Origin of the sequence: Paraburkholderia sp. SARCC-3016, from assembly GCF_031119615.1 — a bacterium.
GTDB lineage: Bacteria > Pseudomonadota > Gammaproteobacteria > Burkholderiales > Burkholderiaceae > Paraburkholderia.
The window spans coordinates 56,751-114,421 of sequence record NZ_JAVHZD010000018.1; the positions used below are offsets into that span (position 1 = coordinate 56,751).

Below are 57,671 nucleotides of genomic sequence, written 5' to 3' on the forward strand. Positions count from 1 at the left end.
GCAAGTAGCGGGCATCGACGCGGCCTGACGGCCGCCGCAGCGCAAACCACCGGCGTGCGAGGAAGAGACTCGCCGCCCGGTCCGCGCTCGCGGCGTGGGACCGGGCGTGCCTCGGGCTGGCATAATATCGGCTTTCCCGCTCTACTTTGGACGACGCTCATGTCCGGCAACACGTTGGGTACGCTCTTCACCGTCACGACCTTCGGCGAATCGCATGGTCCTGCCATCGGTTGTGTGATCGACGGCTGCCCGCCCGGCATGGCGCTCGCCGAAGCCGACATCCAGCTCGAACTCGATCGGCGCAAGCCCGGCACGTCGCGCCACGTCACGCAGCGTCGGGAAGAAGACAAGGTCGAGATCCTGTCCGGCGTCTTCGAAGGGCAGACCACCGGCGCGCCGATCGCGCTCCTGATCCGCAATACCGATCAGCGCAGCAAGGACTACGGCAACATCGCCGAAACCTTCCGTCCCGGCCACGCCGATTACACCTACTGGCAGAAGTACGGCATTCGCGATTATCGCGGCGGCGGCCGCTCGTCGGCACGGCTGACCGCGCCGACCGTCGCGGCCGGTGCGGTCGCGAAGAAGTGGCTGCGCGAGCATCTGGGCACCGAGATTCGCGGATACATGTCCGCGCTCGGCGAGATCGCCGTGCCGTTCGTCGATTGGGCACATGTGCGCGAGAATCCGTTCTTCGCGGCGAACGCGGATATCGTGCCGCAGCTCGAAGCGTATATGGACGCGCTGCGCAAAGACGGCGATTCGGTCGGCGCGCGCATCGACGTCGTTGCGTCCGGCGTGCCGGTCGGCCTTGGCGAGCCGCTGTTCGACCGGCTCGACGCCGATATCGCGCATGCGATGATGGGCATCAACGCGGTGAAGGGCGTCGAGATCGGCGCGGGCTTCGCAAGCGTCGCGCAGCGTGGCTCCGTGCATGGCGACGAGCTGACGCCCGAAGGGTTCGTCGGCAATCATGCGGGCGGCGTGCTCGGTGGTATTTCGACGGGGCAGGACATCACGGTCTCGATCGCGATCAAGCCGACGTCGAGCATCCGCACGCCGCGCCGTTCGATCGACAAGGCCGGGGAACCGGCTATCGTCGAGACCTTCGGCCGGCATGACCCGTGTGTCGGCATTCGCGCGACGCCGGTCGCCGAGGCGATGCTCGCGCTGGTGCTGATCGATCACGCGCTGCGGCATCGCGCGCAATGCGGCGACGTAGTCGTCGCGACACCGAAGATCGCGGCGAAGGCGCCCTGAGGCGAACAATCGCGATTGCGGTCGCGTCGCGATCAGGGGCGGCTGCAGGGTAGCGACCCGGCGTTGTCTGCAGGCCGTCGGATCGAGAACACAAGGTAATTTCAGCTTTACTCGTCCGTGGAGCAAGACGATGACAGCCTCCACATCTTCCGGCGTCGATCCTCTGGCGCAATTTCACGCGCGCGCGACGGCGCCGAACGCGGTGGCCGCCGACTGGCTCGCATACGGAAACGCGCTTGCCGCTCGGGCCGGCCGCGATACCCAGCGCTTGCGCGAGGCTTTGAGCGCATTCGTGCGCGCTTGGCGCCTCGACGCCTCGAGCGACGCCACGTTGCTGCAGAAAATCGCGCAGACCGCGTTTGTCGTGCGCGACTGGCCGCTCGTCGAGTCCGCGACCGAACTGCTGCTCGCACGCGACGCTGCCGACGCGAATGCGCTCGTCTGGCGCGCGGCCGCCATGCAACAGCGCGACGATTTCGACGAAGCACAGCGCTTGCTGCTCGACGCGGCACGCGTCGTGCCGAATAACCCGGTCGTGCTGCACAAGCTCGCGTTGTGCATCAAGGAGCAGGGCCGCTTTGCCGAAGCCGCAGCGCTGTTGCGCCGTGTGCTCGAGCTGTCGCCCGACAATCCGCACGCGCAATTCGACCTCGCGGAACTCGAAATCCGCGCGGGCCGCTTCGCGCAAGCATGGCCGCACTATGAAGCGCGTCTCGCTTTCGACGACGGCATCGCCAACGCGCAACAGGCGCTGGCCGCGATCAGTCCGCACTGGCGCGGCGAGCCGCTCGCGGGCAAGTCGCTCGTCGTGTATGGCGAGCAGGGGCATGGCGATTGCCTGTGGGCGGCGCGCTTTCTGCCGCTGCTCGCGCAACGCGCGCGGGACCAGGGCGGCCGCGTGATATTCGGCCATGACGGGCCGTTGCGGTCGCTGTTCGAACGCATGCTGCCGGCGGACGTCAGGCTCGAAACGAACCTCGACACGCATCCCGATTTCCACTGCGGCTTGATGAGCTTGCCGTTGTATCTCGGCGTTCACGATGCCGCCGGGTGGTCGCAACCGTATCTGAGCGCCGACCCGGCACGCGTCGAAGCATGGCGGTCCTATGTCGTTGCGCCCGCAACGAACGGTCAGCGCAATCCTCTGCAAAATCGCCCGTGCCGCGTCGGTATCGTCTGGAACGGCAACCCCGCGCATGTGCGCGATGCGCGTCGCTCGGTGCCTGCCGAGCAGCTCGAGGCGCTGCTTGCGGTGCCCGGTGTCACGTGGTTCGCGTTGTCGCCGGGCCGCGAAGCGACCGTTGCGCAATGGCGCGCGCACGGCGTGAACATCGTCGATCCAACCGCGCATTTCGGTGCCGGCTTCGACGACGTCGCCGCGCTGATGATGAATCTCGACCTCGTCGTGACGATCGACAGCGGCCCCGCGCATCTGGCCGGGGCGCTCGGCGTGCCGACCTGCCTGATGATCGATCACGTGTCGGCGTGGTTCTGGGGCAATGAGACGCAACGCACGCTCTGGTACGGCTCGATCGAGCTCTACCGTCAGCCGTCGGTAGGCGCGTGGGCGCCGGTGATCGAACGGGTCAAAGCGAGAGTCGAAGCGCTGGCCGCTGCAGGCGCCGGCGCCTAGCGATTGAGCGCCGGGCCAGCCATCGCGGCATTGCAGCCGCAACAGCGTATTACATGTTCGGATAGTTCGGCCCGCCGCCGCCTTCCGGCGTGACCCACACGATATTCTGCGTCGGGTCCTTGATATCGCAGGTTTTGCAGTGCACGCAGTTCTGCGCATTGATGACGAGGCGCTCGTTGCCGTCGTCGCCCTTGACGAACTCGTAGACGGCGGCGGGGCAGTAGCGGCCCTCCGGCCCCGCATATGTCCTGAAGTTGACGTTGACCGGCACCGACGGATCTTTGAGCGTCAGGTGCGCCGGCTGGTTTTCCTCGTGATTCGTATTCGAGATGAACACCGAGGAGAGCCGGTCGAAGGTCAGCTTGCCGTCGGGCTTCGGATAATCGATCGGCTTGCACTCGGACGCGGGCTTCAGCATTTCGTGGTCCCAATGCTGATGATGCAGCGTCCACGGCACATTGCCGCCGAACACCTTCTGCTCGATGCCGACCATCAGCGTGCCGAGATACAGTCCTTTGCTCATCCACTGCTTGAAATTGCGCGCGCGATGCAGTTCGGTGTGCAGCCACGATTGCTTGAACGCCTCTGGATACGCGGCCAGTTCGTCGGCTTGACGGCCCGCCTGCAGCGCATCGAATGCGGCGTCGGCGGCCATCATGCCGGACTTGATCGCCGCATGGCTGCCCTTGATGCGCGACGCGTTCAGAAAGCCTGCATCGTCGCCGACCAGCGCGCCGCCCGGAAACACGAGCTTCGGCAGCGACAGCAGCCCGCCCGCGGTGATCGCACGTGCGCCGTACGACACGCGCTTGCCGCCTTCGAGGAACGCGCGAATCGACGGATGCGTCTTGTAGCGCTGGAATTCCTCGAACGGTGACAGGTACGGATTCGTATAGCCGAGCCCGACGACGAAGCCGACCATCACCTGGTTGTTGTCGATGTGATAGAGGAACGAGCCGCCGTACGTTTCGCTATCGAGCGGCCACCCGGCGGTGTGGATCACGAGGCCGGGCTTGTGTTTCGCCGGGTCGATTTCCCACAGTTCCTTGATGCCGATTCCGTACACCTGCGGGTCGGCGCCGTCGCGCAGCCTGAATGTGTCCTGCAACTGGCGCCCGAGGTGTCCGCGCGCGCCTTCGCAGAAGAGCGTGTATTTCGCGTGCAGCTCCATGCCGAGCTGGAAATTTTCAGTCGGCTCGCCGTCCTTGGCGATACCCATGTTGCCCGTTACGACACCTTTGACCGAGCCATCGTCGCCGTATAGCACCTCGGCTGCCGGAAAGCCCGGGAAGATCTCGACGCCGAGCGCTTCGGCCTGTTGTCCGAGCCAGCGCGTGACGTTCGCCAGACTGATCACATAATTGCCGTGGTTCCTGAAGTTGTCGGGCAGCGCCCAGTTCGGCACCGAGGTCGCTTTGGTTTCGGAAAGGAACAGGAACCGGTCTTCGGTCACCTCGACGGTAAGCGGCGCGCCTTTTTCCTTCCAGTCCGGAATCAGCTCCGAAATCGCGCGCGGGTCCATCACCGCGCCGGACAGGATATGAGCCCCGATCTCCGAACCCTTTTCGAGCACGCAGACGCCGATCTCGGCGCCTTTCTCCTGCGCGCGCTGCTTGAGACGGATCGCCGCCGCAAGCCCGGCCGGCCCGCCGCCGACGATCACGACGTCGTATTCCATCGACTCGCGCGGACCGTATTGCTCGATGAGACTTGCGGGGGTCATTGAAACTCCTCTTACCGTTAGAATGCTTTTTTCGGGATCGTATTGTGGGCGAACGGTTCCGACGCTGCAACCGAATGCACTCTTATTAGCACGATCGTACTATTATTCAGGAAAACCACAATGGGCCGTTCGATCAATCTGGAAGGCAAGGTCGCGCTGATTACCGGCGCGTCCACTGGGCTTGGCAAGCGGTTCGCACAAGTGTTGTCGCAGGCCGGTGCGAAAGTCGTGCTGGCGAGCCGCCGCGTCGAGCGCCTGAAGGAATTGCGCGCCGAAATCGAGGCGTCGGGCGGCGCGGCGCATGTCGTCTCGCTCGACGTCACCGACTATCAAAGCATCAAGGCCGCGGTCGCGCATGCGGAAACCGAGGCCGGCACGATCGATATTCTCGTCAACAACTCGGGCGTCTCGACCACGCAACGTCTGGCGGAAGTGACGCCGGCGGACTTCGAATATGTGTTCGATACGAACACGCGCGGCGCGTTTTTCGTCGCGCAGGAAGTCGCCAAGCGGATGATCATGCGCGGCGCGGGCAGCGGCGGCAAGCCGCCTTATCGCATCATTAATATCGCGTCGATGGCGGGCTTGCGCGTGATCCCGCAAATCGGCCTGTACGCGATGAGCAAAGCGGCGGTCGTCCATATGACCAAAGCCATGGCGCAGGAGTGGGGCCGGCACGGCATCAATGTCAATGCGATCTGCCCCGGCTATATCGAGACCGAGATGAACCATCATCACTGGTCGACGGAGCAGGGCCAGAAGCTGATCTCGATGCTGCCGCGCCACCGTGTCGGCAAGCCCGAAGACCTCGACGGCCTGCTGCTGATGCTTGCCGCCGACGAATCGCAGTTCATCAACGGCGCGGTGATCTCCGCGGACGATGGTTTCGGCCTGTCGTAAGCCTTTTCGTTTCGGCGCCGTCACGCACCTTACGCAGCCGCGATTATCGGAAAGTCGCGGTTGCGTCCGCTTTATCCGGAAGATTTCGATGAACGATTACCACGCAGTATTCGAAATGTCGCTGCCGATCCGTTGGGGCGACATGGACGCATTCGGCCATGTGAACAACACCGTCTATTTTCGCTACATGGAGCAGCTGCGGGTGAGCTGGCTCGAGCATGTCGGCCTGTCGCCGGCGCTCGGCGACGCTGAAGGGCCGGTTATCGTCAACGCGACGATGGAGTTCCTCAAACAGCTGCAGTACCCGGGCGATGTGATCGGCAAGATGTCGGTCGGCAAGCCGGGGCGCAGCAGCTTCGATACGGGGTTCGTGCTCACGCGTGCCGACGATCCGCATACCGTCTATGCGCGCGGCGGCGCACGTTGCGTGTGGGTCGACTACAAGGCGGGCAAGTCCATGCCGATGCCCGACAAGCTGCGCGCCGCGATCGAGAACGCGCCGCTCGCACAGGCGGCGGCCTGATTCAGCGGTCCCGCCGCACCGTTCAGCGCGCGCGTCGCATCGCGTTCAATGTCCGAGTAACCGCTGCAGCAGTTCGGTCGCGTTGCCCGTGTCGTATTTGCGCATAAGCCGTGCGCGATACACATCGACGGTGCGCGAACTGATCTCGAGAATCCTGCCGATCTGCTTGCTGGTCTTGCCGGTCACGAGCTGCGCGGCGATTTCGCGCTCGCGCGGCGTCAGTTCGACGGCGACGCGTCGCGTCGCGCTCAGATCCTCGAAGGTCCACACGCCCGCCGCATGCGGTTCGGCGCGCTCGAGCGAGCGGCCCGTCACGTGACACCAGAACAGCTCGCCGTTCGCGCGCTTCATGATGCGGTCGTCGGCATAACTGCCTTGTGCGGTCATGATGGGCGGAATGCGCTCGCCGATCCGCTCGAATTCATCGGCCGACGGGTACAAGACCTGAAACGACTGGCCGATCAGCGCCTCGCGCCTGCAGCCGAAAATCGACGCGAGCTCGTCGTTGCAGTCTTCGATAATGCGCGCGCGCGACAGCACGAGGCCGATCGGCGCGAGGTGGAACGCGGTTTGGTAATCCAGGGCGGGCATGAATGCGGTGCGAATACTTATGTATTTTTGCGTATTGTGCCGCAATGCTCGCGCGTCGTACCCTTTCGGCACGACAACGGAAGTCGCGTCGGCGCACGGTGTGCGATTTGCAGGGCGGTTCGGCATCGGCTGCACGCGGACGCCCGGCCGGTTTTTACTCCGCTTGCCGCCAATGACTAGAATGACGTCTCGGGCGCCGCCCGATGCGCGTCGCCTGGATCGCCGATCGCGGGTTGCCGGAGTGTGCGTCAGCTTTGCGGCGCACGCAGCGAAACGCGTCGGCCGATTCTGAATATCCATTCAAGGAAGGGACATATTGATGAACAAGGTCTATCCGAGCGCAGCCGAAGCGCTCAAGGACATCGTCAAGGACGGGCAGACGTTTGCCGTCGGCGGTTTCGGCCTGTGCGGCATCCCCGAGGCACTGATCGCCGCGCTGCGCGACTCGGGCGTGAAGGGCATCACGTGCATCAGCAACAACGCGGGCGTCGACGGCTTCGGCCTCGGCCTGCTGCTCGAAACGCGCCAGATCCGGAAAATGATCTCGTCGTATGTCGGTGAAAACAAGGAGTTCGAGCGCCAGTTCCTCGCCGGCGAACTCGAGCTCGAATTCACGCCGCAGGGCACGCTCGCCGAGAAGCTGCGCGCGGGCGGCGCCGGCATCCCGGCGTTCTTCACGAATACCGGTTTCGGCACCGTGATCGCGGAAGGCAAGGAAACGCGCCAGTTCGGCGAAAACCACTACGTGCTCGAACACTCGCTGACCGCCGACGTCGGGCTCGTCAAGGCGTGGAAAGCGGACAAGTCGGGCAACCTCATCTATCGCCGCACCGCGCGCAACTTCAATCCGATGTGCGCGATGGCGGGACGCATCACGGTCGCGGAAGTCGAAGAGATCGTCGAAACCGGCGAGCTCGATCCGGACGCGATCCATACGCCGGGCATCTTCGTGCAGCGGCTCGTGCTCAATGCGCATCCGGAAAAACGCATCGAACAACGTGTGACCCGCGCGAAAGGAGAGTAACCATGGCCTGGAATCGTGACGAAATGGCCGCGCGTGCGGCGAAAGAATTGCAGGACGGCTTCTACGTGAATCTCGGCATCGGCTTGCCGACGCTGGTCGCGAATCACGTGCCTGCCGGCATCGAAGTGTGGCTGCAATCGGAAAACGGCCTGCTTGGCATCGGCCCGTTTCCGACCGACGACGAAGTCGATGCGGACATGATCAACGCCGGCAAGCAGACGGTGACGACCATGCCCGGTTCGTCGATTTTCTCGTCGGCGGACTCGTTCGCGATGATTCGCGGCGGCCATATCAATCTCGCGATCCTCGGCGCGATGCAGATCAGCAAGACCGGCGATCTCGCGAACTGGATGATCCCGGGCAAGATGATCAAGGGCATGGGCGGCGCAATGGATCTGGTGGCGGGCGTGAAGCGCGTCATCGTGCTGATGGAGCATGTCGCGAAGGGCGACCAGCACAAGATTCTCGAGCAATGCACGTTGCCGCTGACGGGTGTAGGCGTGGTCGACCGGATCATCACCGATCTCGGCGTGATCGACGTGACCGAGAACGGGTTGAAACTCGTCGAACTCGCGCCGGGCGTCAGCGTCGACGAGATCAAGGCGAAGACCGGCGCGCCGCTCGACGTGAGCGAGGTGCGCTGAACGGATCGAGCGGCGGATCGATCGCATGCGGAAATCACAAGCGGGCGTGGCGGGAGTCACGCCCGCTTTGTTTTTTGGCGCCGCCTTTGCGCCGGTGTGGAGCGCGCGCGGGTGCCGCGTGGATGCCATGAACGTGCCTGGCGTGACAATGCTGTCGAAAATGAAGCGACTACAATCGACGCAAGCCGTTCAGACTTTTCGTCCGAAGGAGGAGATCGCGATGACCGACGTGCGTCCTGATGTGTCCACCGCTTTGTCCGGTTCCACTGCAGCCGGCACCGCGAGCCGCCTGTCGCCGCGCCAGCGGTACGTGCAGTGTCTGAGTCCCGCAGGCTTGCATCGCGTCGCATACACGGAATGGGGCGATCCGCATAACCCGCGCGTGATCGTCTGCGTGCATGGGCTCACGCGCAGCGGACGCGACTTCGACCGCTTTGCCGCGGCGATGTCGGCAACGCACCGCGTCGTGTGCCCGGATGTGGTGGGCCGCGGGCTGTCGTCGTGGCTCGAGAACCCGAACTTCTATGCGGTGCCGCAGTACGCGGCAGATATGGTCACGCTGATTGCGCGACTCGAAGTGGAGACGGTCGACTGGTTCGGCACATCGATGGGCGGTCTGATCGGCATGGCGCTCGCGGGCCTGAAAGATTCGCCGATCCACAAGCTGCTCTTGAACGACGTCGGTCCGCATATCGAACCCGATGCATTGACGCGCATCGCCGGCTATCTGGGCAAGCCGACACGCTTCGCGACGCAGCAGGAAGGCATCGAACATGCAGCGTTGCTGGCCGAATCGTTCGGGCCGCTTACGGCCGACGAGTGGCGCGAAATCAATACGCCGCTGCTGCACGAGCGCGACGGCGCATGGCAATTCCGCTACGACCCGCGTATTGCGCAGCCGTTTGCGGCCATGACGCCCGAGATGGCGGCTGCGGGCGAGGCCGCGCTATGGAAATCGTTCGCGGCGATCGAAGGGCCGGTGCTCGTCGTGCGTGGAGCCCAATCGGACCTGCTGTCGCACGAGACGGTCGCGAGGATGGTCGAGGTAGGGCGCAATGTGTCGAGCGTCGAAATCGACGGCGTCGGGCATGCGCCGGCGTTTCTCGCGCCCGGTCAGATCGCGATCGCGCGCCGTTTCTTCACGGGCGAGTCCGTCGACGCGTCATAATAGAGGGCGGTTGCGCGCGAGGCGCGCCACGCAGTCGCGTAGCGCATTGCATCGGCATCGCATTTCGTACTGCGCCTACCGTGCGGATTGTGCATATCGTGCGGATTGTGCGGATTGTGCGGATTGTGCGGATTGCGTCTGGCTGTACGCGTTGTCCTCGCCGTTTGCGGCCATCATCACCATTCAATCATCAGGGATTCTCATGGCAGTCATTCGTCATCACGTCGGCAAGCGCCTGTCGGAAATCGCCGTGCATAACGGCACTGTGTATCTGGCCGGCCAGATCGCCGAAGACACCGATCAGGATATCGGCGGCCAGACGCGCGAGGTGCTCGGTCACGTCGACCGTCTGCTCGCCGAAGCGAACAGCGACAAATCGCATCTGTTGTCGGTGCAGATTTTCATTACCGACATGGCGCAATTCGCCGGCATGAACGCGGTGTGGGACGAATGGGTCGCGCAAGGCGCGACGCCGCCGCGCGCGACCGTCGAAGCCAGGCTCGCGAACCCGAAGTGCCTCGTTGAAATCGTCGTGGTGGCTGCGCAGCGCAGCTGACACCCGTTGTTCGACAGTCGCTGAGGCGGGTGGGTGTTGTAGTTGTCGGCCGTCGCTAATCGAGCCGTTGTCAGCTTCGCGGTTGACTATGCGCTTGCAGCACACTTGCAGCCGCAGCTGCAACCACCGTTGCCTCAGTTGCCTGCTTTTCCCGCCCGACGCATGCCGCGGGCTGTTGCATCATGAATACCGAAACCTCGACCTCCGCTTTCGCTTCCCTGCCATCGTTCGACGACGCGCTCGCGTTCGTGCGCGAGCATGCGGGCGACGTGCGGCTGTCGACGGGAGAATCGCTCGCCGATCACGCGGCGGGCACTGCCGCGATCATGCGCACGCTCAACGTCGATCCGCCGGCGGTGCTGGCGGCGGCGCTGTTCGGCCTGACGCCGTATCTCGAAGATCCGGAGCGCGTGATCGCCGCGAAATTCGGCGATGAAGTCGCGCGGCTCGTCACCGACGTGCGCAAGCTGCTGCGTCTGGGCACGGTGAGCTTGCGCGCCGCCGCGCAGAGCGCGCAGCCCGATACCGGCGGGCGCGAAGCCCAGGCCGCGCGCCGCGCGCAGGTCGAAGCGCTGCGCAAGATGCTGCTCGCGTTCGCGCAGGATATTCGCGTCGTGCTGATCCGCCTCGCGTCGCGGCTGCAATCGCTGCGCTACTACGCGGCCGCGAAACTCGCGCCGCCGCCGGACGTGGCGCGCGAAACGCTCGACGTGTATGCGCCGCTCGCGAACCGCCTCGGCATCTGGCAACTGAAGTGGGAGCTCGAAGATCTCGCGTTCCGCTTCGAGGAACCAGTCACCTACAAGCGCATCGCGAAGCTGCTCGACGAAAAGCGCGCCGAACGCGAAACCTATATCGCCGAGGCGATCGCGAGGCTCGAGCGCGAGCTTGCGGCGGCACATATCCGCGCCGAGGTCAGCGGGCGGCCGAAACATATCTACAGCATCTGGCGCAAGATGCGCGGCAAGGACCTCGACTTCTCCGAGCTCTACGACGTCCGCGCGTTCCGTGTAATCGTGCCTGACATCAAGGATTGCTACACCGTGCTCGGTATCGTGCATAACCTGTGGCAGCCGGTGCCGAGAGAGTTCGACGACTACATTTCGCGGCCGAAGCCGAACGGCTACAAGTCGCTGCATACGGTCGTGATCGGCGACGACGGCCGCGCGTTCGAAGTGCAGATCCGCACGCAGGAGATGCATCAGTTCGCCGAGTACGGCGTTGCCGCGCACTGGCGCTACAAGGAAGCGGGCGCGCGCGGCTACGGCGGACAGTTCAGCGCGAGCGGATCGTACGACGAGAAGATCGCCTGGCTGCGGCAACTGCTCGCGTGGAAAGACGATGTGTCCGAGCGCGAGCAGGGCGAGGACGCAAGTGGCGCACGCGACGACGAACATGATGCCGAAAGCGACGACCGCGATGCCGCCGGCGCGGGCGGCGCACGCGACGAAGCGGGCGCGGCGCGCCAGCCGTGGCGTCATTTGCGCGACGCGACGTTCGACGACGACCATATCTACACGCTCACGCCGCAAGCGCGCGTGATTCCGTTGCCGCACGGCTCGACACCGCTCGATTTCGCGTATCACCTGCATAGCGACCTTGGACATCGCTGCCGCGGCGCGCGCGTCGACGGCGCGATGGTGCCGCTCAACACCTCGCTGCAAAACGGACAGACTGTCGAAATCGTCGCGGTGAAAGAGGGCGGTCCATCGCGCGACTGGCTGAACCCGCAGCTCGGCTACTTGCGCAGCAGCCGCGCGCGGCAGAAGGTGCGCGCATGGTTCAACGCCGTCGATTCGCAGGAAAACGTCGCCAATGGCCGCGCGCTCGTCGAAAAGACGTTGCAGCGCGAAGGCAAGACGTCCGTCAATCTCGATCAGCTTGCGGCGAAGCTCGGCTTCAAGGCGCCGGAAGAACTGTATGCGGCGGTCGGCAAGGAAGAGTTCAGCCTGCGCCTCATCGAGCAGGCGTTGAACGATGCGCCGCCTGCCGAGCCTGAAGTCGAAGCGCCCGAGCAGTTCGAAAAGCGCAGCAGCGGCGCGAGCGTTGCGCACGGTGCGTCGACGGGCGTGCTCGTGGTCGGCGTCGATGCGCTGCTCACGCAGCTCGCGCGCTGCTGCCGTCCCGCGCCGCCCGACGACATCGCAGGCTTCATCACGCGCGGCAAGGGCATGTCGGTTCATCGCAGCGACTGCCCGACGTTTTTGCGCATGGCGGCGCGCACACCGGAACGCGTACTGCAGACCACGTGGTCCGCCGATGTGATGAGCGGCCGTGGGCAGTCCGTGTATCCGGTCGATCTCGCGATCGAAGCGACTGACCGGCAGGGCTTGCTGCGCGACATTTCCGAAGTGTTCGCGCGCGAGAAGATGAACGTGATCGGCGTGAAGACGCAATCGCGCCGTAACGCGGCTTACATGCTGTTCACAGTCGAGGTCTCGAGCGCATCGCAGATTCACCGCGCGTGCACGCTGCTTGGCGAAGTGACGGGCGTGGTGCGCGCTGCGCGCAAGGGTTGAAGCGCGCGATGGACGTGGTCGGGCATGTTTATCTCTGCGCGTTTTTCGCGCCATGTCCTCTCAGTTTCCAAGCCGTTTTCACTCGCGCAAAAATGACCTGAATTTTTGATGCCGACGCATAAAAATACTTGCCAACACTCTGAGTGCTCCATATAATCTCGTCTTCTTCAGGCTCGTAGCTCAGCTGGTTAGAGCACCACCTTGACATGGTGGGGGTCGTTGGTTCGAGTCCAATCGAGCCTACCAACGAAAATCGAAGTATCGGTGAATTGCAGTGCGGGTTTTGCAGTCATCGGTGCTTCATCAATCCGCAAGAGGCGCGAACAAAGTTTGCGCCAATATAGCGAGCATGGTTATGACACCGCGAACGTTTACCGAAACCACTTCGGAGCGACGCTAGTCGAGGACCCTGTTCGCCTTATCGCCCTTGCGATTTGCTGGAAAGTGAATGCGGCCCCTCGAAAGCGGGGCCGCATTTTTTTTTATCGCGGTTTTTGTCACGGTCGTTTTTAAACGAGTTGTTGCTGCCGCCGCCGGCCGGTCGGCAGCACGGAGAAAACAATGGTCTCGATACGTCTGCCAGATGGTTCAGTTCGACAGTACGATCACCCCGTGACGGTCGCCGAGGTCGCGGCCTCGATCGGTCCGGGTCTTGCGAAGGCCGCGCTGGGTGGCAAGCTCGACGGCGAACTCGTCGATACGTCCGCGCTGATCGACCATGATGCGTCGCTCGCCATCGTCACGGATAAAGACGCGGATGGCCTCGACATCATCCGTCATTCGACGGCGCATTTGCTTGCGTACGCGGTCAAGGATCTGTTCCCCGACGCGCAGGTGACGATCGGGCCGGTCATCGACAACGGCTTCTACTACGACTTTTCGTATAGCCGTCCGTTTACGCCCGAAGATCTTCAGAAAATCGAGCAGCGTATGCAGGAACTCGCGAGGAAAGACGAGCCCGTGTCGCGGCGTGTGGTGTCGCGCGATGAAGCAGTCGAGTACTTCAAGAGTATTGGCGAGAAATACAAGGCCGAGATCATCGAGTCGATTCCCGCAAGCGAAGAGATCAAGTTGTATTCGCACGGCGGCTTCACGGATCTGTGCCGCGGCCCGCACGTGCCCTCCACGGGCAAGCTCAAGGTCTTCAAACTCATGAAGCTCGCAGGCGCGTACTGGCGCGGCGATGCGAAGAACGAGCAGTTGCAGCGTATTTACGGCACGGCCTGGACGAAGAAGGAAGACCAGGACGCGTATCTGCACATGCTCGAAGAAGCGGAAAAGCGCGACCATCGCAAGCTCGGCAAGCAACTCGATCTGTTCCACATGCAGGACGAATCGCCGGGCATGGTGTTCTGGCATCCGCGCGGCTGGACGCTGTGGCAGCAGGTCGAGCAATACATGCGCCGCCGTGTGAACGACGCCGGTTACCTCGAGATCAAGACGCCGATGATCATGGACCGGTCGCTGTGGGAAGCATCGGGCCACTGGCAGAACTACCGCGAAAACATGTTCACGACGGAATCGGAGAAACGCGACTACGCGATCAAGCCGATGAACTGTCCTGGTCATGTGCAGGTGTTCAATCACGGCCTGCGTTCGTACCGCGATCTGCCGCTGCGTTTCGCGGAATTCGGTTCGTGCCATCGAAATGAGGCATCGGGCGCGCTGCACGGGCTGATGCGGGTGCGCGGCTTCGTGCAGGACGATGCCCATATTTTTTGCACGGAAGACCAGTTCATCAGCGAATCGATCGCGTTCAACACGCTTGCGATGAGCGTCTACAAGGATTTCGGCTTCGATCAGGTCGACATCAAGCTGTCGCTGCGCCCAGACGCGCGCGCCGGTACCGACGAAACGTGGGACCGCGCGGAAGAGGGCTTGCGCGAGGCGCTGCGCGCGTGCGACGTGCAATGGGAAGAGCTGCCCGGCGAAGGCGCGTTTTACGGTCCGAAGGTCGAGTACCACATCAAGGATGCGCTCGGCCGGTCGTGGCAGTGCGGCACGCTGCAGCTCGATATGGTGTTGCCGGAGCGTCTCGGCGCCGAATTCGTCGCAGAGGACAACAGCCGCCGGCGGCCCATCATGCTGCATCGTGCAATCGTCGGATCAATGGAGCGTTTCCTCGGAATTCTGATCGAGCACCATGCTGGTGCGATGCCCGCGTGGCTCGCGCCTTTGCAAGTCGTGGTGATGAATATCGCTGAAAGTCAGGCCGAATATGCGAAAAATCTTGCCCATTCGTTGCAAAAACAAGGGGTTAGAGTCGAGGCCGATTTGCGCAACGAGAAAATAAGCTATAAAATACGCGAGCACACGCTGCAAAAGGTCCCGTATCTGCTGGTCGTCGGCGACAAAGAGCGTGATGCACAAACGGTAGCCGTGCGTGCCCGTGGCGGTGTCGATCTCGGTGTGATGCCTGTCGATGCCTTCAGCGAGCGTCTGCGTCAGGAAGTGCAGGCGTTCCAATAACCACCTGGCAGCGCGGCTCGTTTTTTTCAATTTTTAGAGGAAACGTAACATCGCTACTGATAAGTCGTCGCATCGCATCAACGGTGAAATCTCTGCACCTGAGGTGCGCCTGGTCGGAGTCAATAACGAACCGCTTGGCATCGTCAAACTTGCTGACGCGTTCCGTATGTCGGAGCAGCAGGACGTAGATCTGGTCGAAATCGCGCCGCAAGCCGTTCCGCCGGTTTGCCGGCTGATGGACTACGGCAAGTTCAAGTACCAGGAAGCGAAGAAGCAACACGAAGCCAAGCTGAAGCAGAAGGTTATCCAGGTCAAGGAAGTCAAATTCCGCCCGGGTACCGATGATGGCGATTACAACGTCAAGCTCCGCAATCTCGTTCGCTTCCTCGAAGACGGCGACAAGACGAAAATCACGTTGCGTTTCCGTGGCCGCGAAATGGCTCACCAGGAAATCGGTATGCGCATGCTTGAGCGCCTGCGCACCGACCTCGACGAAGTCGGTCAGGTCGAGCAGATGCCGAAGATGGAAGGGCGCCAGATGATCATGGTGTTGGCCCCGAAGAAAAAGAAGTAAGCTCACGCGTCGTTCGATGCGTGGCGGGACCGGCGGGTGAGGCGTGCTCACGTCGCTCTCGCAGTCAGGCCGCGGTTGAGTCGGCGGCTAATCGCAGCTGTTGGAATTGAACGGCGCTTCGTCGTAGCTGGAACGCGGCGAGGCGCGGCAAAGTTTCGGAACGGCGCCCGCACTGTGCAGTGACGCGGGCGTCTTGTCTGAAAAGCAGTGGCCGCACCGTCATGGCGTCGGCTGTCTGCATACCAAGTGGACTGGGTTTCGAAGGGCGGGTGAAGGGCCGTCAAGGCCAACCGCACACCCATATCCATCAAATAATGGAGTTGTTCGTCATGCCAAAGATGAAGACCAAGAAGAGCGCTGCAAAGCGCTTCAAGGTGCGTCCGGGCGGGACCGTCAAGCGCGGTCAAGCTTTCAAGCGCCACATCCTGACCAAGAAGACCACGAAGAACAAGCGTCATCTGCGCGGTTCGGCGGCTGTCCATGAGACCAACATGGACTCCGTGCGCGCAATGCTGCCGTTCGCGTAACCCTTAACCGATACTCATAGGAGCGAAACATGCCTCGAGTCAAACGTGGGGTTACCGCACGGGCCCGTCACAAGAAAGTCATCAAGCTGGCCAAGGGTTACCGCGGCCGTCGCAATAACGTCTACCGCATCGCCAAGCAGGCGGTGATGCGTGCAGGTCAGTACGCGTACCGCGATCGCCGCAACAAGAAGCGTGTGTTCCGCGCATTGTGGATCACGCGTATCAACGCGGCGGTGCGCCAGCACGACATGACGTACAGCGTGTTCATCAACGGCCTGAAGAAGGCATCGATCGAACTCGACCGCAAGGTGCTGGCCGACATGGCTGTGTTCGACAAGGCTGCTTTTGCCGCGATCGTTCAGCAGGTGAAAGCCGCCGTTGCAGCCTGATCGTGCCTGTGCACCGTTCGGTGCACCACCGGCGTCGGAAGCAGGCGTCCGGTAAAGGAAGGTTCGTCGCAGGTTCGTTGCAGCGACCGGTTGGCCTGAATGTGGGCCTCCGGTCACGCTGCAACAAAAACGGGGCTCCTCACCGAGCCCCGTTTTTGTTGGTCGAGCCGAATTGCTTCATTTGAACACTGACGTTGAAAAGATGGGATCAATGGACCTGGATCAAATCGTTGCCGATGCGCAAAGCGCTTTCGAACACGCCACCGACGTCACCACGCTCGAAAACGAAAAAGCGCGTTTTCTCGGCAAATCGGGCGCGCTCACCGAACTGCTCAAGGGGCTGGGCAAGCTCGATCCCGAAGCGCGCAAGACTGAAGGCGCGCGCATCAACGTCGCGAAACAGCAGGTCGAAGCGGCGCTCACGGCACGGCGTCAGGCGCTTGCCGATGCGCTTCTGAACCAGCGTCTCGCGGCCGAGGCGATCGACGTGACGCTGCCGGGCCGCGGTCTTGCCGCGGGCAGTCTGCACCCCGTGATGCAGACGTGGGAGCGTGTCGAGCAGATTTTCGGCTCCATCGGCTTCGACGTCGCGGACGGCCCGGAGATCGAAACCGACTGGTTCAACTTCACCGCATTGAATAGCCCTGAAAACCATCCGGCGCGTTCGATGCAGGACACGTTCTACGTCGACGGCAAAGATGCCGACGGCCGTCCGCTGTTGTTGCGCACGCATACGAGCCCGATGCAGGTCCGCTACGCACGCACGCATACGCCGCCGATCAAGGTGATCGTGCCGGGGCGCACCTATCGCGTCGACAGCGATGCGACGCATTCGCCGATGTTCAACCAGGTCGAAGGCCTGTGGATCGAAGAGAACATCAGCTTTGCGGATCTGAAGGGCGTGTACAGCGATTTCCTCAAGAAATTCTTCGAGCGCGACGATATTCAGGTGCGCTTCCGCCCGTCGTACTTCCCGTTCACCGAGCCGTCCGCCGAAATCGACATGATGTTCGAGCACGGCAAGAACGCGGGTCGCTGGCTCGAGATTTCAGGTTCGGGCCAGGTTCACCCGACGGTCGTGCGCAACATGGGCCTCGATCCGGAGCGCTACATCGGCTTTGCTTTCGGCAGCGGCCTCGAGCGTCTGACGATGCTGCGCTATGGTGTGCAGGATCTGCGTCTCTTCTTCGAAGGCGATCTGCGCTTTTTGCGGCAGTTCGCATGATGTTGCCGCGCGGCTCGCTGCGGCCGGCGCACGCCGGCGTAGCGAAGCCGCACGCCGTGTCGTTGTCGCGGCGCGAGCGCATGAGATGCATCGTCGGAGCATCCGCCCGCGCTCGCCGGACGTTGACTCAACCCGTATAGAACGTACAGAACCATGCAATTTCCGGAATCCTGGCTCAGAACCTTCGTCGATCCGCAATTGACGACCGAGCAGCTGTCGCATGCGCTGACGATGGCCGGTCTCGAAGTCGAAGATCTGCGCCCGGTCGCACCGCCGACGTCGAAGATCGTGGTCGGCCGCGTGCTCGAGGTGGTCAAGCACCCGGACGCGGACAAGCTCAACGTCTGCCAGGTCGACGCGGGCACGGGCGCGACGCTCAACATCGTGTGCGGCGCGCCGAATGTCGCACCGGGCATCAAGGTGCCGGTCGCGCTGGTCGGCGCGCAACTTCCGCCGGCCGAAGAGGGCGGCGCTCCGTTCGCGATCAAGCTCTCCAAGCTGCGCGGCGTCGAGAGCCAGGGCATGCTGTGTTCCGCACGCGAGCTGAAGCTTTCGGAAGATCACAGCGGGCTCTTGATCCTGCCCGAAGACACGCCGATCGGCCAGGACATCCGCCACGCACTGAAGCTCGACGATACGATTTTCGAGGTCAAACTGACGCCGAATAAGGCGGACTGTCTGTCGGTATTCGGCATCGCGCGCGAAACGGCTGCGATTACCGGCGCGCCGCTCAAACCGGTCGAGATCAAGCCGGTGCCGGTCGCGCTGCACGAAACACTGCCGGTGAAAATCTCCGCGCCCGATCTGTGCGGCCGTTTTTCCGGTCGCGTGATTCGCGGCGTGAATGCGCGCGCGAAGTCGCCGCAATGGATGGTCGAACGCCTCGAGCGTTCGGGCCAGCGCAGCATTTCGGCGCTCGTCGATATTTCGAACTACGTGATGCTCGAACTCGGCCGTCCGTCGCACGTGTTCGATCTCGACAAGATCCACGGGTCGATGGACGTGCGCTGGGGCAAGCGCGGCGAATCGTTGAAGCTGCTCAATGGCAATACGATCGAAGTCGACGAGACAGTCGGCGTGATTGCCGACGATCGCCATATCGAAAGTCTCGCGGGCATCATGGGCGGCGACAGTACGTCGGTTACGCTCGATACGACGAACATCTATCTCGAAGCGGCGTTCTGGTGGCCCGATAGCATCCGCGGCCGCTCGCGCCGCTACAACTTTTCGACCGATGCCGGGCATCGTTTCGAGCGCGGCGTCGATTACTCGACAACGGTCGAGCACATCGAACGGATCACACAGCTGATTCTCGACATCTGCGGCGGGCAAGCGGGACCGATCGACGATCAGACCGTCAATGTGCCGAAGCGTGTGCCGGTGAAAATGCGCGTTGCGCGTGCTCAACGGATTATCGGCGTCGCAATCGGCGCCGACGAGATCGCGGACATTTTCACGCGCCTCGGCCTCGACTACCAGCGCGACGGCGAGACGTTCTCGGTCATGCCGCCGCCGTATCGCTTCGATATCGAAATCGAAGAAGATCTGATCGAGGAAGTCGCGCGCATCTACGGCTTCGAAAAGATTCCCGCGCGTCCGCCCGTTGCGAAGAGCGAAATGCGCGCAACCAACGAAACGCGCCGTTCGATTCATGCGCTGCGTCACGCGCTTGCGGCGCGCGATTACGCGGAGACGGTCAACTTCAGTTTCGTCGACGCCGAATGGGAACACGATTTCGCGGGAAACCGCCATCCGGTGCGGCTCGTCAATCCGATTGCGAGCCAGCTGTCGGTGATGCGTACCACGCTCTTCGGCAGCCTCATCAACGTGCTGCGCCATAACCTGAATCGCCGCGCGGATCGCATCCGCGTGTTCGAAGCCGGCCGCGTATTTTTGCACGACCCGAAGATCGCGGCGGGCGAGATGACGGTGGAAGGCTTCGCACAGCCGAAGATGCTCGGCGCGCTCGCGTACGGGCCGGTGCTCGAAGAGCAGTGGGGCGCCGCGACGCGTGCAGTCGACTTCTTCGATGTGAAGGGCGACGTCGAAGCGCTGTTGAGTCCCGCGCTCGCGTCGGCCGCGCGCTTCGTGAAGGCGGAGCACCCGGCGCTGCATCCGGGCCGCAGCGCGCGCATCGAGCTCGATGGATGCGCGGTCGGCTGGATCGGCGAATTGCATCCGCGCTGGATGCAGAAGTACGACTTGCCGCATGCGCCCATTCTGTTCGAGATCGAAGCGGAAGCGTTGATGCGGCGCGAATTGCCGAGTCCGACCGAAGTGTCGAAATTCCCGCCCGTGCGACGCGATATCGCGGTTGTCGTCGACCAGAAAATCGAAGTTCAGGCGCTGCTCGACGAACTGCAAAAGGCCCTTTCCGAGGACGCCTGCAAGACCGTTCAGAGGGTTGCGCTTTTCGATGAATTTCGTCCAAAATCAAGTACTTCCGGTGGGCTGGCAGCCCACGAGAAAAGCCTTGCGTTCCGTGTGACCTTGCAAGATACTGGGGGAACCCTTCAGGACGAAACGGTCGATCTGGCCATTCAGACCCTGGTGGATCGTCTGGCTCGAGCATATGGCGCACGGTTGCGCGGATAACCTGCGGGACGCGGGTTATTGCGGGGGTTCCCGATTCAGTCGCGATTCGGTCCCGCTTTTTCCTGCTTTTTCCCGCTTGTTTTCGCCTGTTTCCGCACTCCCCGTTTCAGTTTGCGCGCCATTTGATAGATATGAATGAAATGAACTCGAGTGATTTCGAAGCCCTTCTTACGGCGCAACGTGGCGCCATGATTCGCGATATTCCGACATCATCTGCCGGCGCGTCGGCCGAGACGCCGACGCTGACGAAGGCCGAACTTGCCGAGTTGCTGTTCGACAATGTCGGGCTCAACAAGCGCGAAGCGAAGGACATGGTCGAAGCGTTCTTCGAAGTGATTCGCGACGCGCTCGAAGGCGGCGACAGTGTGAAGCTGTCGGGCTTCGGCAATTTTCAGTTGCGCGACAAGCCGCAGCGCCCCGGACGCAATCCGAAGACCGGCGAGGCAATTCCGATTGCCGCGCGCCGCGTCGTCACGTTTCATGCAAGCCAGAAGCTGAAGGCGATCGTTGAAAACGGCGCCGAGGCAAGCCTCACGCGCTGATCGATAGCTGATCGATAATAATCGAGACGCGCGCGTTCCTGCGCAACCCACCACGACGGCTAACTGACGATGACAGCGACGATCGAAAAAGTCGTCTTGCCTCCGATTCCCGCCAAGCGCTACTTCACGATTGGCGAAGTGAGCGAACTCTGCGGCGTGAAGCCGCATGTGTTGCGCTACTGGGAGCAGGAGTTCACGCAGTTGCGGCCGGTCAAGCGGCGCGGCAATCGTCGGTACTACCAGCATCATGAAGTACTGCTGATTCGCCGGATTCGCGAGTTGCTCTATGAGCAGGGCTTCACGATCAACGGCGCGCGCAATCGTCTGGATTCGCATGGCGGCGCGCAACGCGAAGCGGATGAACGCGAAGAGGCTGAAGCACCCGTCGTTACGCAGTCGATGGCGACTGTCGATGTCGATCAGTTGCGCAAGGAGTTGCTGCACGTGATCGATCTGCTCGGGCATTGAATTGCATCCCGATGGTGTCGCAATGCCATCTCGATGTTGCTTCGATGTCTTCTCGATGTTGCTTCGATGCTGATAGGCAAACAAAAACCCGCGACAGCTTTTTGGCTGACGCGGGTTTTTTTGTCTGGTCGGGGCGAGAGGATTTGAACCTCCGACCACCTGCACCCCATGCAGGTACGCTACCAGGCTGCGCTACGCCCCGAAAGCTGGCAAGTATAACAGACACGGGCCGCGGTGAGCATCACTTGCGTACGTCAAAATTGATTCTTTGAACGTGAGTGCCGCATGCCGAACTCGATCTTGAGCAATGCTGTCAAGCTCGACCCAGGTTCAGACACTCTCGTGCGAGAGCATCGGTGAATCGCGACTGCCGCCGCATCGATCAGCGACCGTCGACACCTCGTTTGGACGACCCCATCGGACCTTGGCGTAAACACCGAGCCTGACCGCTTTTCGCACCATCCTTTCGATGCCTGATATATCATATATCAGCTCTGTCCCTGTTCAGGTTTCCCATGCTCGATCCGTCGTTGCTAGGCCGTCTCTCGTTCACGCATGCCGATCCGTCCAGAGGCCCGCTGCCACCGGGGCGTCACCGCCTTGGCCTTGCCGAAGACCGCGACGCTGTACTCTTCGTGCCCGACGGGCTGAGCGAAAGCAGCACCCCCGTCCCGCTCTTTATCATGTTCCACGGCGCGGGCGGTTTCCCGGAGAAAGTGCTGCCCTTCATCGAGCCACACGCGCAGCAACACCGCTTTCTCGTGCTCGCACCGCATTCGACCTATCCGACCTGGGACATCGTGATCGGCGGCAATGGCCCCGACCTCGAGCGGCTGCATCAGGCCCTGACCGAAGTCACTTCGCGCTATCGCGTCGACCGTCGCCATCTGGCGTTCGCGGGATTTTCCGATGGCGCAAGCTACGCGCTGTCGATCGGTATCACGAACGGCGATATCGCGAGCCACGTGATTGCATTTTCGGGCGGCTTCTTTTCGATCTTCATCCAGGAAGGCGCACCAAAGGTGTTGATCGCGCATGGCCTCGAAGACGAGCAGTTGCCGATCGCGTCGAGCGGCCGTGCGAACGCGGCGAAGCTCAAGGCCGCGGGCTACGACGTCGAATATGTCGAGTTCAACGGACTGCATGCGATACAGCCGCCGGTCGTCGAACGCGCGGTAGCGTTCTTTCTGCAGCAGCGCACAGCATGACAAACAGCGATCGCGAGCGTGCACCACGGCGCACGAGCGCTCACAAGCGCGCACGAACTCGCGTTCGGGAGACACACTAATGGACTTTGAAATACCGGAATCGCTGATTCACCCGCTGCTCGGCCTGATCGGAGCCGGTTCGCCGCTTGCGAGGCAACTCGAAGCGCACGGTATCTGTCACGGCAACATGATCGTCTCGAGCAAGCTCTTCGATGCGCAGTCGCTGAACTCGCTGTACACGCTGAGCAAGATGCAGGAGGATCGCGGACTCATGTTCCAGATGCTCGCGCTCGACGGCATCTACAATGCGCCGCACGCGCGCGTGATTCCGTCGCTCGATCAGCTCGTGCCGGGCCTTATCGCGTATCTGTCGCGCGATGCGATCGACGGGTGGCTCTATCGCCGCAACAAGGACGGCACGCTGTTGCCCTGGCTCGTGCATCGCATGCGCTACGTCGAGCCGGAGCAGGGCAACCCGTATGTCGTCGTCGACATGGTAGCGAACACGATGCAGTCGGCCAATTCGGAGCAGACCGACTACAGCAAGCGTCGCTCCGGGATGACGACGTCGTTGATGTTGAACCGCAGCGACATCGTCGACCGCACGATTCCCGAGCTGCTCGCCGAGTTCGGCTTCTACAAGGAATGCGCGGAGTTTCGGCGTGAATACGAACAGCACGCACAGCGTTTCCTGCAATACCAGCGCCGCTTCGGCAAGCAGTTTCTCGTCACGAAGGCGGTGTTTGCGATCGATGCGAAGGGAACGCCCGAACTCGCACGGATTGTCGACGGCGTGACAGCGAAGTGCGTCAACGATGAAGAGCGGCTCGAACGCCGTTTCGAGATGACCTGCGATCCGAGTTTCTGGCGCAATGCCGGCATCGAAACGGGCTTCGACAGAATTCCGCTGCATTGCTACGTACACCTGTTCCATCTCGAATGGCACAAGAACGTCTGGGCGCATGTGCAGCATCTGACCGAGTATCGCTACCAGCCCGAACTGCGCGACAAGCTCGTATTGCCCGGCGACCACCGCGATCTGATCGACATCCTCACGTCGGACCTCGACGTGCTCGTGCAGGATTTCGTCTCGGGCAAGTCGGGCGGCACGACCATTCTGTGCCAGGGCGCGCCGGGTCTCGGCAAGACACTGACGGCCGAGATCTATTCGGAAGTCGTGGGCAAGCCGCTGTACCGCGTGCATTCGGGGCAGCTCGGCACGACGGCCGCATCGGTCGGCGCGGCCCTGACCGGCGTGCTGCGCCGCGCGATGCGCTGGGACGCGATCCTGCTGCTCGACGAAGCCGACGTCTATATCCGCCGCCGCGACAACGATCTCGAGCACAACGCGATCGTCGCCGAGTTCCTGCGCACGCTCGAGTACTTCAACGGCCTCATGTTCATGACGACCAACCGCATCGGCGACGTCGACGACGCGATCCTGTCGCGCTGCATCGCGACAATCCACTATGAAATACCGTCGAAAGCCGACGCGACGTTGTTGTGGAAACTGCTGGCCGAGCAGTTCGGCGCCGATCTCGACGACGCGCTGATCGAAGAACTGACAGTTCGCTACCCGAAGGCAAGCGGTCGCGACATCAAGGAACTGCTGAAGCTCGCGACGCGCTACTGCAAGGCGAGGCAACTGCCGATCAGCGAAGACGTGTTTCGCCTGTGCGCGCTGTTCCGCGGACACCCATAACCAAGCGCACGCCCGCGCGTGCCGCGCGCCGCCTAACCTGCGCATTGACCGCCGTCCTGCACACAAACGCATCGAATGGGACAATCCGCGAGGCCGTCGACGAGGCGGCTTTCGAGCGTCTGACATCGATGTCAAATACCCCACAGGAACGGAGACACACGCATGCGTTTCGCACGCCATTTGTTTGTATTCGCAACCATCGCTGGACTAAACGGTGCCGTACACGCGCAGATGCCGCAGCCGGCCGGCGGCCAGACCGGCAGCTATGCGGAAGGCGATCTGCCGCTCGAGAGCGGGCAGTCGATCGACGACTTCTCGATCTCGTACGAAACCTACGGCACGCTCAACGCGGACAAATCGAACGCGATTCTGATGGTGACGGCGATCAGCGGCACGCACCATCGTCTCGACTACCTGATCGGACCAGGCAAGGCGCTCGACACGAACCGCTACTTCATCATCACGACCGATGCGATCGGCAACGGCCTCACCACGTCGCCGTCGAACAGCGTGAAGCAGCCCGGCATGGCGTTTCCGCGCTTCGCGATCCGCGACATGGTCGAGTCGCAGTACCGGCTCGTCACCGGCAAGTTCGGCATTACGCATCTGTTCGCGGTGATCGGCGCATCGATGGGCGGTATGCAGACGCTGCAGTGGGGCGTAAGCCACCCCGACATGATGGATGCGCTCGTGCCGATCGTGCCGCTCGGCCGCACGCCGCCATGGACGAAGACGGTGCTCGAACTGACGCGCCAGGAAATCACGAGCGACCCCGCGTGGGACGACGGCCATTATCGTCAGGGAACGGAGCCGGAACAGGGGATGCGGCTCTGGGCCGGTACGCTTGCGCTGATCACGCGCACGCCGGAGTTGATGAAGAACACCGTGGCTGACGGCGACGCCACACAGAACGAAGCCGCGCAGTGGTTACGCAAGACTGAAGACAGCGCCTGGAAAAACTTCGATGCGCGCAACTGGATCTACCAGACCTGGGCCTACGATGCGCACGACCTCGGCACGACGCCGGGCTTCAACGGCGACTACCATCACGCGCTGCGTTCGATCCGCGCGCGCATGCTGGTGCTGGCGGGCGTCGGCGATCTGCTGAATCCGGAGCCGGAGGCGCTTGAAGTCGCACGCTACGTGCACGGTGCACAATTCGAATCGATCGAGCCGCGCTGGCCGTCCGGTCATTTTTCGGCGGCCGGCGTTACGCAACCGGAGGTCGATTTCCAGAACCGCGAGATCGGCGCTTTCCTGACCAAAGTCGCCGCGCAAAAGCACCCCGGCTGACCGTGCAACAACCCGGTATCCATTCTGAATTAGAGGAACGGCTCTTCAGGATTCGCGAATGGTTGCCGATAACAGACTATGGGGGGAATTAAGATGGACACTGCGGCGGGCCGCGATGCAGCACGCCGCAGCACATCGGCATGTCTCGTGTGCACGAGCAACGGTTCGCATGATCGTGGGAGACTGACCACGCGAGCCGGCTCTACCTGAGATCTGTCGAAGAGGCGTCCGCTGACCGACGGTCCGCCCGCATGGCCGTTGTCGAGCGTCCGCAGAATCACGCTATCTGACCGATTTCCCGCGCCGGAGGCCCAGTGATACGGCAAGTCCTAGCTAGCCTGCTTCCAGGCCTGCTTTCAGGCCTGCTTTCAGGCCTCCTTCCAGGCCTGCGAATCAGTCTGCAATTCGGCGTGCTTCTCGCGCTTGGCATCGGCGACGCAAGCGCCGCCGACGGTCCCGACTGCACGCGACCGTTTACGCTCGCACTGCACGACCATGGGCTGCTTTATTCGCCCGATACCGATTCCGGCATCGACAAGGATTTTGCCGACGAACTCGCGCGCCGCAGCGGCTGCGAGATCCGCGTGAGCCTGATGTCGCGCGCGCGCATCTGGAAGCTCATCGAATCGGGCGCGCTCGATTTCAGTCTGTCCGGCATCACGGACGAAGAGCGCAACCAGTACGCATCGTTCGCGTGGTACTTCAGCGACAAGTATTATCTTCTCGTGCGCAAGGACGCCGGTATTCACGCACTGTCCGACTTCGAGCGCGACGACCGTTTCCAGCTCGGCGCGATCCGCAGCTTTCGCTATAGCGACTCGGCCAACCGTCTCGTCGACACGCTGACTGCCGAAAACCGTGTTAGCCTGGCGGGTGGGCTCGAGCCGCTCTATCAGGCGCTGATCCTGAAGCGCATACAGGGCATGATTATCGAGCCGTTCGACTATCCGGCGATCGACGAAAAGAAAATCCGCGACGTGACGACCATCATCGAATTCAACGATCCGGCAGTGCCTCACGGCCTCATCATGTCGAAGAAGGCGCTGTCGGCAAAGCAACGCGAAAAGTGGCGCGCGCTCGTCGACGCGATGCGCGCCGACGGCACTGTGCGGCGGATTTTCCGCAAGTACTTCAAACCCGACTTGGCGGATTCCATGGTCGATTTCCAGATGCCGCCGCCGTGAACCGGGCGCGCCTCATCCTGATTCCGCTCGTCATTCTGTGCTCCGCGTTGATGTTGACGTGGACAGTATGGGATCACGAGCGCCATGCTTCGCAGCACGAACTGCGTTCGCAGTTCACGTACGCGCTCGGCGACGCCGTGAGCCGCATCGAACAGCGCATGGCGTCGTACGAGCAGATGCTGCGTGGCGTGCAGGGTCTTTTCATCGCGACCAATACGCTCGATCGCGCGCGCTTTCGCGATTACGTCAAAGCGGTCAACACCGATGCGAATCTCGCCGGCATGCAGGCGATCGGGCTGATCCAATGGGTCCCGCAAGCCGATCTGGCCGGCCATCTGACGCTGATGCACAACGCCGCCGGCGCCAGCTATGCGATCGTGCCCGCAGGCCGACGCGACAGTTATGCGCCGATCATCGAGCGTCTGCCGTTTAACGAGAGCCGGTATACCGTGATCGGCTTCGACTCATGGGCAAGCGCGGTGCGCCGCGATGCGCTGGAAAAGGCGCGCGATTCGGGGCTCGCGACGATTTCGGGCAAGGTCACGCTGGCGGCCGATCGCGACAAACAGAACCAGCCCGGTTTCGTCATGTATCTGCCCGTCTACCGGCAAGGCCAGCCGCTCGACACGGTCGCCGAGCGCCGCGCGCATCTGCTTGGCTGGGTCTACGCGTCGTTCCGCATGCACGACGTGGTGGCGAGCCTGTACGGTGAGGAGCCGCCCGGCCTGTCGCTTGCGATCTACGACGGCGTCGAACCGTCGGCCGCGACGCTGCTGTACCGCTCGTCGGATCAACAGGCGCGCCACGTGCCGTCGGACCTTTCGGCGCACGAGTATCTGGTCGTCGACGGGCACGACTGGACGCTCTCGCTTGCCGCGCAGGATCGCTTCGTGGCCCGCTTCGGCCGCAATGCCGAATGGCTCATCGCGAGCACGGGCGGAGGCCTCTCGGTGCTGCTCGCGCTGCTTGCATGGTTCATGGTGACGGGCCGCAGCCGTGCGATGCGGCTCGCCTCGACGATGACGCGCGAATTGCGCGAAAGCGAAGAGAAGTTCCGGGCGATAGCGGACTGCACGGTGAACCTCGAGGTATGGTGGGGCCCGGACGGCAAGCCGCGCTGGATCAACCCGTCGGTCCTGGAATACACGGGCTATAGCGTCGACGAATGCATGGCGATGCACGACTTCGCCGGCACGCTGATTCATCCGGACGACATGCCGCGCGTCGCACCCGAGTTGCTGAAAGGGCGTCAGGGGTTGCGCGGCGGCGACCTCGAATTTCGTTGCGTCCGCAAGGATGGTGCGCTGATCTGGCTGTCGGCATCGTGGGTGCCGATCTACGATGCCAAGGGCCTGCTTACCGGTTTTCGCATGAGCGGCCGCGACATTACCGAGCGCAAGCGGTTCGAAGAAGAGTTGCGCATCGCGGCGGTCGCGTTCGAATCGCTCGAAGGGATGATGGTGACCGACGCCGACGGCACGATCCTGCGCGTGAACTCGGCCTTCACGGAATGCACAGGCTACACCGTCGAGGAAGTGGTCGGGCGCACGCCGCGCATGTTGCAGTCGGGGCGGCACGACAAGGCGTTCTATCGCGAGATGTGGGACACGATTCATCGCGACGGCGGCTGGCAGGGCGAGATCTGGGACCGCCGCAAGAACGGCGAGATCTACCCGAAATGGCTGACGATCACTGCGGTGACCGGCGAGAACGGCGCGGTCACGCATTACGTCGGCACGCATCACGACATCACCGAGCGCAAGATCGCCGAAGAGCGGATCAAGGAGCTGGCGTTCTTCGATGCGCTGACGCGGCTGCCGAACCGCCGGCTGCTGTGGGACCGCTTGCGGCAGGCGATTGCGGTTAGCGCGCAGACCGGCACGTGCGGCGCGCTGCTCTTTCTCGATCTCGACAACTTCAAGACGCTCAACGATACGCTCGGCCACGACAAGGGCGATCTGCTGCTGCAGCAGGTCGCGGGGCGTCTGTCAGGCTGCGCGCGCGAAGGCGACACGGTGGCGCGCGTCGGCGGCGACGAATTCGTGATCGTGCTCGGCAGTCTGAGCGCCTCGCGCGACGAGGCCGCGAGCCAGACCGAAGCGATCGGCGAATTGATTCTCTCGGTGCTCGCAGGCGCCTGTCAGCTCGAAGGCGTCGACTACCGCACGAGTGCGAGTATCGGCGCGACCGTGTTCCAGGGGCACGAGGCGTCGATCGACGAACTGCTGAAGCAGGCCGACCTCGCCATGTACAAATGCAAGGAGCGCGGCCGCAATGCGATGTGCTTCTTCGACCCGGCGATGCAGACGGTCGTGGTCGAACGCGCGGCGCTCGAGGCGGCACTGCGGCGCGCGATCGACGAAGACCAGTTTCTCGTCCACTACCAGGCGCAGGTCGGCGACGGCGACCGCGTGACCGGCGCCGAAGCGCTCGTGCGCTGGCAACATCCGGAGCGCGGCATTGTCGCGCCGGCCGATTTCATCCCGCTGGCCGAAGAGACGGGGCTTATTCTGGCGCTTGGCGACAAGGTGCTCGAAACCGCGTGCCTGCAGCTCGCGCAGTGGGCCACGCACCCGGGCATGGCGCATCTGACGGTCGCGGTCAACGTCAGCGCCCAGCAGTTCCGCGAACCGCGCTTCGTGGAAAGAGTGCTCGACGTGCTCGAGCGCACCGGTGCCAATCCGCGCCGCCTCAAGCTGGAACTGACCGAGAGCGTGCTCGTCGATAACGTGCAGGACATCATCGGGAAGATGGCCGCACTAAAGGCCGAAGGCGTGGTGTTCTCGCTCGACGACTTCGGCATCGGCTATTCGTCGCTGTCGTATCTGAAGCGTTTGCCGCTCGATCAGCTGAAGATCGACCGGTCGTTTGTGCGCGACATCCTCGTCGATTCGAACGATGCCGTGATCGCGCGCACGATCGTCGCGCTCGCGCAGAGCCTCGGTCTCGGGGTGATCGCCGAAGGCGTCGAAACCGAAGCGCAACGCGATTTTCTCGCGGGCGCCGGGTGTCATGCGTATCAGGGGTATTACTTCTGCCGGCCGCTGCCGGTTGAAGGATTCGAGGCATTCGCGGGCAGTTTCGCCGCGCAGCCGATGGCGTGACGGGGAAGGGCAGCGATCGTCTGCCGCCCTGCCGGACTACGGCCTCGCCCGGGTCGCGTGCCGGTTCCGTGTCAGCACGCGCAAATCACCACTGCGCATCACTGCGCCGCGTTCGCCAACGACGGATCGATATACGCGTTCACATCCTGCGGCTGCTTGTAGACGGCATTGCGCACGTTGAATTTGTCCGCGTTCGCGCTCGACCCGTAGATCGAATCGAGGCCGTCGCCCTTGACGAACGCCTTCTTCGCCGCCGCCGCATCGAGCAGATGCGTGCCCTTCAGCAAGGGCAGATACTGCGCCGGCGTAAGGCCGACGCGCGCCGACATGATCTTCACTGCGTCGGCCTGCGTTTTCGGGTCGTTCACGTAGGCCACGCACCGGTACCAGACCTTGAGCACTTTGGCCCAGTCCGCCTTGCGCGATGCGAGGCTTGCCGGATTGACGGTGATCGCGTCGTAGATGAGCCCCGGCGCATCCGCCGACGTGAAGATCGGACGCGAGCCCGGTACGCGTTTCAATGCTTCGCCGGCACTCGGTTGCCATGCGCCGATCGCCGCGATGTCCTGCGACGACGCAAGCACTTGCGGCAATTCGTTGGTCTTCGCGTTGACGAGCGTCACATCCGACTCTTTCATGCCGTGCTTCGCGAGCGCCGTATCGAGCAGCAGGTGATCGACGAGCCCGACCTCGACGCCGACCTTCTTGCCTTTCAAGGCCTCGACCGTTTTCGCCGACGGCTTCGCGACGAGCATGTCGTTGCCGCTCGAATAGTCGGTCAGCAGAATCATCACGTTCTTCGCACCGCTTGCCCCGGTCACGAGCGCGTCGCCGTTCGTCGCGCCGACGCCGTCGAGCTTGCCCGCCGAGAATGCATCGAGCGACGCCGAGTAATCGAACCACTCGAAATCGACGTCGACGTTTTCCTGCTTGAACCAGCCCTTGTCGATCGCGACCTGGAACAGCACCCAGCCCGGCCAGTCGCTGTAACCGATTTTGAGCGGCGCGGCCGCCTGCGCCGACGCCGACGTCAGGCCGACCGCGAATGCCGCTGCGGCGCCGGCAAGGCCGCGCCGCAGCGTACGGGACGCAAGAAGTTGAGCGCGTGCGTATTCGAATGCTTTCATTGTGTGCTCCAGGAGACCGGGTGAAGTGTTATCGAAATGAAACGCGCAAGCGGCGCACACGAGCTTCGGTGTGCGTGCCGGCGTCATGACCGGTTTCCTGATGTGCATGGGACCGGCCACGGAGAGGCACGACGGCGGCCGTTATCGTCGCCATCGCGGATCTCCCGGGCTTTTGTCCCGCCGTGTAGTGCGGCCTGTGAAGCATCGACTGCGGATTCGCTTCGCGGGCGCACCGGGCTGCTCTCGGACCAGACGTTCGTGTGACGAACCGGAACCCTAGCATCCCTAAGATGCGACGGTGCCGCACCTCTCGGGTGTTGCGCGAAGCCAGAAGCATGCCAGGCGATATCGGCATTTGCGCATACGCTTCCGCCGGCGAAAGGATGTCGCGTCGCGTTGCTTACGAGCGATCGAGCGTCGAGAAGCGATGATGGACGAATGCAAGGAACTGTTCGAGCCGCTCCTCGATCGCCGCGGCTAACCGCACATGCTTGATGCGGCGATCATGCGCAGCGCTCGTTTCGCTGAGCCAGCCCGCATCGATCAGTTGCTGCACATAACGGACCGCTGTCCGGCGGCTTACGCCCGGCATGAAATCGTAAAGCGCGGTCTTGGCGAACTGCTCGTGCGGGTCGGCCCACATCTGGCAGAACAGATCGCTGTAGTTGAGGTCGGCGAGCCCCAACTCGCCGAATTGCGCGGACCACTCGAAGTCCATGTCGAGGATTGCACGCGCGACGGCCTGCGCTTTGGTCCGGGCTATTTTCTTTTTCATCGATTCACCAGCACAAGGAGACGTGCACAGTTTACGTGCGAACAGGCCCGCGAAACGGGCGCGCCGTCGCGGCATGCGCCGACGCCGCAAATGTTTTTTGACGCGTCGTGTTTAACATGTAGTATTGCATGCAATTTTGCATATAAAAAGGACGGCGATGCGGTTCGCGCTATTCAAGACGTTCTGGGGATTCGCCGGAGGCCCGCGCGAGGCCGGCGCACTCGTAAGAGCGGCGAAGTTCGACGGCATCGAGGCGCAGGTGCCGGCCGTCGAAACGGCGCGCGACGACTTCGCGCGCGCGTTGGCCGACGAGGGGCTCGACTTCATCGCGGAAATCACCACCGCCGGTAGCTACGTACCCGAGCGCAGCGCGACCCCTGACGATCATCTGCGCGATCTCGAGGCGAAGCTGATCTGGGCAAAGCCTTTGCGGCCGCGCTTTTGCAATGTGATCGCAGGCTGCGATGCGTGGTCCGCGCCGATGCAAATCGATTTCTTCGCACGCGCGCTCGAACTCGAAGCAAAGCACGGCGTGATCTGCAGCTTCGAAACCCACCGCAGCCGCTCGTTCTTCAATCCGTGGATCACGCGCGATGTCGTGCGCGCGGTGCCGCAACTGAAGCTGACCTGCGACTTCAGTCACTGGGCGGTGGTCTGCGAAAGGCTGCTCGATAGCGAGTGGGACACGCTCGTCGAACTCGCGCCGCATGCGCATCACGTGCATGGGCGCGTCGGTTATCCGCAAGGCCCGCAGGTACCGCATCCGGCCGCGCCCGAGTACGCGGACTGCCTCGCGTCGCATCGCCGTATCTGGGAGTTGCTGTGGAATGCGCAGCTTGCCAGCGGCTACACGGAAACCACCATGACGCCCGAATTCGGCCCCGACCGCTATCTGCATACGCTGCCGTTTACGGACGCACCGGTCGCCGATCTCTGGGAAATCAACACATGGATGGGCCGCGAGGAACAACGTCATTTCGCGGAGTTTCTCGCACAACGCAACGCATACCCGACAACACGGTGATCACAATGACGCGCACCCATACCGGTTTCGGCGTCTTGCCGATAGTCGACGTCGGCGGCCTGTATAGCGAGGATGCGGGCGAGCGGCTTGCCACGGCCCGCTCGCTCGATCGCGCGGCCCGCGACGCGGGCTTCTTCTACGTGACGAACCATCGGGTCGGCCGTGCGCTGCAGACCGCGCTGGTCGAACACGCGCAGCGTTTCTTCGCGGCGCCGCACGCGTGGAAGATGCGCTACTACATCGGCCAGTCGACCGCACATCGCGGTTACGTGCCCGAGGGCGAGGAGGTGTTTGCGGGAGGCAAGCGCGACAGGAAAGAAGCGTTCGACACGGGCCGCGACCTTCCGCTCGACGATCCCGACGTCAAGGCCGGCACGCCGATGCTCGGTCCGAACGTGTGGCCCGATCAAGCGGGCTTTCGCGAAGCGATCAGCGGCTACTACGGTGCGGCTTTCGATCTGGGGCGACGTATTTTCCGCGGCTTCGCGCTCGCGCTCGGCTTGCCCGAGACGCACTTCGACGCGTATCTGCACAAGCCGCCGAGCCAGTTGCGGCTCGTTCATTACCCGTTCGACGCGTCGGCCGAGGACGCGCCCGGCATCGGCGCGCATACCGACTACGAATGCTTCACGATCCTGCTGCCGACCGCGCCGGGCCTCGAGGTCATGAACGGCGACGGCCGGTGGATCGATGCCCCGCCGATCGAAGACGCGTTTATCGTCAACATCGGCGACATGCTCGAGGTATGGACCGGTGGCACGTACGTCGCGACATCGCACCGCGTGCGCAAGGTGACCCGGGAGCGCTACTCGTTTCCGCTGTTTTTCGCCTGCGACTACCATACCGTGGTTGCGCCGCTACCGCAGTTCGCCACCTCGGACGCGTGCGCGAAGTTTCCGCCCGTGGCGGCAGGCGACCATCTGTTTGCACAGACCGCGCAGAGTTTCACCTATCTGAAGCAGCGCCTCGAACGCGGCGAACTGACATTGCCCGACGGTTCGATGCAATTGTCGAGCTTCGGACAGGAAGCGCGTAATGCGGCGCGGTAGCGGCGGTGCAGTAGCGACACAGCGCGCGTGTGCTTACCGCGGCGTCGCGCGTTTCTTTTGCATCTCGATGAAGCGCACCGAAAAGAGCGTATAGAGCGCGCGGCGAACGGAAATCAGAAGCGGCATGGCGGGCGGGTGGAAGTGGGCGTGTGTCGTCGTTAGAGCAACGGCTATGCCATTTTCCGAACTGCGCTAAAACCCGCGTCGAGTAACGATGCGTCAATGACCGCCGCGACGCGCCGACGGCGCGCGCCCGAACATGGCGCGCATTCGCCTTCGATTGGTGCGCGAGCGCCCCGCGTCAGGGCGAGCCGCGCGCCATCGCGCACTGTCGCGAACTGTCGGGAGCACAAAGGGGCCGCGTACCCGCGCAGCGTCCCGAAGCATCCCGATGCGGTAGCGAGCACGCGCGTGCGCATTTCTCGACAACCAGTGAGCCGTTGGCACGGTACTCGCTTAAACGCACGGCGAGAGGTGCGAAGCAATTTGCATCATCTTCAGGATCGCTAGGGTTCCGGTCGTGCCGCATGCGCCGCACGATGCCTGGTCCGAGAGCAATCCGGTCTTGCCGCCCACCTTGTACGAAGGCGCCGGCGAGGCTCCACGGAGGGACAAAAGCCCGGGAGGTCGCGATGTCGTTCGTCGCCCCTCTCACGCCTATCCCTCTCGCTTCAAAGGAGCCTCCATGCCGTCGAATCCCCCCGTCGACCTCGCACCGGTCCCGCATCCGCTGTGGGAAACCGTGATCCCTGCCGGCACGCACTGGTCCGGCGTCCTGCGCCGCGGCCTCGCGCTGCGCATCGTCGACACCGAAGGCGGCGCGAATCTCGCGGCCGTGTTCCATCGTCAGGAAGATCCGCTCGAGCGCTACAACATGGCCGATACGCTGAAGGCGCAACACACAGCGCACCTGACGCGCGGCCACGTGCTGTATTCCGATATGGGCCGGGTGCTCGCATCGATCACCGCCGATACGCTCGGCTGGCACGATCCGATCGGCGGCGTGGGCGACGCCCGCCTGTTCGCGCAGAAATACGGTGTCGCACGCTACCAGGAGCATCGCAACGCGATGATCCGCAACGGCCGCGACAGCCTGCTGCTCGAACTTGCGAAGTACGGGCTCGGCACGCGCGACCTCGTCGCGAACGTCAATTTCTTCAGCAAGCTTGCGACCGGCGACGACGGCTCCCTGAGTTTCGTCGCGAATCATTCGCGCGCCGGCGATGCGGTCGATCTGCGTTTCGAAATGAACACACTGGTTGCGTTTTCGAGCGCGCCGCATCCGCTCGATCCGGCGCCCGAGTATCGGCCCAAAGCGGTGAAGCTGATCGCCTACCGCGCGTATCCGGGCGATGCCGTCGTGCCGTCCGACGACGCGTGCCGCGCGCACTGCGCGGAAAACGAGCGCGGCTTTACCAACACCGAACGACTTTTCGTATAAGGAGCGCCGCCATGAACATCATCGAAAGCACACTCGATACGCGCGACGCGCTCTACGATCTCACGCTGCCGGCCGGCGAGCCGTGGCTGCACGAAGTGAAGCGCGGGCAGATCTTCCGGATTCTCGATCTCGAAGGCAATCAGGCCGTCGATACGCTGTTCTACAGCAGCGCCGATCCGCTCGAACGCTACAGCGCGCAGGACACGATACGCAAACAGCTGAACCTCTATCTTGGCGCGGGCAGCGTGCTGATGTCGAACCTCGGCAACCCGATGCTGACGATCGTCGCCGACACCTGCGGCCGGCACGATACGCTCGGCGGCGCGTGCGCGGCCGAAAGCAACACCGTGCGCTATGCGCTCGACAAGCGCCATATGCACAACTGCCGCGACACCTTCCTGCATGCGATCACGCATTGCACGTGCGGCGCCGGCGCGCATCTGACGAAGCGCGACATCGTCGGCAATATCAACTTCTTCATGAACGTGCCGGTCACGCCGCTTGGGCAACTGACCTTCGAAGACGGTATTTCGGCGCCCGGCAAATATGTCGAAATGCGTGCGGAGATGGACGTGACGGTGCTGATCTCGAACTGTCCGCAATTGAACAACCCGTGCAACGGCTATAACCCAACGCCCGTGCGGCTCTCGATCTGGGAGGCGCAATGAGTGAGGCGTTGCGCTTCTCGAAGGTGCTCGTCGCGAATCGCGGCGAAATCGCGTGCCGCGTGATTCGCACGCTCAGGCGTCTGAATATCGCGTCGGTCGCCGTGTACTCGGAAGCGGACCGCCACGCGATGCATGTGATGCTGGCCGACGAAGCCGTCTGTATCGGGCCGGCCGCGGCGGCCGCCAGTTATCTGAATGTCGACGCGATACTCGATGCGGCGCGCGCAACGGGCGCGCAAGCGGTGCATCCGGGCTACGGATTCCTGTCCGAAAACGCCGCATTTGCGCAGGCGTGCGAGGACGCGGGCATCCGCTTTATCGGTCCGCGCGCGGAACAGATGCGCGCATTCGGTCTCAAGCATACGGCACGCGAACTCGCGCGATCGAACGACGTGGCGCTGCTGCCGGGCACCGGCCTGCTGCCCGATGTCGCCGCGGCGCTCGCGGAAGCCGCCTCGATCGGCTACCCGGTGATGTTGAAAAGCACTGCGGGCGGCGGCGGCATCGGCATGTCGCTGTGCCGCAGCGCGCAGGAACTCGAAGCGGCGTTCGCATCGGTGGTGCGTCTCGGCGAGGCGAACTTCGCGAACGCGGGTGTGTATGTCGAGAAGTTCGTCGAACACGCGCGACATATCGAAGTGCAGATCTTCGGCGACGGCCGCGGCAATGTGATTGCACTGGGCGAGCGCGACTGCTCGGTGCAGCGGCGCAACCAGAAGGTGATCGAGGAGACGCCCGCGCCGGGACTCGCCGCCGGCGAGCGCGCCACGCTGCATGAAAGCGCGGTGCGGCTCGCGCAGGCGGTCGGCTACGAGTCGGCCGGCACCGTCGAATTCGTGTTCGACGCGCATGCACGCCGCTTCTATTTTCTTGAAGTCAATACGCGGCTGCAGGTCGAGCATTGCGTGACGGAAGAAGTGACCGGTGTCGACCTGGTCGAATGGATGATCCGTCAGGCCGAGGGCGCATTGCCCGCGCTCGCGTCGATTGCGCCCGCTGCGAGCGGCGCGAGCATTCAGGTACGCCTTTATGCGGAGGATCCGCACAAGCAGTTCCAGCCCAGTGCGGGGACGCTGACCCATGTCGAGTTTGCGAAAGACGCGCGCGTCGATACGTGGGTCGACGCGGGCACCGAAGTCAGCGCGTTCTACGATCCGCTGCTCGCGAAGCTGATCGTCAAAGGCGCGACGCGCGAGACCGCGCTCGCCGCGCTTCGCGACGCGCTGGAAAACACGCAGCTCTACGGTATCGAGACGAACCTCGACTATCTGCGCGCGGTAGTCGGTTCCGACACATTCGCGCGCGGCGCGCAAACCACCGCGTTCCTGTCGCGCTTCATGTTCGCCCCGCATACGATCGACGTGCTCGACGGCGGCGTGCAGACGACGGTCCAGCAATTGCCCGGCCGGCTCGGCTACTGGGATATCGGCGTGCCGCCGTCGGGTCCGATGGACGACCGGTCGTTTTCGCTCGCGAACGAATTGCTCGGCAATGCGCCCGATGCGGCGGGCCTCGAATTCACGATGGTCGGCGCGACGCTGCGCTTCAATACGGCGGCGCTTTTCGTACTCGGCGGCGCGACGCTTGCCGCGACGCTCGACGGCGCGCCGGCGTCGTTCTGGCGCGTGCTGCGCGCGGCGCCCGGCGCCGTGCTGAAGCTCGGCGGCGTGACCGGCGCCGGCGTGCGTGCGTGTCTGGCGATCAAAGGCGGGCTGCAGGTGCCCGATTATCTCGGCAGCAAGGCGACCTTCACCCTCGGCCAGTTCGGCGGGCATGCGGGCCGCGCGTTGCGCAAGGGCGATGTGCTGCATCTGGCCAGCGATGCAGGCGAGGGCGAGCACGGTGCCGCACTCGACCCCGCCCGGATGCCTGCGCTGACCCACGACTGGACGCTGCGCGTGCTGAACGGTCCGCATGGCGCGCCCGATTTCTTCACGCCCGACGACATCGCGATGCTGTACGGCACGAGCTGGACCGTGCACTACAACTCGAGCCGCACGGGCGTGCGGCTCATCGGTCCCGCGCCGAAATGGGCGCGCCGCGACGGCGGCGAAGCGGGCCTGCATCCGTCGAACATTCACGACAACGCCTACGCGATCGGCGCGGTCGATTTCACCGGCGATATGCCGGTGATCCTCGGACCGGACGGCCCGAGCCTCGGCGGCTTCGTTTGCCCGGTCACGGTGATTGCCGACGAGTTATGGAAGCTCGGCCAGTTGCGGCCCGGCGATACGGTGCGCTTTGCGCCCGCTGAGCAGTCGAGCGCGTTGCCCGCATCGCACGTATCGCCCGGGTCGCACGTATCGCACGCTTCGCCGGCTGCGGTTCACGCTAACGCCTGCGTGCTTCATCGCGACGCGACGGCAGGCGACGGCATCGGCGTCGTCTACCGGCAATCGGGCGATCGCAACCTGCTGATCGAATATGGCCCGCTCGTGCTCGATCTGAACCTGCGCTTTCGCGTGCATGCGTTGATGCACTGGCTCGACGAGCACCGCCTGCCCGGTATCGTCGATCTGACGCCGGGCATCCGCTCGCTGCAGGTGCACTTCGAGCCGCGCGTGCTGTCGCGCGCGCGGCTGCTCGAGCATGTGCAGCGCGCCGAATCGGCGTTGCCCGCGATCGACGGCATGCGCGTGCCGAACCGCATCGTTCATTTGCCGCTGTCGTGGGACGACCCGTCGACGCGTGTCGCGATCGAGCGCTATATGCAGTCGGTGCGCCCCGATGCGCCGTGGTGCCCGAGCAATATCGAGTTCATTCGCCGCATCAACGGGCTCGCGAGTATCGACGACGTGAAGCGCATCGTGTTCGACGCACGCTATCTCGTGATGGGTCTCGGCGACGTCTATCTCGGCGCGCCGGTCGCGACGCCGCTCGATCCGCGCCATCGGCTCGTCACGACGAAGTACAACCCCGCGCGCACGTGGACGCCCGAGAACGCGGTCGGCATCGGCGGTGCGTATCTGTGCGTGTACGGTATGGAAGGCCCGGGCGGCTATCAGTTCGTCGGGCGCACCGTGCAGATGTGGAACCGCTATCGGACCACGCGCGAGTTCACGGCGGGCAAGCCGTGGCTGCTGCGCTTCTTCGACGAGATCCGCTTCTACGAGGTCAGCGAAGCGGAACTGACCGAACTGCGCGCCGATTTCGTCGCCGGGCGCGCGAGCCTGAAAATCGAGGAGTCGATGTTCGATCTTGGCGCGTACAACCGCTTCCTGCGCGACGAAGCTCAATCGATCGCCGCCTTCAAGACGTCGCAGCAGGCGGCCTTCGAGGCCGAGCGCGAGCGTTGGCGCGCGGCGGGCACGGCCGAATATGTCGGCGAGCCGGGCGGCGGCGATGCGCAAGGCGCAAGCGGCGCAAGCGGCGCGGCGAGTGCGGCCGACGTACTTGCCGACGGCGTGCGCGGCATCGTCGCCGACGTGTCGGGCAGCGTCTGGAAACTGCTCGTCAGCACGGGCGAGCGCGTTACGGCGGGGCAGGTCGTGGCGATCGTCGAGTCGATGAAAATGGAAGTGTCGGTGGAAGCGTCCGACGACGGCGTGATCGAGACGATCGATTGCGCGGAAGGCGCGGCGGTCGTCGCCGGCCAGCGGCTGATGACGGTGAAGAGTGCCGTCGCGGCCGATGCTATCGAGGAGGTCGTGTGCAAGTAATCACGCAATCCGCTGTACCGCAAGCATTGCCGACGATTGCGTCGCTGCAGGCGAGCTATCGCGCGCGCACGCTGACGCCGGCGCAGGTCGTCGATATGATCGCCGCGCGTACGGCCGGCGACGATCCGCATCGCGTCTGGATCCGGCCGCTCACGCGCGGCGAAATGATGCGCTACGCCGAAGCGCTGGCGGACAAGGATCCGGCTTCGCTGCCGCTGTACGGCATTCCGTTCGCCATCAAGGACAACATCGATCTGGCCGGTGTGCCGACCACGGCGGGCTGCCCGGCCTACGCGTACACGCCGCACAAGAGTGCGGCGGTCGTCGAGCGGCTGATCGCGGCCGGTGCGATTCCGGTCGGCAAGACCAACCTCGACCAGTTCGCGACCGGTTTGTCGGGGCAACGCTCGCCGCACGGCGCCTGCCGCAATGCGCTCGATCCGCGCTATGCGTCGGGCGGTTCGAGTTCCGGTTCCGCGGTGGCGGTGGCGCTCGGGCTCGCCGCGTTTTCGCTCGGCACCGATACGGCCGGCTCGGGCCGCGTGCCGGCGGCGTTTCATGGGCTCGTCGGTTTGAAGCCGACGAAGGGTGTGCTGAGCACGCTTGGTGTCGTGCCCGCGTGCAAGTCGCTCGATTGCGTGTCGATCTTTGCGCATACGGCGCATGACGCGCAGCAGGTATTCGATGTGGCGCGCGGCACGGCCGACGGCGACCCGTATGCGCGTGCGTGGACGCCGCCGCCGCCGAAGCCGGCTGCGTCGGGCGATTGCGCGACGACGCTTCGCGGTGTGCGCTTCGGCGTGCCGCGCGCGGCGCAGCTCGAATTCTTCGGCGACGCGTCGTATGCGCACGCGTTCGAAGCGGCACTCGCGCGTTTGCGCGAGGCCGGCGCGCAGGTAGTCGAGATCGACTTCGAACCGTTTCTCGACACCGCGCGTCTGCTCTACGAAGGCCCGTTCGTCGCCGAGCGGCTTGCCGCCATCAAGCCGTTCTTCGAGCAGCACGCGGACGCATTGCATCCGGTGATTCGCACGATCGTCGGCGGCGCGGCGAAGTGGAGCGCCGCGGATCTGTTCGCCGCGCAGGACAGGCTCGCCGAACTGCGCTTGCGCGCCGACACGGTATGGCAACGGATCGACGCGATCTTCATGCCGACGTCCGCGACGACGGCAACCGTCGACGAACTCGAAGCGGACCCGATTGGCGTCAATTCGCGCTTCGGCTATTACACGAACTTCGTGAATCTGCTCGATCTGTCCGCACTCGCGGTGCCGGCCGGCGTCTGCACGGTCGGCGCACACAGCGGGTTGCCGTTCGGCGTGACGTTCGTCGCACGCGCGCACGAGGACGCGGAGTTGCTGCGGCTTGCCTATGCATGGCTCGGCGAAGAAGTCGAAACTCCGAGGCCGGCAATGGTCGCGGCTGCGTCTTCCGACTCGATCCGCGTCGCCGTGGTCGGCGCACATCTGCGTGGCGAGCCGCTCAATACGCAACTGACCGAACGCGGCGCGCGCCTGATCGAAGCGACGGCCACGGCGCCCGCCTACCGGCTCTACGCGCTGCCCGCCGCGGCAAGCGGCGGTGTCGCGAAGCCCGGTCTCATTCGCGTACGCGACGATGGTGCATCGATCGCCGTCGAGGTGTGGGAGATGCCGCTTGCCGCCTACGGCAGTTTCGTCGCGCTCATACCGGCGCCGCTTGGCATCGGCACGCTGACGCTCGCCGACGGCAGCGCCGTGCAGGGCTTCGTGTGCGAGACGAGTGCGCTCGACGGCGCGGATGACATCACGGCGTTCGGCGGCTGGCGCGCGTACCGCGCAAGCCTTGCCGCACGATGAACACGTTCCGCGCCACGCGCGCGGTCCTTCCTCGCTCGACGCCGCCTCGACGGTCGAGCACCGCAAGGAGAATCGGATGACAGCCGATGCACAGGTTGCCGCGCATGGCAATGCGAGCGCCGTTGCAAGCGCCCATGCAAATGCCGGCGAAAACGCCGCTGCAACCCCGCTTGCGACCTCTGTTGCGCCGCCGGTCACGAGGCCGCGCGCGAGGCCACGCTCCGGGACCGACTGGTTCGCGGTGCGCCGCGAACTGTCGACGAAAAGCCGCTGGACGCTCGGCATCGGCTCGTTCGTGCTGCCGCTTCTGGTCTGGTGCATCGTCAGCTATGTGCCGTTCGTCTGGCATCCGCAAATGCTGATCGAGAACCCCGGCAGCGTCGATTATTTTCAGCCCGGCATGCGCATCGACAAGGCGACCTTCAACGACGAACTGCAAACCGCGCGCGCGAAACATGCGGCGCTGCCGACCGGCATCGCAGTGAATCCGGTCTACCTGCCGGCGCCGCATGAGGTGCTGCGCGCGTTCTATACGGCATTTACGACGCCGCCCGCCTCGCGCGATGCCCCGTGGCTGCATGAAAGCCTGTGGCACAGCATTCAGGTGATTTTCTGGGGCTTCGTGATTTCGTCGGCGATCGGCGTGCCGCTTGGCATCGTGTGCGGCACGTATAGCGCGCTCGCGCGGCTGCAGGAGCCGTTTATCGAGTTCTTCCGCTATCTGCCGGCGCCCGCGTTCGGCGCGCTGATGGTCGCGGTGCTCGGCATCTATGACGGGCCGAAAATCGCGATCATCGTGATCGGCACGTTCTTCCAGCAGGTGCTGATCGTCGCGAACACGACGCGCAAGCTCGACTACGCACTGTTCGAAGCCGCGATGACGCTCGGCACGAAGAAGCTGAAGCTGCTCACGCATGTGGTGATTCCGGGCATCCTGCCGGACCTGTATCGCGATCAGCGCATTCTGCTCGGCTGGGCGTGGACCTATCTGATCGTCGCGGAACTCGTCGGCACGAGTTCGGGCATCACGTGGTACATCACGCAGCAGGCGCGCTATGAACACTTCGACAACGTGTACGCGGCGATCATGATGATCGGCATCATCGGCCTCGGCTCGGATCTCGTGCTCGCGTATTTCGGCCGCAAACTGTTTCCGTGGGACCGCACGCTCAAGGCGTAAATGCGCGAAACGAGCCTGCCGGAAAGTGCACGAGCAGGCGCGCAAGGCCCGATTCGATCCGCCTCGCAAGCAGTCCGTCCCCATGCCTAGCCACAGGAATTCATCATGTTGAATCCGCAACCGGTTCCGTCCTATCTGTTGCAGTCCGACGCGGTGCGTGCGCGTTTCGACCGTCTCAAAGCGCGCGACGTGATTCTCGACGTGCGCAATCTCGGCAAGTGTTTCCCGACCTCGCACGGCGAACACGTCGCGCTCGACAACATCAGCTTCCAGACGCACCGCCGCGAATTCGTCTGCGTGATCGGGCCGTCGGGCTGCGGCAAGTCGACGCTGATCCGCATTCTCGCAGGGCTCGAGCGGCAAACGAGCGGTGACGTGCTGCTCGACGGCAAACCCGTCGACGGGCCCGGCGCCGACCGCGGGATGGTGTTTCAGGGCTACACGCTGTTCCCGTGGCTCACGGTCAAGAATAACGTGATGTTCGGCCTGAAGATGAACGGTCTCGGCCGCACCCAGGCCGAGCGCGAGGCACTGCAATGGCTCGATCTCGTCGGCCTCGCGAAATTCGCCGACGTCTATCCGCATCAGTTGTCGGGCGGCATGAAACAGCGCGTCGCGATTGCGCGCGCACTCGCGAACCGGCCGCGCATTCTGCTGATGGACGAGCCGTTCGGCGCGCTCGATGCGCAAACGCGCGCGAAGATGCAGGCGCATCTGCTCGACATCTGGCGCAATATCGACGTGACGGTGCTGTTCATCACGCACGATCTCGACGAAGCCATCTTTCTCGCGGACCGCATTCTCGTGCTGAAGGCGAACCCCGGCGAAGTGCAGGAACTGATCGAAGTGCCGGTGCCGAGGCCGCGCGATCTTGCGCAGTCCACTTCCGCCGAATTCATTGCAACGAGGGCGCGGCTCGAAGCGCTGATCCATCCGCCGATCGCCGCGAGCGACGCCGAAGACGACGGCGTGAAGCCGCATATGGTCCGGATGACCGATATATCGGACAACGTCGAATGACAGCCGGCGATCGTTAGTCTTCGATCGGTACTTCGAAGCGTGTCCGGCAACCCGGACATTCGACCGGCATATATTCGCCCTGCGCCGCATGCAGTACGAGCGGCTGCTCTTCTCCCGCCAGAAAGCAGACCGGGCACGGAAATGCTTCGTGCGACCTCAGCCGGTGCCAGCGGTCGACGTAGCGCTCGATGTCGGGCGGCGGCGCGCCGATCGACTCGAGGTGGTCGAGCAGGACGTGAAACAGAGCAGGGTTCTGCATGGATGTTCTCCGGTCCCTATTTGCCGGTTGTGCGGCGGATCGCCCTCTCATCATGATAGGCAGGCGCGCGCATGCCGTCCTGCGCGCTTCCCGCACGTTCGTCCGCGCCGCGATCGCCGCAGCGTCGCAAAACGCCGACGAAATCGTCTGCCGATGACCGGTGTCTGATAAATCCCCATTATCTGGCGGCAAAAAACCGCGTGTTGCATTCCGGATAGTCAGGTGTGCGCTTTAAGGTTCGGTTAAGAGTTCGCTTCTACATTGATACGCGCCGCGCAAGACGCGGGCGCGATGCCCGCCCTTGGCGACCGCTTTCGTGAACTACCGGGGGGTGGTGAACGAAGACCATCGTCGACTCTCGGTCGACTGCCGAAAGGTAAAGATGGCGGCGGTACCGGCTGCTATCCGGCTTGCAACGGGCCGGCAGCGACCTTCAGAACCCGGCCTGCCGCCGGGTTTTTTCTTTGGCCGCGCGTGCGGCATCGTCCGCTTTTTAATGCATCGGTTCCGGGCCGCGAACACAAAAGACTGTATATATATACAATACGCTGACTCGCGAACTTCTATTCACGGACAGCAAATTGGCCTCTCATGGAACGATCCGCATCCGCGGAGCCCGCCAGCACAACCTCAAAAACGTCGACCTCGACCTGCGCACCGGCGAAATGACCGTGGTGACCGGCCCGTCCGGGTCGGGCAAGTCGAGCCTCGTCTTCGACACGCTGTACGCGGAAGGCCAGCGCCGCTACGTCGAAACTTTCAGCGCCTATGCACGCCAGTTTCTGGACCGTATGGACCGGCCGCAGGTCGACCGCGTCGACGGCGTGCCGCCGGCCATCGCGATCGATCAGACCAATCCCGTGCGCAGTTCGCGTTCGACGGTCGGCACGATGACCGAGCTGAACGATCACCTGAAGCTGCTGTACGCGCGCGCGGCCGAGCTGTTCGACCGCAAGACGGCGCAGCAGGTGCGGCACGACACGCCGGAGACGATCTACGCGGACCTCGCCGCGCGCACCGCAGGCGACGATCCGCGCGTCGTCGTCACGTTCCCGGTCGAACTGCCGGAAAGCGCGAGCGAGTCGGAAGTCGAGCAGTGGCTGTCCGCGAGCGGCTACACGCGCGTGCAGGCGCAGCGCGAGGTCGAGTCGCCGACCGGGCCGCGCAAGGTGCTCGACGTCGTCGCGGACCGCTTTCGCCTGCATCAGGTTGACAGGGCGCGCGTCGTCGAGTCAGTCGAAGCGTCGCTCAAACGCGGCGGCGGGCGCGTCAATGTCTATGTGCTGAATGAAGCGAAGGAGGCGCACGACGATGCGGCCGCTGCACCGGCGCCGCAAATCTGGCGCTTCTCCACGGGCCTGCACAACCCCGATAGCGATCTGCGCTACGCCGACCCGCAGCCGGCGCTGTTCTCGTTCAACTCCGCGTACGGCGCGTGCGATACCTGCCGCGGCTTTGGCCGTGTCATCGGCGTCGATCTCGGCCTCGTGATTCCCGACGAACGCAAAACGCTGCGCGGCGGTGCGATCAAGCCGATGCAGACACCGGCATGGAAAGAGTGCCAGGACGATCTGATGCGCTACGCGGCGAAGGCGAATATCCGCCGCGACACGCGCTGGTCCGAACTGACCGATGCCGAGCGCGACTGGGTCATCAACGGCTCGCCGGACTGGGACGGCGAGTGGCAGCGCCAGTGGTACGGCGTCAAACGCTTTTTCGGGTACCTCGAATCGAAGGCGTACAAGATGCACATTCGCGTGCTGCTGTCGAAATACCGCAGCTACACGCCGTGCGAGACCTGCGGCGGCGCGCGTCTGAAACTCGAATCGCTGTTGTGGCGCCTCGGCACGAAGCCGAACGCAGACGCCGTGCTCGACCCGGCGCGGCGCTTCATGCCGCGCGGCGCCGACTGGACGCGCGCGCAGCTCGAGGCGCTGCCAGGTCTTACGGTGCACGACCTGATGCTGCTGCCGATCGAACGCATCCGCCGTTTCTTCGACGAAATCACCTTGCCGAGCGCATTGCTCGACGACGCCCTGAAGCTGCTGCTGGCCGAAGTGCGTACGCGCCTCAAGTATCTGTGCGACGTCGGCCTCGGCTATCTGACGCTCGACCGGCAAAGCCGCACGCTGTCGGGCGGCGAAGTGCAGCGCATCAACCTGACCACGGCGCTCGGCACGTCGCTTACGAAAACCTTGTTCGTGCTCGACGAGCCGAGCATCGGCCTGCATCCGCGCGACCTCAATCGCATCGTCGAAGCGATGCAGCGTTTGCGCGACGCGGGCAATACGCTCGTCGTCGTCGAGCATGATCCGTCGGTGATGCTCGCGGCGGACCGCCTGATCGACATGGGCCCGGGGCCCGGCGAGCGCGGCGGCTCGATTATTTTCGACGGTGCGCCGCAGGCCATCCGCTCGGCCGGCACGCTGACCGGCGAGTATCTCGGCGGCCGCAAGCACGTCGCCGATGCGGCGCACTGGTCGCGCCGGCCCGTCGATGCGGGCACGCCGCGCATCGTGCTCGAAGGCGCGCGCGAACACAACTTGCGCGACGTCGATGTGGAAATACCGCTGCAGCGGCTCGTCTGCGTGACGGGTGTCTCCGGCTCCGGCAAGTCGACGCTCGTGCAGGACGTGCTGTATCCGGCGCTGGCGCGCCATCTCGGCAAGGCGACCGAAACGCCGGGCGCGCATCGTTCGTTGTCGGGCGCGGAAAGTATCGGCGACGCGGTATTCGTCGACCAGTCGCCGATCGGCAAGACCACGCGTTCGAATCCGGCCAGCTACGTCGGCGCGTTCGACGAGATCCGCAAGCTGTTCGCGAAGGCGCCGCTCGCGGCGCAGCGCGGCTATGGCGCGGGCGTGTTCAGCTTCAACTCGGGCGACGGCCGATGCCCGACTTGCGGCGGCTCGGGTTTCGAACATATCGAAATGCAGTTCCTCAGCGACGTTTACTTGCGTTGCCCCGACTGCGACGGACGGCGCTACCGGCCCGAGATTCTCGAAGTGAAGATCGAGCGCGGCGCACGCGCGCTGAGCGTGGCCGACGTGCTCGAACTGACGGTCAACGAAGCAGTCGGGTTCTTTGCCGGCGATGCCGAAGTCCTGCGCGTGTTGCAGCCGATCGTCGACGTCGGTCTCGAATACGTGAAGCTCGGTCAGCCGGTGCCGACCTTGTCGGGCGGCGAAGCGCAGCGCCTGAAGCTCGCGGGCTTTCTCGCGGAAACCGCACAGGCGGCCGGTGCCCGCAACAAAAAGGAAGCGGGCGCGAGCCGCCTTTTCATGTTCGACGAACCGACCACGGGCCTGCATTTCGACGACATCGCCAAGCTCATGCGCGCGTTCGCCAGGCTGCTCGCGGGCGGCCATTCGCTGATCGTGATCGAGCACAACCTCGATGTGATCCGCGCGGCCGACTGGCTGATCGATCTCGGCCCCGAAGGCGGCGACGGCGGCGGTCTCGTGCTGTGTGCGGGCACGCCGGAAGACGTCAAGCAATGCGCAGGTTCGCATACGGGCGCCGCGCTCGTGCAATACGACGAGGCGATGGGCCGTGCGATCGAGCCGGCCGAAGCGGCAAGCGAAGGCGTGCCGCTGCAGGCGACGCTGGCGGCGGCGCGCGCGCGGCGAGCGGTCGAGGGCGAAGACGTCGTGCGCATCGTCAACGCGCGCGAGCACAACCTGAAGGCGCTCGACGTCGATATTCCGCACGGGCGCTTCAACGTGATCACGGGCGTGTCGGGCTCCGGCAAATCGACGCTCGCGTTCGACATCCTTTTCCACGAAGGTCAACGCCGTTATCTCGAATCGCTGAACGCGTATGCGCGTTCGATCGTGCAACCGGCAGGACGTCCCGAAGTCGATGCCGTGTACGGCATTCCGCCGACCGTCGCGATCGAGCAACGGCTCTCGCGCGGCGGCCGCAAGAGTACCGTGGCGACCACGTCGGAGGTGTGGCACTTCCTGCGCCTGCTGTATGTGAAGCTCGGCTTGCAGCATTGCATTCACGACGGCACGCCGGTTACGTCGCAAAGCATCGAGTCGATCGCCGCGCAGCTGCTGCGCGATCACAAGGGACAGCACGTCGGCATGCTGGCGCCGCTCGTCGTGAACCGCAAGGGCGTCTATACGGACCTCGCGAAATGGGCGAAGGCGCGCGGCAACACGCATCTGCGCGTCGACGGCGAGTTCGTGCCGGTCGACCCGTGGCCGAAGCTCGACCGCTTCCGCGAACATACGATCGAGCTGCCGGTCGGCGACCTCGTCGTATCGGCCGATCACGAAGCGGAACTGCGGCGTCTGCTCGAACAGACGCTCGAAGCGGGCAAGGGCGTGATGCATCTGCTTGCGCCGCTCGACGGATTGCAGCGCGCGATGGGCGAGGGCGGCAAAGGCGGTAATGGCGGCACCGCGAAGATCGGCGAGGTCAAGGTGCTGTCGACGAGGCGCGCGTGTCCGGTGTGCGGCACCAGTTACCCTGAACTCGACCCGCGCATGTTTTCGTACAACAGCAAGCATGGCTGGTGCACGACCTGCGTCGGCACGGGACTCGCACTGACGCGCGAGCAGCGCGCCGCGTACGACGACACGGTGCTGGTCGACGACAACCGTGGCCGCGAGCAAACGCTGCCGTCCGATGAGCAGGAACCCGAAGGCGTCGGCGACGAGCCGTGCCCGGATTGCCACGGCACGCGGCTGAACCCGACCGCGCGCGCGGTGACGTTCGACACGCAGCCGATCGTCGACGTCGCGCAATGGACCGTGTCGGATACGCGCAGGTGGATCGACGGGCTGCGGCTCAAGGGCCGCGAGGCGGAGATCGCGCGCGACGTCGTCAGCGAGATCGCGAGCCGGCTGCAATTTCTCGAGGAAGTCGGGCTTGGCTATCTGAGCCTCGATCGTGCGGCGCCGAGCCTGTCGGGCGGCGAAGCACAGCGCATTCGTCTGGCGGCGCAACTGGGCAGCAATCTGCAAGGGGTCTGCTACGTGCTCGACGAGCCGACCATCGGCTTGCATCCGCGCGACAACCAGATCCTGCTAAACGCGCTGCGCAAGCTCGGCGACAAAGGCAATACGCTCGTCGTCGTCGAACACGACGAAGATACGATCCGGCGCGCCGATCACATCATCGATATCGGTCCGGGCGCGGGCAAGCGCGGCGGTACGCTGGTGGCCCAAGGGGGCGTGAGCGATCTGTCGGCGCAGTCCGATTCGCTGACCGGCCGGTTTCTTGCGCAGCCGATTCCGCATCCGTTGCAGGCGCGGCGGCGTGTGGTCGCGCCGGCTGCGGCATCGGGCAAGCGCGCGGCAACCGCTGCCGTGCCCGAGCAGTGGCTGACCGTGCATGGCGGCAAGCTGCACAACCTGCGCGGCGTGACCGTCGGCATTCCGCTCGGACGCCTCGTCGCGATAACGGGCGTGAGCGGCTCCGGCAAATCGACGCTCGCGCGCGACGTGCTGATGACGAATCTGCTCGACGCGGTCGGCCGCTCGGTGCTGTCGTCGCCGGCGACGCGGCGCGCGCGCAAGGCCGCGCAGGCCGACGAGCCGCAGACGAAGCGGCGCTCGAGCGTGCTCGCGCGCAGCGCGCCGCGTCCCGCGCTGAACGTCGCGCACGCGTGGCAGGGCTGCGAGTCGATCACCGGCTGGGAAGCGATCGACCGTGTGCTCGAAGTCGATCAGACGCCGATCGGCAAAACGCCGCGTTCGTGCCCGGCCACCTATATCGGCGTGTGGGACACGATCCGGCGTCTGTTTGCCGACACGCTCGAGGCGCGCGCGCGTGGCTACGCCGCATCGCGCTTTTCGTTCAATACCGGCGACGGGCGTTGCCCGGCCTGCGAAGGGCAGGGCGTGCGCACGATCGGCATGAGCTTCCTGCCCGACGTCAAGGTGCCGTGCGACGTCTGCCATGGACAGCGCTTCAATCCCGAGACGCTGGCCGTGACCTGGCGCGGCAAGAACATCGGCGACGTGCTGACGATGGAGATCGACGAAGCAGTCGAATTCTTCGCATCGATGTCGAACATCGCGCATCCGCTGCAGTTGATGAAGGACGTCGGGCTCGGCTATCTGACGCTCGGCCAGCCTTCGCCGACGCTATCGGGCGGCGAGGCGCAGCGTATCAAGCTCGTCACCGAACTCTCGAAGGTGCGCGACGACGTCACGCGGCGCGGGCAGAAGGCGCCGCATACGCTGTATGTGCTCGATGAACCGACGGTCGGCCTGCATATGGCCGACGTCGCGAAGCTGATCCGCGTGCTGCACCGGCTCGCGGACGGCGGTCATAGCGTCGTCGTGATCGAGCACGATATCGACGTGATCGCCGAAGCGGACTGGATCATCGACCTCGGTCCGGAAGGCGGCGTCGGCGGTGGGACGATCGTCGCGGCGACCGATCCGGAAGGGCTCGTCAAGGTGCGCGCGAGCCATACCGGGCAGGCGCTCGCGCCGGTGCTCGCGCGCGGCAGCGCGGCGCTGCAGGATGCGGTCGAAACGGGGAAGGTTGGGGCGGCGTGACGATGGCGCGAGGCAGGCGTGACACTGCCGTGCTGTGCCGTGAGCGATTTGCGGCCGCCGCTTCCATCGCGCTTCTATCCACCGCGGCGCGTGGTTGGCGGCGCGGCATGGCATGGCATGCCGATGCGCGCGTGGTCATATTCACTCGGCGCGCCTGATCTCAATCGACGTTGAAATGCACGCGGATGTCCTGCGTGCTTTCGACGGCCTCGCCGTTTTTCATCGCGGGGAAGAAGCGCCACTTCTTCAAGGCATCGAGCAGCAGCTGGTTGAGCCGCGGATTGTGCGTCGGCTTGATCAGTTCGACGTCGACCGAGCCATCGCGATGAACTGAAAAGCGCGCGGTCGCGACGGCTTGAAACGCGTCCTCGCGCAGATCGTCGGGCAAGGATGGCAACGGTTGCAGAATCGCGTGTGCGGGACCGTTGCCCGTGCTCGTCGATGCCCGATCGCTCGATGAGGTTGCCGTAGCTGTCGCGGCTGACCTTGCCGGGCCATTCGGCTGCAGCGTGTTCGACGATGCGGATGCCGCTGCGGCCGGCTGCGCAGGGTTTGCGGTAGCCGTAGCCGTCGGCGGCGCCACAGGCTGCGCACGCTCATTGCCTTCGACGAGCGACGGCGTAGCGACCGGCGCTGCGGCGGGGCGCGACACGTTGCGCGATGGCGCGGCAGGCGCAGGCGCGATACGGTGAAGCATCGGTCGCGCCGGTTTTGCTGCGGCGGCCGGCGTAGCCGGTGCGGGCGTTGTGCGTGCCGCCGTTTCAGGCACGCGGGCGCCCGACTGCGGTGACGTCCGATGCGGCTCATCGGGCGGCAAGCGCACGAGCCGCACATCGAGCACGGCCGGCTGCTTCGTTGTATTCGCTTTGTCGTCGGCGTTCCATAGCCCGCGCACGAACCCGGCGGAAAACCCGATCCAGATCGAGACGGCCGCGAGCACGCAGACGAGCGCACGCGGCCCACGCGCATCGAGCATCGTGTGCATGCGATCGCGTTTATCGGTTACGCCCGCGGCCGCCACCTTACTGGTCACGCTGAACAGCCACGAGGAAATGTTCAGCGCCGCCGTCGCGCGCGCGCAGCATCGCCTGCACGACGATCCCGTTTGCAGCCGCCTGGTCCGCCGCGATCACGACGTCGCCTCGCGGGCCGACGAGTCGCCGGATCGTCGCCGCGACGTCATCGAGCGATACACGTTGCCGGTCGATCTCGATGTGGCCATCGCGCGCAATCGCAAGCGTCAGCGGCTGTTCGCTCGCGAGCGCTTCGGCATGCCCTTGCGGCAGCGTGAGGCGGATCGCGTCGAGTCGCTGCATCGACAGCGACGTCAACATGAAGGTCGCGAGCAGAAAAAACATCACGTCGATCATCGGAATGATCTCGATGCGCCCGCGCTTCGCGGTTCGTGAACGCCGCAGTCTCATGGCTTCGCGCCGATCGGTCTGGACGCGCCGATCCTGACGGCCGTGGCGCCCGAGATCGCGGAGGCGGACGCGGCAGACGCGGCAGCGGACGTAGACGAAGCCTCCTCGCGCGCGAGCTTGATATCGGCGAGCCACGCGCTCGTGAAGGTCTCGAGCTCCTCGACGAGCCGGTCGATGCGCCGCGAAAAGTAGTTGAACGCGAACAGCGCAACGAGCGCGATGACGAGCCCGAGCGCGGTCGCAACGAGCGCCTGCGCGACGCCGCCGGTCACGCCGGTCGGATTGACGAGCTCGTTGCCGCCGATCAGCCGGAATGCGTGCATCATGCCGACGATCGTCCCCAGCAGGCCGACGAGCGGCGCCGCCGTGACGATCGTCTCGAGCACCCACAGACCACGCGAGATGTCGCGTTGCACGTCGAGCGCGAGCGCGCTCGCGCGTTCCTCGAGCCACCAGGCGGGCTTCGTGAACTCGCCGACCAGCGGCGTCAGCAGCCGGCGCAGCGCGTGTTGCGGCGCGAGCGTGGCGATCAGCGCGCTGATATCGCCGCCGTACGACGCGATATCGGGCACGCGCGCGAATCGCCAGAACACATACAGCCGGTCGAGGATGATAAAAAGCGCGACGAGCGCAAGCAGCGTGAGCGGGTAGATGATCCAACCCGCGACGCGCGCTGCTTCCACGATACCTGTCCAGTCTTGCATCGAACCTTCCTCGAGAATCTGCCGCGATTAGAAATACTTCGTGATACCCGCATAGAACGCGCGATACGGGCCGAACTGCGGCGCGCCGACGCCGATCCCGGAACCGTCGCGCAGCTCATAGACGCGGCCGAACGCGTTCACGACCGAACCGCGCACGTCGACCTTGCCGACCAGCGGCGCATTGATGTGCTCGATCACGCCGAGATTGACCTGCGCATAGAGCGGCAGCTTGTCGGTATTCGCGAATCCCGAGCGCAGGCCGCTGCCGACCGTGCCGTCCGCGGTGAACGTGGTCGTGTGCCACGTGTACGAGCCGCCGAACGACGCGGTCACGCGCTGATCGTGATCGAGGAATACGAAGTGATTCGAGATGAACGCGAGTTCGTCGGCGCCGAAGTTGAACTGCGCGGAGTCGATGTTCTTGCCTTGTGCGCGGCTATACGCGACGTTCAGGTAAGCTGCAATGTTCTCGTGCTTGTAGTTCGCGGTGAATTCGATGCCGTAGACGCGCCCATACTGATAGTTGAACGGCGCGAAGATCAGCGCGGTGCCGAACTGCCCCTCGTCGAGCAGGTTGTGCGCCTTCTTGTAGTACGCATCGAGCCCGACCGTCACGTCAGAGCCCAGACGCTGCGTGACGCCGATGTCGTAATAGTCGTCGCGCTCGGGCTGCACGGGGTCGTTTTGCGTGACCTCGGGCGCGTTGGTGGTGCCCGCGAAGCGGCCGATCGTGTCGCTCGACACCAGTTCGAACGACGGCGGCGTGAAGTAGCGCGCGTAACCGGCGTGCAGTGTCGTCGCCGGTGTCAGCTGATAGACGGCGCCGATGCGCGGGCTGAGCTGATGCGCGGTGACGAACTCGTTCATGCCGTCGTAGCGCAGGCCGTAGTTCAAGGTCAGCTTCGGGGTGATCTTCCACTCGTCCTGCAGATACGCGCTATACAGATAACCGGTTTTGCTGCTCGAATCCTGCAGCGTGATCGGCACGTCCGATGCCTGATTGCCGTCCGCGTCGGTCGGAAACACCGACACCGTATCGCTGAACTGCGCATGTTCCTGCTGCAACTGCAGGCCGCCGCGCAGCGTGTGTGTGCTATTGAGCCGCCATGTCGTGTCGGCTTGCAGCGTGTTGGCGGTGTCGTTGTGGAAGTCGTTCGACGCGACGCCGTTGAAAATCAGATCGCCAACGGGATCGGGATTGAACTGCGTGCGCGTATAGCGCGTGGACAGCGCGACCTGATAGTCGAAGTCGCCGCCGTTCGTGCCTTGCAGCGCGACGACCGCGTAATTGTTCAATTCCGACTGGGTTTCGTTCAGATTCGCCGAGTTGAAGGTCGGCGTGCCGGCCAGCGTGAACATCTGGGGCAGCCCCGGCGTGTTCGGAATCTCGAACTGATTGGCCGCGGTACCGAGCATCACGGAGACGCGCGTCAACGGATTGATCAGATACGACATGTAGCCGAACGCGTCGCCCTGGCGGGTGTGGTCGTGAATCGGCGACGGACTCGCGGTCGGCGCCTCGATGCCGAGGTTGTTCACGCCGAGCGAGCCCGTAAAGAAATAGCTGAAGTCGCCCTTGCTGCCATACACGTCGGCGCTCGTGCGCAGCGTCTGATGGCTGCCGCCGAAGACATCGATCGAGCCGCCGTCGCCGGTGTCGCCGTTCTTCGTATGGATGTCGACGATGCCGGCCGTGCGGTCGCCGTATTGGGCAGGCAGCGCGCCGGTCAGCAGATTGACCTGATCGATGATGCGCGTGTCGAGCGATTGACCGAAGCCGCTGATCGGCTCGGGAATCTGGATGCCGTTGATCCGGTATTGCAGGTCGGCGTGATCGCCGCGCACGTGCACCTGGCCGAACGAATCGTTGGCGACGCCGGGTGCCTGCAGCAGCACCTGGTTTAGCGGCGTGTTTTCGCCGAGCGGCATCGCCTGAATATCGGCGTTCGTGATGCGGTAAATGCTGCTGCCGGTTTCGGGCAAGAGCCCATTGCGTGCCTGGTCGAGGCGCTTCGCGTAGACATTGATGTCGAGCGTGTCGTCCTTCTTCAGCTTGAGTGCCAGCGGCGCGGCGGTACCGCCTGTCGTGTCGGCGAGCTTCGTCGTCGCCTCGAAGCCCGTCGCCGTGACGGCAACGGCGTATGTGCCTGGTGCTACATCGTTCAGCTCGAAATGGCCGTTGGCATCGGTATGGGCATGGGCGGCGTCGCTGCCGCTCGAGGTTTTCAAGCTCACCTGTGCGTTGGCGATCGGTTTGCCGTTCGCGTCTTCGACCGAGCCGCTCACGGTGGTGGCCGCGCGCGCAGCGCCGTTCGTGGCCGCGTCGGCCGCCCATGTCTGATTGCCTGCAAGCGCCGCAAACAGCAGCACGGCCGCCTGCGCAATGTGTGTGCGAGATTTCATACCGGACAAGTAGTTTGAGTTGTTGATCTTTTTTTAAGGGCTCCGCCCCTGGGCGCCAGGCCCTTTAGCCTGTGGTCTTCAGGCGGCGGACTCCGTCGATGCGCGCCATCCATCGTGGCCGGTGACCCGGCTCATGCCTCATTCATCGAAGCGCAGCGTGCGAATGATATAACATAACATTTCACGGCGGCATTAAATATTTATAGGAAGCCGCGCGAGACAGGCGCGATGCAGGGGAGTGCATGAGGGTGTGTTGACGGCGCAGTGCGACGCATGCAACGCTTGAACAAAATCGCGACCCACTCGCCGCACAGGAGACGCTCAATGGCCGATCTATCCGCTTTTCCGATTACAACCCGGTGGCCTGCACGGCATCCCGACCGCATTCAGCTGTATTCGTTGCCGACACCAAATGGCGTGAAGGTCTCGATCATGCTCGAGGAGACCGGCTTGCCGTATGAGCCGCATCGCGTGAGCTTCGACACCGGCGACCAGAGGTCTCCCGAGTTTCGATCGGTCAATCCGAATGCAAAGATTCCGGCCATCATTGACCCGAACGGTCCGGAAGGCGAGCCGCTCGCGTTGTTCGAGTCGGGCGCGATCCTCATCTATCTCGCGGACAAGAGCGGTCAGTTGATGCCGCAAAAGCCCGCGGATCGCTACGAAACAATTCAGTGGCTGATGTTCCAGATGGGAGGCATTGGGCCGATGTTCGGGCAAGTCGGGTTCTTCAATAAGTTCGCCGGTAAGGACTACGAGGACAAGCGGCCGCGCGACCGGTATGTCGCCGAAGCGAGGCGGCTGCTCGACGTGCTCAACGATCGGCTCGCGGGCCGCGCGTGGGTCATGGGCGACATGTTGACGATCGCCGACATCGCCGTTTTTCCATGGGTGCGCAATCTGACCGGTTTCTACGAAGCAGGCGAACTGGTCGGCATTACGGACTTCCCTCATGTCACGCGTGCGCTCGATGCGTTCGTTGCGCGTCCCGCCGTTGCCCGCGGTTTGAATATTCCGCAGCCGGTTTGAAACACCGGTTCGACGCCCGAGTGCGTGGCCGCCCGGTCATGCGCTTGCTCCTGCATGTGCCTTCGCAGGATCGAAGCGGAACAGCCAGCGATATCGCCAAACACTGGCCGAACGGCATATTGCGGCGGATCCTGAAGATCGAAGATGATAGACCGCAGTTGCACAGGCGGTCGCCTGCTTTTCTGCCTGTCTAAATCTGTTAATTAGTTACCCATATCGATCTAGGAATTGTCGCGTGATCGCTGTGACTGCCTGTCCGCTTTTCTTGTCGAATCGCAACTGAAAGGCGTCGCGGTGAGACATCGTTTGTTGTATAGCGGCACGCAGTGAACCTGCCTTACTCCGCACGATTGTAAATCGTTGGTTTACAGTCTATAGTGATGTCGGTGCGGGGATGTGACAACGCCGTGAGGCAGGCGCGGTCGCGGAAGTCGAAGATGGTCCAATCATTCAAGCACAAAGGCCTCGAGCGTTTTTTTCGGACGGGATGTGAAAAGGGCATTCAGGCGTCGCATGCGGCAAAGTTAAGCCGTCAGCTGGGCGTGTTGAACAACGCGAAATTGCCGGCGGACATGAATCAGTCCGGCTGGGGTTTGCATGCGTTGCAGGGTAAGCGGAAAGACTGCTGGTCGGTTCAGGTCAACGGTAACTGGCGTTTGACGTTCGAATTCGAAGAGGGTCACGCAGAACTCGTCAACTACGAGGATTATCACTGACGTGTACGTGTTTCCGCTATTAGTTGCTTTGTCTGGAAGAGCGTTTTATCGGTTTTTTGAAGAGGTTTCTATGGCTAAGATGTTTAATCCTCCGCACCCTGGCACGATCCTGCGCGAAGATGTGTTGCCGGCGCTGCAGTTGAGCGTGACGGAGGCTGCAAGCCAGCTGGGCGTATCGCGCGTGATGCTGTCGCGCGTCTTGCACGAGCGCGCCAGTGTGACGCCGGAGATGGCGTTGCGTATCGAAGCGTGGCTCGGCGTCGATCGTGGCGGCCGTGCCGACTTGTGGCTCGCTTTGCAGACCGACTACGATCTATGGCAAGCGCGCAAGCATGCGCCGAAGAAGGTCAAGCCGGCGCCGATGCCCGAGCCCGTCGATGCCGCTGCGTGACGTGCAGCCGATGCGCATGCCGCATGCGATACCGCAGTAGCGAATGCCTGCCGGGTGGCGCTGTTGTTGAGCCGGTACCAATGAGAATCGCGTCAGCGCTTCGTTGCAGATACGAACGTGGCAATCGCATCGTCAAGCGCCTGTGTTGCCTCGACATGGGGCGAATGCCCGCAGTCGCTCAGTTTGACGAGCCGCGCATGCGGTACCTCATCGGCGATTCCGTCGATTTGCGCCATCGTGGCGTAGTGATCGTCGCAGCCTTGCACGGCGAGCAACGGGCATTGAATCGCATGCAGCTGACTAACGATGTTCCATGTTCGGAACGTTGGGCTCAGCCAGATATCGCTCCAGCCGTAAAACGCCGAGTCGACGTCGGCATGGTACCGGGCGAGCTTGTCGCGCAGATCTTTTTGCTCGTAGGCGATCGTCGTCTGCGCCACGCCCGCGACCGACACATCCTCGACGAAAATATGCGGTGCAATCGTCACCGCTCCCGCGAGCGCGTCCGGAAATGCGCTCGCATAGAGCAGCGCAATCGACGCGCCGTCGCTGTGGCCAATGATCCACATCCGCTCGCGCTCGCGCGCAACGACATCCAGCGCGTCGAGCAACGCGGGCAAGACGT

General features: G+C 63.8%; 44 protein-coding genes, 2 tRNA genes and 2 riboswitches (1 of these 48 only partly in view). Of the genes, 35 read left to right on the forward strand and 11 right to left on the reverse strand.

Annotated features, from left to right (window positions below; translation table 11 throughout):
• Positions 1 to 159 precede the first annotated feature (159 nt).
• Both aroC and QYH69_RS19040 read left to right on the forward strand, forming a co-directional pair.
• Entirely contained in the window at positions 160 to 1,260 is a 1,101-nt protein-coding gene (aroC, locus tag QYH69_RS19035) for a chorismate synthase (protein WP_308833374.1), read from the forward strand.
• Between the two features lie 130 nt (positions 1,261 to 1,390).
• Positions 1,391 to 2,893 carry a tetratricopeptide repeat protein gene (locus QYH69_RS19040; protein ID WP_308833375.1) on the forward strand — a complete coding sequence of 501 codons (1,503 nt, stop codon included), beginning with the start codon at positions 1,391 to 1,393 and terminating at the stop codon, positions 2,891 to 2,893.
• A gap of 49 nt (positions 2,894 to 2,942) precedes the next feature.
• Here the strand turns inward: QYH69_RS19040 and QYH69_RS19045 are convergent, their stop codons facing one another.
• The gene (locus QYH69_RS19045) at positions 2,943 to 4,616 is read right to left on the reverse strand and encodes an electron transfer flavoprotein-ubiquinone oxidoreductase (RefSeq protein ID WP_308833376.1); all 1,674 of its coding nucleotides are present in this window, start codon (positions 4,614 to 4,616) and stop codon (positions 2,943 to 2,945) included.
• Between the two features lie 120 nt (positions 4,617 to 4,736).
• On the opposite strand from QYH69_RS19045, the gene QYH69_RS19050 reads away from it, so the two are divergent.
• Positions 4,737 to 5,516: an SDR family oxidoreductase gene (locus tag QYH69_RS19050; protein ID WP_075156651.1), complete on the forward strand. Its 780-nt coding sequence runs from the start codon at positions 4,737 to 4,739 to the stop codon at positions 5,514 to 5,516.
• An 88-nt stretch (positions 5,517 to 5,604) separates the two neighbouring features.
• Positions 5,605 to 6,039 (forward strand): thioesterase family protein, encoded by a 435-nt coding sequence (locus tag QYH69_RS19055; RefSeq protein WP_308833377.1) that lies wholly within the window; start codon positions 5,605 to 5,607, stop codon positions 6,037 to 6,039.
• Between the two features lie 45 nt (positions 6,040 to 6,084).
• Here the strand turns inward: QYH69_RS19055 and QYH69_RS19060 are convergent, their stop codons facing one another.
• Positions 6,085 to 6,630 (reverse strand): LuxR C-terminal-related transcriptional regulator, encoded by a 546-nt coding sequence (locus QYH69_RS19060; protein WP_308833378.1) that lies wholly within the window; start codon positions 6,628 to 6,630, stop codon positions 6,085 to 6,087.
• 319 nt (positions 6,631 to 6,949) lie between these two features.
• Here QYH69_RS19060 and QYH69_RS19065 point away from each other — a divergent pair, with 319 nt between their 5' ends.
• The 14 genes from QYH69_RS19065 (at position 6,950) to QYH69_RS19130 (ending at position 21,330) form a co-directional block, all read left to right on the forward strand.
• Positions 6,950 to 7,654, forward strand: a complete 705-nt coding sequence (locus tag QYH69_RS19065; RefSeq protein WP_308833379.1) for a CoA transferase subunit A — start codon at positions 6,950 to 6,952, stop codon at positions 7,652 to 7,654.
• A 2-nt stretch (positions 7,655 to 7,656) separates the two neighbouring features.
• Positions 7,657 to 8,298, forward strand: coding sequence for a CoA transferase subunit B (locus QYH69_RS19070; RefSeq protein WP_308833380.1), 642 nt, complete (start codon positions 7,657 to 7,659; stop codon positions 8,296 to 8,298).
• Positions 8,299 to 8,518: 220 nt separating this feature from the next.
• Positions 8,519 to 9,466, forward strand: coding sequence for an alpha/beta fold hydrolase (locus tag QYH69_RS19075; protein ID WP_374992450.1), 948 nt, complete (start codon positions 8,519 to 8,521; stop codon positions 9,464 to 9,466).
• 202 nt (positions 9,467 to 9,668) lie between these two features.
• Positions 9,669 to 10,022 carry a RidA family protein gene (locus QYH69_RS19080; protein ID WP_075156656.1) on the forward strand — a complete coding sequence of 118 codons (354 nt, stop codon included), beginning with the start codon at positions 9,669 to 9,671 and terminating at the stop codon, positions 10,020 to 10,022.
• 182 nt (positions 10,023 to 10,204) lie between these two features.
• The gene (locus QYH69_RS19085) at positions 10,205 to 12,541 is read left to right on the forward strand and encodes a bifunctional (p)ppGpp synthetase/guanosine-3',5'-bis(diphosphate) 3'-pyrophosphohydrolase (RefSeq protein WP_308833381.1); all 2,337 of its coding nucleotides are present in this window, start codon (positions 10,205 to 10,207) and stop codon (positions 12,539 to 12,541) included.
• 169 nt (positions 12,542 to 12,710) lie between these two features.
• Positions 12,711 to 12,787, forward strand: a tRNA-Val gene (locus QYH69_RS19090).
• A 315-nt stretch (positions 12,788 to 13,102) separates the two neighbouring features.
• Complete coding sequence (gene thrS, locus QYH69_RS19095) at positions 13,103 to 15,010, forward strand: threonine--tRNA ligase (protein WP_308833382.1); 1,908 nt, start codon at positions 13,103 to 13,105, stop codon at positions 15,008 to 15,010.
• Between the two features lie 49 nt (positions 15,011 to 15,059).
• Positions 15,060 to 15,584: a translation initiation factor IF-3 gene (gene infC, locus QYH69_RS19100; RefSeq protein WP_075156659.1), complete on the forward strand. Its 525-nt coding sequence runs from the start codon at positions 15,060 to 15,062 to the stop codon at positions 15,582 to 15,584.
• Between the two features lie 329 nt (positions 15,585 to 15,913).
• Positions 15,914 to 16,111 (forward strand): 50S ribosomal protein L35, encoded by a 198-nt coding sequence (gene rpmI / locus QYH69_RS19105; RefSeq protein ID WP_075156660.1) that lies wholly within the window; start codon positions 15,914 to 15,916, stop codon positions 16,109 to 16,111.
• Between the two features lie 29 nt (positions 16,112 to 16,140).
• Complete coding sequence (gene rplT / locus QYH69_RS19110) at positions 16,141 to 16,500, forward strand: 50S ribosomal protein L20 (RefSeq protein WP_075156661.1); 360 nt, start codon at positions 16,141 to 16,143, stop codon at positions 16,498 to 16,500.
• Positions 16,501 to 16,711: 211 nt separating this feature from the next.
• Complete coding sequence (pheS, locus tag QYH69_RS19115; RefSeq protein WP_308833383.1) at positions 16,712 to 17,725, forward strand: phenylalanine--tRNA ligase subunit alpha; 1,014 nt, start codon at positions 16,712 to 16,714, stop codon at positions 17,723 to 17,725.
• A gap of 153 nt (positions 17,726 to 17,878) precedes the next feature.
• Complete coding sequence (gene pheT / locus QYH69_RS19120; RefSeq protein WP_308833384.1) at positions 17,879 to 20,320, forward strand: phenylalanine--tRNA ligase subunit beta; 2,442 nt, start codon at positions 17,879 to 17,881, stop codon at positions 20,318 to 20,320.
• Between the two features lie 131 nt (positions 20,321 to 20,451).
• Positions 20,452 to 20,862: an integration host factor subunit alpha gene (locus tag QYH69_RS19125; RefSeq protein ID WP_308833385.1), complete on the forward strand. Its 411-nt coding sequence runs from the start codon at positions 20,452 to 20,454 to the stop codon at positions 20,860 to 20,862.
• A 69-nt stretch (positions 20,863 to 20,931) separates the two neighbouring features.
• A complete protein-coding gene (locus QYH69_RS19130; protein WP_075156665.1) occupies positions 20,932 to 21,330 on the forward strand; it encodes a MerR family transcriptional regulator in 399 nt (132 codons plus the stop codon).
• A gap of 125 nt (positions 21,331 to 21,455) precedes the next feature.
• On the opposite strand, the gene QYH69_RS19135 is transcribed toward QYH69_RS19130, so the two are convergent.
• Positions 21,456 to 21,532 (reverse strand) — tRNA-Pro (locus QYH69_RS19135).
• A 313-nt stretch (positions 21,533 to 21,845) separates the two neighbouring features.
• On the opposite strand from QYH69_RS19135, the gene QYH69_RS19140 reads away from it, so the two are divergent.
• The 5 genes from QYH69_RS19140 to QYH69_RS19160 all read left to right on the forward strand — a co-directional run bounded on the left by QYH69_RS19140 (position 21,846) and on the right by QYH69_RS19160 (position 29,821).
• A complete protein-coding gene (locus tag QYH69_RS19140) occupies positions 21,846 to 22,538 on the forward strand; it encodes an esterase (RefSeq protein ID WP_308833386.1) in 693 nt (230 codons plus the stop codon).
• A gap of 79 nt (positions 22,539 to 22,617) precedes the next feature.
• Positions 22,618 to 24,240, forward strand: coding sequence for an ATP-binding protein (locus tag QYH69_RS19145; protein WP_308833387.1), 1,623 nt, complete (start codon positions 22,618 to 22,620; stop codon positions 24,238 to 24,240).
• A gap of 162 nt (positions 24,241 to 24,402) precedes the next feature.
• Entirely contained in the window at positions 24,403 to 25,533 is a 1,131-nt protein-coding gene (locus tag QYH69_RS19150) for an alpha/beta fold hydrolase (RefSeq protein WP_308833388.1), read from the forward strand.
• Between the two features lie 410 nt (positions 25,534 to 25,943).
• Positions 25,944 to 26,717 (forward strand): transporter substrate-binding domain-containing protein, encoded by a 774-nt coding sequence (locus tag QYH69_RS19155; protein ID WP_308833389.1) that lies wholly within the window; start codon positions 25,944 to 25,946, stop codon positions 26,715 to 26,717.
• Positions 26,714 to 29,821 carry an EAL domain-containing protein gene (locus QYH69_RS19160; protein WP_308833390.1) on the forward strand — a complete coding sequence of 1,036 codons (3,108 nt, stop codon included), beginning with the start codon at positions 26,714 to 26,716 and terminating at the stop codon, positions 29,819 to 29,821. The genes QYH69_RS19155 and QYH69_RS19160 overlap by 4 nt, the downstream gene beginning before the upstream one ends.
• Before the next feature lie 98 nt (positions 29,822 to 29,919).
• Here the strand turns inward: QYH69_RS19160 and QYH69_RS19165 are convergent, their stop codons facing one another.
• Positions 29,920 to 30,948: an ABC transporter substrate-binding protein gene (locus tag QYH69_RS19165; RefSeq protein ID WP_075156670.1), complete on the reverse strand. Its 1,029-nt coding sequence runs from the start codon at positions 30,946 to 30,948 to the stop codon at positions 29,920 to 29,922.
• Positions 30,949 to 31,107: 159 nt separating this feature from the next.
• Positions 31,108 to 31,239: riboswitch (guanidine-I (ykkC/yxkD leader) on the reverse strand.
• Between the two features lie 109 nt (positions 31,240 to 31,348).
• Positions 31,349 to 31,723, reverse strand: coding sequence for a MarR family transcriptional regulator (locus QYH69_RS19170; RefSeq protein ID WP_308833391.1), 375 nt, complete (start codon positions 31,721 to 31,723; stop codon positions 31,349 to 31,351).
• Positions 31,724 to 31,880: 157 nt separating this feature from the next.
• Between QYH69_RS19170 and QYH69_RS19175 the strand changes: the two genes are divergently transcribed.
• The 8 genes from QYH69_RS19175 (at position 31,881) to QYH69_RS19210 (ending at position 43,602) form a co-directional block, all read left to right on the forward strand.
• The gene (locus tag QYH69_RS19175; RefSeq protein WP_308833392.1) at positions 31,881 to 32,747 is read left to right on the forward strand and encodes a TIM barrel protein; all 867 of its coding nucleotides are present in this window, start codon (positions 31,881 to 31,883) and stop codon (positions 32,745 to 32,747) included.
• Between the two features lie 5 nt (positions 32,748 to 32,752).
• Positions 32,753 to 33,796 carry a 2-oxoglutarate and iron-dependent oxygenase domain-containing protein gene (locus tag QYH69_RS19180; RefSeq protein ID WP_308833393.1) on the forward strand — a complete coding sequence of 348 codons (1,044 nt, stop codon included), beginning with the start codon at positions 32,753 to 32,755 and terminating at the stop codon, positions 33,794 to 33,796.
• 495 nt (positions 33,797 to 34,291) lie between these two features.
• Positions 34,292 to 34,424: riboswitch (guanidine-I (ykkC/yxkD leader) on the forward strand.
• 57 nt (positions 34,425 to 34,481) lie between these two features.
• A complete protein-coding gene (locus tag QYH69_RS19185) occupies positions 34,482 to 35,237 on the forward strand; it encodes an urea amidolyase associated protein UAAP1 (protein ID WP_308833394.1) in 756 nt (251 codons plus the stop codon).
• A gap of 11 nt (positions 35,238 to 35,248) precedes the next feature.
• A complete protein-coding gene (locus tag QYH69_RS19190) occupies positions 35,249 to 35,905 on the forward strand; it encodes an urea amidolyase associated protein UAAP2 (RefSeq protein WP_308833395.1) in 657 nt (218 codons plus the stop codon).
• A gap of 8 nt (positions 35,906 to 35,913) precedes the next feature.
• Entirely contained in the window at positions 35,914 to 39,564 is a 3,651-nt protein-coding gene (gene uca, locus QYH69_RS19195) for an urea carboxylase (RefSeq protein WP_308833458.1), read from the forward strand.
• On the forward strand, positions 39,555 to 41,402 hold the full coding sequence (gene atzF / locus QYH69_RS19200) for an allophanate hydrolase (protein WP_308833396.1): 1,848 nt from the start codon (positions 39,555 to 39,557) through the stop codon (positions 41,400 to 41,402). Before uca ends, atzF begins: the two co-directional genes overlap by 10 nt.
• A 76-nt stretch (positions 41,403 to 41,478) precedes the next feature.
• Positions 41,479 to 42,582, forward strand: a complete 1,104-nt coding sequence (locus QYH69_RS19205; RefSeq protein ID WP_308833397.1) for an ABC transporter permease — start codon at positions 41,479 to 41,481, stop codon at positions 42,580 to 42,582.
• 105 nt (positions 42,583 to 42,687) lie between these two features.
• Positions 42,688 to 43,602 (forward strand): ABC transporter ATP-binding protein, encoded by a 915-nt coding sequence (locus QYH69_RS19210; RefSeq protein ID WP_308833398.1) that lies wholly within the window; start codon positions 42,688 to 42,690, stop codon positions 43,600 to 43,602.
• Between the two features lie 13 nt (positions 43,603 to 43,615).
• Here QYH69_RS19210 and QYH69_RS19215 read toward each other — a convergent pair whose 3' ends face one another.
• On the reverse strand, positions 43,616 to 43,861 hold the full coding sequence (locus QYH69_RS19215) for a hypothetical protein (protein ID WP_308833399.1): 246 nt from the start codon (positions 43,859 to 43,861) through the stop codon (positions 43,616 to 43,618).
• Positions 43,862 to 44,442: 581 nt separating this feature from the next.
• Here QYH69_RS19215 and uvrA point away from each other — a divergent pair.
• Positions 44,443 to 50,379, forward strand: coding sequence for an excinuclease ABC subunit UvrA (gene uvrA / locus QYH69_RS19220; protein ID WP_308833400.1), 5,937 nt, complete (start codon positions 44,443 to 44,445; stop codon positions 50,377 to 50,379).
• A gap of 160 nt (positions 50,380 to 50,539) precedes the next feature.
• On the opposite strand, the gene QYH69_RS19225 is transcribed toward uvrA, so the two are convergent.
• The 4 genes from QYH69_RS19225 to QYH69_RS19240 are packed head-to-tail and all read right to left on the reverse strand — an operon-like array spanning position 50,540 to position 54,910.
• A complete protein-coding gene (locus QYH69_RS19225) occupies positions 50,540 to 51,412 on the reverse strand; it encodes a TonB family protein (protein ID WP_308833401.1) in 873 nt (290 codons plus the stop codon).
• Positions 51,402 to 51,803 carry a biopolymer transporter ExbD gene (locus QYH69_RS19230; RefSeq protein WP_308833402.1) on the reverse strand — a complete coding sequence of 134 codons (402 nt, stop codon included), beginning with the start codon at positions 51,801 to 51,803 and terminating at the stop codon, positions 51,402 to 51,404. Before QYH69_RS19230 ends, QYH69_RS19225 begins: the two co-directional genes overlap by 11 nt.
• The gene (locus QYH69_RS19235; RefSeq protein WP_308833403.1) at positions 51,800 to 52,507 is read right to left on the reverse strand and encodes a MotA/TolQ/ExbB proton channel family protein; all 708 of its coding nucleotides are present in this window, start codon (positions 52,505 to 52,507) and stop codon (positions 51,800 to 51,802) included. Before QYH69_RS19235 ends, QYH69_RS19230 begins: the two co-directional genes overlap by 4 nt.
• A 27-nt stretch (positions 52,508 to 52,534) precedes the next feature.
• Positions 52,535 to 54,910: a TonB-dependent receptor gene (locus tag QYH69_RS19240; protein ID WP_308833404.1), complete on the reverse strand. Its 2,376-nt coding sequence runs from the start codon at positions 54,908 to 54,910 to the stop codon at positions 52,535 to 52,537.
• Positions 54,911 to 55,234: 324 nt separating this feature from the next.
• Here QYH69_RS19240 and QYH69_RS19245 point away from each other — a divergent pair, with 324 nt between their 5' ends.
• The 3 genes from QYH69_RS19245 to QYH69_RS19255 all read left to right on the forward strand — a co-directional run bounded on the left by QYH69_RS19245 (position 55,235) and on the right by QYH69_RS19255 (position 57,046).
• Entirely contained in the window at positions 55,235 to 55,939 is a 705-nt protein-coding gene (locus QYH69_RS19245) for a glutathione S-transferase N-terminal domain-containing protein (RefSeq protein WP_308833405.1), read from the forward strand.
• A gap of 437 nt (positions 55,940 to 56,376) precedes the next feature.
• Entirely contained in the window at positions 56,377 to 56,655 is a 279-nt protein-coding gene (locus tag QYH69_RS19250) for a type II toxin-antitoxin system RelE/ParE family toxin (RefSeq protein WP_308833406.1), read from the forward strand.
• Positions 56,656 to 56,725: 70 nt separating this feature from the next.
• Positions 56,726 to 57,046 (forward strand): HigA family addiction module antitoxin, encoded by a 321-nt coding sequence (locus tag QYH69_RS19255; RefSeq protein WP_308833407.1) that lies wholly within the window; start codon positions 56,726 to 56,728, stop codon positions 57,044 to 57,046.
• 92 nt (positions 57,047 to 57,138) lie between these two features.
• Here QYH69_RS19255 and QYH69_RS19260 read toward each other — a convergent pair whose 3' ends face one another.
• Positions 57,139 to 57,671 carry the 3' portion of an alpha/beta hydrolase gene (locus QYH69_RS19260; RefSeq protein WP_308833408.1) on the reverse strand. The gene runs 334 nt beyond the window's last position, so 533 of the gene's 867 nt are visible here — the last part of the coding sequence; the start codon falls outside the window, past its right edge; it ends in the stop codon at positions 57,139 to 57,141.

Coding starts and splice junctions, on each gene's coding strand:
- QYH69_RS19085 (WP_308833381.1), top strand. CDS start 10,205: ATGAATACCGAAACCTCGACCTCCGCTTTCGCTTCCCTGCCATCGTTC.
- QYH69_RS19065 (WP_308833379.1), top strand. CDS start 6,950: ATGAACAAGGTCTATCCGAGCGCAGCCGAAGCGCTCAAGGACATCGTC.
- QYH69_RS19125 (WP_308833385.1), top strand. CDS start 20,452: ATGAATGAAATGAACTCGAGTGATTTCGAAGCCCTTCTTACGGCGCAA.
- QYH69_RS19255 (WP_308833407.1), top strand. CDS start 56,726: ATGGCTAAGATGTTTAATCCTCCGCACCCTGGCACGATCCTGCGCGAA.
- QYH69_RS19170 (WP_308833391.1), bottom strand. CDS start 31,723: ATGAAAAAGAAAATAGCCCGGACCAAAGCGCAGGCCGTCGCGCGTGCA.
- thrS (WP_308833382.1), top strand. CDS start 13,103: ATGGTCTCGATACGTCTGCCAGATGGTTCAGTTCGACAGTACGATCAC.
- QYH69_RS19205 (WP_308833397.1), top strand. CDS start 41,479: ATGACAGCCGATGCACAGGTTGCCGCGCATGGCAATGCGAGCGCCGTT.
- QYH69_RS19080 (WP_075156656.1), top strand. CDS start 9,669: ATGGCAGTCATTCGTCATCACGTCGGCAAGCGCCTGTCGGAAATCGCC.
- rplT (WP_075156661.1), top strand. CDS start 16,141: ATGCCTCGAGTCAAACGTGGGGTTACCGCACGGGCCCGTCACAAGAAA.
- QYH69_RS19215 (WP_308833399.1), bottom strand. CDS start 43,861: ATGCAGAACCCTGCTCTGTTTCACGTCCTGCTCGACCACCTCGAGTCG.
- QYH69_RS19240 (WP_308833404.1), bottom strand. CDS start 54,910: ATGAAATCTCGCACACACATTGCGCAGGCGGCCGTGCTGCTGTTTGCG.
- pheS (WP_308833383.1), top strand. CDS start 16,712: ATGGACCTGGATCAAATCGTTGCCGATGCGCAAAGCGCTTTCGAACAC.
- QYH69_RS19235 (WP_308833403.1), bottom strand. CDS start 52,507: ATGCAAGACTGGACAGGTATCGTGGAAGCAGCGCGCGTCGCGGGTTGG.
- QYH69_RS19210 (WP_308833398.1), top strand. CDS start 42,688: ATGTTGAATCCGCAACCGGTTCCGTCCTATCTGTTGCAGTCCGACGCG.
- QYH69_RS19045 (WP_308833376.1), bottom strand. CDS start 4,616: ATGACCCCCGCAAGTCTCATCGAGCAATACGGTCCGCGCGAGTCGATG.
- QYH69_RS19040 (WP_308833375.1), top strand. CDS start 1,391: ATGACAGCCTCCACATCTTCCGGCGTCGATCCTCTGGCGCAATTTCAC.
- pheT (WP_308833384.1), top strand. CDS start 17,879: ATGCAATTTCCGGAATCCTGGCTCAGAACCTTCGTCGATCCGCAATTG.
- QYH69_RS19050 (WP_075156651.1), top strand. CDS start 4,737: ATGGGCCGTTCGATCAATCTGGAAGGCAAGGTCGCGCTGATTACCGGC.
- QYH69_RS19230 (WP_308833402.1), bottom strand. CDS start 51,803: ATGAGACTGCGGCGTTCACGAACCGCGAAGCGCGGGCGCATCGAGATC.
- QYH69_RS19055 (WP_308833377.1), top strand. CDS start 5,605: ATGAACGATTACCACGCAGTATTCGAAATGTCGCTGCCGATCCGTTGG.
- QYH69_RS19060 (WP_308833378.1), bottom strand. CDS start 6,630: ATGCCCGCCCTGGATTACCAAACCGCGTTCCACCTCGCGCCGATCGGC.
- QYH69_RS19075 (WP_374992450.1), top strand. CDS start 8,519: ATGACCGACGTGCGTCCTGATGTGTCCACCGCTTTGTCCGGTTCCACT.
- QYH69_RS19165 (WP_075156670.1), bottom strand. CDS start 30,948: ATGAAAGCATTCGAATACGCACGCGCTCAACTTCTTGCGTCCCGTACG.
- QYH69_RS19150 (WP_308833388.1), top strand. CDS start 24,403: ATGCGTTTCGCACGCCATTTGTTTGTATTCGCAACCATCGCTGGACTA.
- QYH69_RS19070 (WP_308833380.1), top strand. CDS start 7,657: ATGGCCTGGAATCGTGACGAAATGGCCGCGCGTGCGGCGAAAGAATTG.
- rpmI (WP_075156660.1), top strand. CDS start 15,914: ATGCCAAAGATGAAGACCAAGAAGAGCGCTGCAAAGCGCTTCAAGGTG.
- QYH69_RS19140 (WP_308833386.1), top strand. CDS start 21,846: ATGCTCGATCCGTCGTTGCTAGGCCGTCTCTCGTTCACGCATGCCGAT.
- QYH69_RS19145 (WP_308833387.1), top strand. CDS start 22,618: ATGGACTTTGAAATACCGGAATCGCTGATTCACCCGCTGCTCGGCCTG.
- QYH69_RS19250 (WP_308833406.1), top strand. CDS start 56,377: ATGGTCCAATCATTCAAGCACAAAGGCCTCGAGCGTTTTTTTCGGACG.
- QYH69_RS19185 (WP_308833394.1), top strand. CDS start 34,482: ATGCCGTCGAATCCCCCCGTCGACCTCGCACCGGTCCCGCATCCGCTG.
- QYH69_RS19180 (WP_308833393.1), top strand. CDS start 32,753: ATGACGCGCACCCATACCGGTTTCGGCGTCTTGCCGATAGTCGACGTC.
- QYH69_RS19175 (WP_308833392.1), top strand. CDS start 31,881: ATGCGGTTCGCGCTATTCAAGACGTTCTGGGGATTCGCCGGAGGCCCG.
- aroC (WP_308833374.1), top strand. CDS start 160: ATGTCCGGCAACACGTTGGGTACGCTCTTCACCGTCACGACCTTCGGC.
- QYH69_RS19190 (WP_308833395.1), top strand. CDS start 35,249: ATGAACATCATCGAAAGCACACTCGATACGCGCGACGCGCTCTACGAT.
- QYH69_RS19245 (WP_308833405.1), top strand. CDS start 55,235: ATGGCCGATCTATCCGCTTTTCCGATTACAACCCGGTGGCCTGCACGG.
- QYH69_RS19130 (WP_075156665.1), top strand. CDS start 20,932: ATGACAGCGACGATCGAAAAAGTCGTCTTGCCTCCGATTCCCGCCAAG.